The sequence below is a fragment of the Luteibacter anthropi genome, assembly GCF_023699965.1.
GTDB classification, from domain to species: Bacteria; Pseudomonadota; Gammaproteobacteria; order Xanthomonadales; family Rhodanobacteraceae; genus Luteibacter; species Luteibacter anthropi.
Map to the genome: position 1 here is coordinate 4889856 of NZ_CP077072.1, position 57083 is coordinate 4946938.

A 57083-nucleotide genomic window follows, 5' to 3' on the forward strand; every position below is an offset into this window, starting at 1 on the left:
GAGCGACCTGCTCGACCTGACCGTTGACGATGATCCCGGCCACTCAGTTGCCCCCTATAGCGAAGCCGGTCTATCCGTCTTCGCCTTGCCCGCTCTTGAGGGAGATTTTGGCTTGCTTAGATATCAAGCCACCTCGTCACTCGCCATGTTTGCAGTCGGAGTCACCCATCAAACGATCGAACCGATTTGGGATGGACTCAACCTGCAAAGCCAAGTAAGGCCCCTACGAACACGGCTATGAATAGACCCAATCCAATCCCTCCAGACCATCGGGCACTGGCCAGCAATCCAGCATGCCTATCGGAAAAAGTTCGATCCAGGTCCTTCCCGAAAAATACAACACGAAATAGCTTCAACTGAGCGTTAGGCCCATCAATACCCACAGTATGAATACCTGACTCTCGCTGAAGAAGCGAAGCCAACCGTGCCATTGAGGACAGATAAAGAATTGCCATTACGAACGATATGGCGCTGGCGATCATCACCGCAAACTTCATTAGTTATTCTCCTTGAAGTCCCTATCAACCGAATAGGTACTGAAGCTGGCTCCCGCTCCAACACCGACGTCGTAGCGGGCCAGATTGCCGCTGTCGCGGATCGCGAGCAAGCGCGCTCCTACGGAGGTAGCGCAAGTTTGGTTTTTTGCGGCAAGATCGCGACGCCATTCGGGGGAGCCGTCGGGCCGAGGCCGTGGCGCAACCTGCGTAACCGAGGGGCGGTGGGCGAAGAAGGCCGCACAGCGGTGGCGGTCGGGATGACCGCCATTCCTCGCCTAGGCACGGAGGCCGAGTCGAGGAACCTCGCCCACCCGCCCGGCCCCGAAGGAGCGAAGCCATCAAACACGAGCCGCGCAGCGTCCCTCCTTTCCCGAGGGACGGTGAAGCCGGAGCGCCACGGCCCCAGCCCGACGGCTCCACACCGCCACGCCCGAGCGCCGATGCGAGTCATACCTACGAAGCAGCGGTACGGCGTAAGCCGTCAAAAACACGGATCGCAAAGCGACCAAACGAACGACGCTAACGCTTAGCCCGAAAACCGATCACAAACGCATGCCCACCTTAATCTCGAAGAATAGGCTCTTCATAGTCAATAAAGCCGGCTTCAGCCTGCTGTTGTAGATATCCCCTGATATCCTCGACCATGTCGGGCTTCGGAATGGATACAGCGAGTAATTTACTCTGATCCATATACTCCGTTTCGCAACCCTTTTCGGTGAGACCATCATTTACACGCTCCTTCTGTGCCTCATCGAAAAAGACGACGCGAATGAGCGAGTTCGCAGATTGTACGATCAACTCTTTGAACCAAAGAACACCTTGTTTTTCGTAAACACGAACAACATCCCCCAGCGTAGCGGAAGCCGCGAAAAATGGAATGTTGTCGATTTTCACCATATTGGGGTCCTGGGTTCTTTCAGCCCAAACGGACTCGCTGGCGAAGCCGGGGTATCCGTCTTCATCTTGCTCGAGCTCAAAGAAAACCTTTACTTTCTCAGCCACTCAGTTAGCTCCCTTGTCAAGATTGCAGTCACGGCAAAGTACCTGCCCGTTGGATGGAAAGCCGTCACCGCCCTTCGATTTTGGAATGACATGGTCTACATGTGCCTCGTCGCCAGGAGGCGTAACGCCCTTCTGACTCTGTTTGGCCGGCACAGTTTCGCGCCCACAAGCTTCGCACACAACCCGGCCCTCGTGAGCAAGGGCATTCGCTTCTTTAACCTCAGCTTTTCCCGCTCGAGTGAAAGCCATGCCTGCTCGCTTGCCGCCAGCCGAGCCCTCTTTGAGGATTTTTGCGAGTGGCCCGCCTCCTTCAGGGACTGCACCGACAACCGCTGCAAGAATATTGACAGGAGACGGATCACTTATTGCATCAGAGATATTTTGGACATCGCTGACAATCGGCGTAAAGGGTATGGCGGTCTCTACAAAACCGCTTCTGTTTTCTGGCTTGGTCCAATCAAATCGATAAACTGACGGCGGCATGGTCTGCCGACCGTCTGGATCAGTATTTACAATTGGATTGTTGTTTGCATAGGCATACCGGGGAAATTGATTAACGTTGGACGCGACCAGTCTTTCCGGATCAACGCTTAAGAAGCGACCAACAGCCGGATCGTAGTACCTGGCCTGCATATAGATGAGACCCGAATCCGAATCATCCACATGCCCGGTATACCCTGGCCCATCCTGTGGCGTACCCATAACCTGCTCGCCGTATGGACGACGGTCGGCTTGAGTCAGGATGTTGCCTTGGGCATCCGCCGTAGCGAGCACGGTGCCCTGAGGGTCGGTGTAATAGTAAGTGACGGCCTGTGCCGAGGCCATGGTGTGCAGCATGGCGCTTATCACCATGACGACGAACATCACCACCATGCGGAAGGCGACACCTGGCCGCTTAGTCGACGAAAACCGATCGATCAACGCATGCTTCATGAAATCACCTCTTTCCCTGTTTTTTTGGGGCCCATCGCATATGGGTTATCGATCACCATCATTGCTGTGCCGACCAGGCCGAGCAGCCGCGGTCGTTACACGCCCTGACGCTGTACAGATACACCTGCTCATAAGGGGAAATTCCGCTCTCGACGACCGAGCTGAGCCCCGTACCGCTGTAGACGATGGTGCCCCCCGGATAACGGCTGATTTCGTACCGCGTAGCACCAGGGGATGCGGACCAGTAAAGGGTGAAGATGCGGCGCGCCTTCACGTCGCGATCGACCAGTCGAACGTCGGTCGGCGTGGCAGGCGGGAGGGCCACCACGACGGCGACTTGGCCACTCCAGGGGCCGCAACCGCTGCTATTGCAGGCCTGCACCTGATAGACGTAGCTGCCTTCCGGCCGCCCCGATGTCGACCAGTTTCCCGCCGCGGCAAAGAGCACTTGCTGCCAGCCGCCACCATTGGCGGATTCGACAAGGTTGTAGGCCGTCGCGCCACCTACGCCCGTCCAGCTAAGCGTGTAGGCGCCGGTGTTACTGGTACCCGCACCGTAAAGTGTCGGCGTGGCCGTAGGAGGTACGACGACCGGTACGTAGCTACTGGTGGCGTAACCTCCACAGCCATTGGCATTGCATGCCCGGACTCGGTAATACCAGTTGGACGAAACCGTTTCCGTGATCGTCGCCGAGGTCGCGCTGCCGCTGTAAACCTGCGTCCAGTTACCGTCGTAACTGTGCTCCACCTGATAGGACGCTGCGTAAGCCGCCGCTGCCCAACTGATGACGACACTACCCGTGGAACTGGCCGGGATGTTGACCGAGCCCGGCGTGGTCGGCAGGTGCGCCACGTTGACGACCGCACTTTCCACAAGGTCGCTGCACCCGTTGTCATTGCATGCACGGACATAGAAGGCATACGCCCCATTCGTCGGCTGCCTCACAGCAGCCGCCAGCCCAGCCCCGGTATAAAGCGTCGTCCACTGGCCGTTATGGACCTGCAAGACTTCGTAACGAATCGCGGTCGCCGATGCGCTCCACGCGACCTGTATCATCGACATATCCCCGCTAAGGGTCGCCGTCACCGACGCAGGCTTTGGCGGTACTTTGACCGATCGGGGTACAATCATCTGACCCGATCCCGTCAACGGCGCGTTCTCATTGCCTACCGGAGAGATGCCGTAGATGTAAATCGGCTGACCGCCGCTCGACAGTCGAAGGCTGTCCGGCAGCAAGACCTGGAACCGGTACGCATCGCCGTTGGCCTTACACTCCTGATGCAGACTTGGTTCACTGGCAAGGTTGGCAGGGTACGCACCGAAGAAGGTCCCAGCGCCAGCAACACCGCCGATGTAGATATGGACATCGATAGACCTCGGCAGGCCCGTCGAGCATGCCCAACCTGCGACATAGACATCATCGCCGACCGCCGGACCGTAAAACGCACCAACCACCTTCGAAGTCGACGCCTTCGCGTTGGCAATCAGCTTCTTGCCGAGATAGACATACTTAGTGCCGTTGGTCGTCGCCGGATCGTACTCCCACATCAACTGCCCGCCCGCGTTGTATGCGTAGTACGTCGTGCCCTGCGGCGTCACCTTCTTCACGCGTCGACCGGCAGCATCGTAGGTGTATGTCCCTTTGCCCGGGATAGACGTCAGGCGGTTGGCCAGGTCGAAGTTCAGCACCTGGCTGTCCTTGGCCGTCGTGTTGCCGCGCGCGTCGTAGTTGAACGTGCGCAGCACCGACGCGCCGTTACCGATCGAGCGGAGTAAGTTCGAGCCGTCGTAGTTGTACGTCTTCGTACCGAAGCTATTGGTCAGCGTGCGGATGTTGTTGAGTGTGTCGTAGGTATAGCTCTCGGTACCCCACAACTGGCTGGCCGTCGCCGAGACCAGGCGATTCAGGCCGTCGTAGCCCATCGCCTTGCTACGCTGGTTGGCGCCGGAGACATCATTGATCTGACTCACGTTTCCATTGGCGTCATAGGCGAAGTCCTCGCTGACGTTCGGCGCGCCGTTCTTGCCGTAGGTGAAGTTGCGCAGCAACTGGCGGGCGTTCTTGTCCGCCGTATAGATCGCGCCGTTGCCCAGGGTGTACGACTTCACGTCGCCGTCGGGGAAATAGGTGATACCTGAGGCGTAACCACTCACCTGCGTCGGCTGGCGGAGACCGTTGGGCGCAAAGCTGACGATATTGCCGTCTGGATAAACGATCGTGCTCAGCGCCCCCTTCGGATCGTAGCCATAGCCCAGCGCCCAACTCCAGCCATCGATGGACAGCACTTCGGCAGTAAGCAAGCCCATCTTGTTGCGACCGAAGGTCCAACTGGCCATGCCGGCCGTCGCCGTCGCCGGGTTGCCCCGCGCATCGTAGGTGAAACTGCTCGGCTCAGTACCTGCGGGATACACCACCGAGGTCACCCGGTTCATCGCGTCGTAGCCACGCACGGTCTTCAGGGCATCCGTCACCTGGTCCTGGCCGCAACCGGCGCCGTTGAACGACGCGCCGGAGACACTCCAGGCCAGGTTGTCGGCACCGTCGTAAGCCATGATCTCGCTGCCAGACTCCGGCTCCCACGTGCGGCACAACCGATGCTCGCCGTCGTAGGTCATCGTCTTGGTCAGCGACAGCCCCTGGCCGCCCTGGGTGATCGACCGTGGATTACCGTAGATGTCGCGCTGGATCGTCTGGACGACACCTTCGGGCGCCTCCACCGCGATCACGTTATCGAACGACGGCTGGTCGAACAGCTGGTAGCGCGTGGTCGTGGCGTTGCCCTTGGGGTCGGTGACCTGCCGCGCGCCACCGGCCAGGTAATCGGTGGTGGTCAGCAGATCGCCCAACTCGGTGTGCTGGAACTGCTGGATGGGGCGGCCCAACGCGTCATATCGGGTGACCGTGCCCAGCGCCATGCCGGCCAGGTCGGGCATCCCAGCTACACGGTAGGACTGGAAGGTCTTGCGTCCCGCCCAGTCGTAGTCGATACGGGAGGACACATAGTCGGCGCCATTACTCATCGCCGACTCTCCATAGGCCACCGGACGCAACATGGCGTCGTAATCGATACGCTGGCTCCAATTACCCTGCCCCGTCACACGCATCCAATGCGGGCCATCGACACCGCGTGCCGCTCCGATGTATGAGTAATAGAAAACCTTCGGCTCCCATGCCACGCTATCACCCGCCGGATAGTCGATCCGTGCCAGACGCCCGATGGCGTCGTAGCCGTACGAGGTCAGTGCCCCGGTCTGGTCGGCGATCGCCGTGATCTGCCCGAAGTCATCCACCGCCACGGTCTGCGCGGTGCCGTCCGGGTACCGGATGGTCCGCGGGATGCCCCGATAGTAATTCTCCAGGCCCGTCGTATGGCCGTTGCCGTCGGTGAAGCTCGCCAGTTGGCCCTGCGCATTGAAGGTATACCCCATCACCTTGCGGCCGAAACGATAGCGCTCGGACAGAGTCAGGGAACCGGGATCATAGACGTTGCGACTGACTGTCTCCCCGGTCGACAGGTTGTCGGTCTGCAAAGGCAAACCCAGGACCCAGCGTGACGTGTCATCGAGGTACGTCGTGCGCTCGTCGACGGAGGCCGGGGCCAGAGGCTGTCCGTTCGCGTCGCGCGTGACCACGCTGCTTTCGCGTCGAACCCTCCCCGGACGGGCGAATACGTCGAAATCAAGCGCATACCAGTCGAAGTGGTCACCCTCCTGATAGATGTGCCTCTCGGAAAGTGGTGCTTCGCGTTTCGCTCGATCACTATTGCCAAATGCATTGAACGTGTAGCCATACTCGGCCGGCCAAGGGCCACGTGTGGGATCGCCATAAGCGAACGTCTCACTGCGCACCGGCCCCACAGACGTGCTGCTGCCGTAGTAATCTGTTCGCAGCGCCTTGCCTTCCGTCGCGTCCATGCGGTTGCTGAACACATACCGCGTCACGTTTCCCGATGGATCGGTGACATCCGAATACGTCGTGTAATCGCAGCCGGAGGATGCACACTGGTTCTTCCAGCTCGCCGTAGCTACTGGATAAACGTACGACCACACCTGCCGCCCCAGTCCTGCGCCGGTAATCGTTTTCCGGCGAAGAGCGAGGTTGTTGTAATACCTCGGCACCATTTCATAGGCAGGCGAAGACGCATTGCCGCCAGGGGGCAAATTGCACACCTCGCGAACGTCAGACCGGCCATGACGCGTCGGCCGCGTCTCGAATACGCCCGTCAAGCCCGAAGGCGATGTAATGGTGCCGGTCTTCAGGAGGGACTCATCCGGCATGAGCGGATCAAGACAGTGCCCCGTGGCAGGCGTCGATTTGACATTGAACGTGAGGTCCTGGAGCGAGTAGCCCCAGGAACTGGCATCCGGGAGCTGTACCGTCGACAGGGATACTCCGGTAGCACTCGGGGAGTAGCCATATCGCCAGCTGCGCTGCATGTTCGCGCCCACGGCATTGATCTGCGCGATGTGCTTACCATCGTCGGTATAGGAAAACGTGACCTTTCGCCCGTCGCTCGCATCGATACTCATGATGCGCCCGGCGTCGTACGTGTACGTCAACCAATTGCCGAAACGATCCTCGACGCGGGTCGCGAACATCAGGCCAAGGCGACGGAAGGCACCATAGTTGCGCGCCGCCCGATACGTGAGATAGTTCAACCAATACTTGCTTCCATCCGGCCCCACGGCGAGAAAAGCTTCCCCCGGCTCGCCATTGACGGTATTCGGAAGGCAGGCGAGATTCCAGTTTCCCTTGGAAACGCCGACGAAATTCAAGCCCGCCATCTGGGGAGGCGCAGGCGACGAAGGCGAGCGCATCAACATGTCCTCGGCGCCTTTGCCGGGAACGCGAAGGCTATAACCTTCATTCCACCATGTGGACGGTTGAATCGGATTGTCATCCGGCGGCCGGCCATGCCTTAGCGGAGGTGGCGGGAGAAAATTGGAGCAGCGATCAGTTCGGGTATCGGTATCAACGACCCAACCGATCTGAGTCGGCCCCTGGATCAGGGTCGACTGGTTCGAGGTCAAGGTCGAGAATCTGGGCAAATCCAGATCCCAGTCACCGAAAGAGGCATTGTCCCTACGCACCTCGCTGTCGCCGTCGGCCTGGAAAGTACGACTTATCTCGATCGCGGGACCGTTACCTGGGAGCGAGAAATCCGTTACATGGAATGACAGCGTACCGTCGTAGACATTGACGTTTTCGCCGAACGGGTTGTCTCCGATCGGCTGTATGTCTTCCTTGACTTCAACGAGTTTCTTGTACTCGTTCTCGGGGTTTGTCGTCGCCGTCTGGGCGGACGCTTCCCACGCGACCAACACGGCAAGAAGCCCTATGAAAGCGCTTGCTCGACGCCTAGATGCCCGAACAATCCATCGTCCACACGACACCGCCTGCTCGCTGCCACAAGGCGCGAGCCCGTACATGTCTCCCCCCATGCTGCCTCTCCCTTATCAACGTTCCTGTTGTCGGATCTGGGAGGCGATCCGATGCCATCGTGCCCCCCCGAACACCTGTGCGTCTATCTCTAACGATCCATCTTCGTACTGTCTAAGGCCGAAAGTCTGTAGGAATATCTGAAAATTGCTTCAGGGCAGACGAATCGAGTTTGCGCGCGAAGAAAATGCCTCACCTCGCGGGCGGTTCCTACAGACAATTCTTCGTTGTTTTTCTACGTTGTCAATGCCGACCGCGTCGTTGCTTTAGAGGTGTCGCAGTCGGCCTTCGCACTAAGGCGGTGAGGCGTGGAACCGGGAGGACTGCAATCCGTCTCGGCCCCACTAACCACAGAGTCATCCCTCTCAACCAAGGAATCCGTATGGTGACTACCACTAATATACGGTACTCGTTCGCCCACCGCTTCCCCGCGGCAGCCCCCACTCCGGTGCCCGGGCCGATTCGGCCTTTCCCGAACGCGGTTGACGAATCGCGGCTTGAGTCACGTCCGTAAGAATGTTCCCGCCGTAAGCACCCGGCGCGTTGCCGAGTGCCTAATCACGGGCCGCTGAGCCGCACCTTTTCCGATATCAAGCCGCCCGGCGTCCGGTCACGGACTCGCCGGAGCCCCTTGTCGTCCCGGAGCGATGCCCATTTTTTGGGGGGCGTGCCTTGTTCGCAGGGTGCGCCGTACCGGGTGGGGAGCAGTGCCTACATCAGGAGTCATCTATGAAGGACACATAGGAACGGTGGATGGTGGAGGATGCCGATGCCTCGACCGATGCGTTGTTGCATGAAGCGAGTGAATGGTTGGCGTATGCGCAGGGGACGGCGAGTTTGTTGGCCGAGTGCGTACGTGAGGATGAGATGGATCGGCGAGAGCCATCCCTGACGCCAGGCGGCGTGGCCGCGTTGGTGGCCGTGGCGCGACTTGCGTAACCAAGGGTGGGTGGGCGAAGAAGGCCGCGCTGCGGTGGCGGTCAGGATGACCGCCATTCCTCGCCGAGGCACGGAGGCCGAGTCGAGGAACCTCGCCCCCCGCCCGGGCCTGAAGGGGCGAAGCCATAAGATACGGGCCGCGTAGCGTCCCTCCTTTCCCGAGGGACGGTGAAGCCGGAGCGCCACGGCCCCAGCCCGACGGCTCCACACCGCCACGCCCGAGCGCCGATGCGAGGCCGCAGGCGAGTCATACCTACGAAGCAGCGGTACGGCGTAAGCCGTCAAAACACGAATCGCGCAGCGATTAACCGGTGCCAAAAAAGAAAGGGCACCCGACCCGAAGGCCGGATGCCCTTTCAGCACAGCTGATCTTAGTTCCAGGTCGCCTTCAGCGATACACCCGAGAAAGCGGCGTAGCCGTTGAGAAGGATGTAGTAAGTGCCGCCCTGCGCGGTGGAGAAGCTGCACGATTCCGCGTTGCCGGTCAGGTACGGACGGCAGTCATAGCTGGACAGCGTCGGGGTCGCACCGAACTTCACGTACAGGTCGGCATCGCCGGTACCGCCAGAGATGGCGATCTTCAGGTTGGTGGCGCCTGCCGGCACCGCAACGGTGTAGGCAACCTGGCCGTTCTTCGCCGCAGCGAGGCCAGTGGCTGCTACGCCATTCTGCAGCACGTTGCCGGTGGTGCCGCCACCGCCACCGGTGTTGCCGCCGGTCACCCAGTTGGCCTGGGCGTAGGTGTTGAGCTTGCCGATGTCGAAGCTGCCGAAGCCGGTGGCTTCGTCGAAGCCCGTGGTCGCGTTGTAGCCGTGGCCCTGGTAGCCGTTGTTGCCCGAGGTCACGTCATGCAGCAGCGAGGTCTGCGTCGGGAAGGCCTGGTAGAACTTCGAGGCCGGGAAGCCAATGCCGTTGTTCGCCGCCGATTCGATACGAGCGAAGGCACCGACGAACAGCGGCGACGCCAGCGAGGTACCACCGACCTGCTCGGTCTGGCCGTTGACGATGATCAGCGCACCGGACGACGAGGCCGCGTCGAAGGAGATATCCGGACCCACGCGCTTGGTGGAGCTGGATACCGACGACTGCCACGACGGCGCGGTCTCGTACAGGCTGGTGCCGCCACCGGTCGCCCAGAGGCGCTGGTTGTTGTCACCCTGGCTGGGCGCCACGGCCGACAGGCCTTCGTTCCACACCGTTTCGCCCGACCACGTGGTGCCACTGGTGGACAGCTGCGTACCACCGACCTGGATCACGTAAGGCGAACTGGCCGGCTCGCTGACCGAGTAGTGGGTGAGGTCGATCTTCACCGTGCCAGCCGAGTTGGCGACGTAGCCCGGCGCACCGGACAGCGGATCCTGCGACCACTGGTAGACACCCGCATCGCCGGCAGCGATCGAGAAGGTCTGGCCCTGGGCCACGGCCTGCTGGAAGATCGCGTCATCGGCGGACTGCGTACCGCTCTGCTGCGCGGCGGTTTCATCTTCGCCGAGCGACACGTTGATGAGCTTCGCGATGTTGTCGGTCACCGCCTGGTTGTAGGTCGCGGTAATACCGGCATCGGTAATGCCCGACGAGTTCGAATCGCCGTTGGGCGAGGTGTAGAAAATCAGCTGCTTCACGCCACCGGAAATACCGATGATGTCCTGGCTGTCCAGCGACCACTCGCCGTTGGAATCCGTATCGTTGGCGAAGGTGCCGCTGCCGACCTTCTTGATCGTCGAATTGACGGTTGCAAGGCCTGCGCTCGACGTGAAGCTGTTGAGGTCGGTGACGGTCTGCGTGATCGAGCCCCAGGTAATGATGCCCACGGCCGTATTGGTCGCGGCCGGAAGGCTGGAACCACCGTAGATCGTGGCGAAATCCTGGGGATGATGGGCAGCAACGGCCGCAGCAGCGCGCGTGCTCGATGCCGGTCCGGGCACCGTCACGTTCTCGGGCTTGTAGACATGATGCAGCGTGTGTTTCACCGACACGTTCTGCAGGCCGAGCACGGCGTTGACCGAGTCACCCAGCGAGGCCGGCACGAGGGCCGGCGTATCGTTGGCGAAGAACTCGCGGCCGTTGGCGCTGAAACGCTTCAGCGAGGTATGGAAGCCGTTGGCCGCAGCACCGGGGTTACCGTCGGCGGAAACGAGCAGGTTGTTGGGGGTAACCTGGATGTTGGTGAAGCCTGCCTGCTGCAGGTGAGCCACCACGGCGTCGACCTGGGCCTGCGTCGGACCGAACTGTGCCTTGAACTGATCCGGCGTCAGGAACTTCCCGAACAGCGCATTGCCCGGGGTGTTCACGGCAGAGAGGAAAGCCTGAAGGGCATCCTGGTTGCGCAGCTTCAGGTTCACCACGACGTGCAACGGATGATCCGCCTCCAGCGCCGTCACAGCCGCGCCGTCGATATGCGGCGCACCCGTCACGTTGAGCGTGTAACCCGATGCCACCGGCGTGGCGGCAGTGCTGGCGGCCTGCACCTGCGTGCTCACCGTCGGCGAAATGGCTGCGTGCGTGTTCGTGGAGACCCACGCGTCATCGGCATGTGCTGAAAGTGAAGACATCGCCAGCGCGACGGCAAGCGTCAGTGCTGTCTTGCGGGTAACCCCCAAAGCGAAAGCATCGATCTTCATGTGTGGTCCTTCGTTAGCCCGTGGTTGCTTCCGCATGACGGAAGCGCTGGCACCGATGACGCTCAGGCTGTGCGGAATCCTCCCTGGCCCCGCTGGTGATAAGCGACCCTGCGTCCCCTCGCAGGAAATCGCGACACACCTGCCTCTACGTCTTCCCTCCCCAGTGCCCGGACGAGCAAAGAGCGCCGAATCTTTCATGAATCTTTCGGCAAATGACGACCTTCATATGGATGCCATGCGAACGTGATGAAACCCGCAAAACGAAGGCATCCGGATTATCGCGTCTGGACGTCTATAGGAATGTTTCGGACCATCCGTCGGCGCTGACACGTTCGCATGTAAATACGCTCTTGCCGTGAGTTGTTTCGATATCCCGCCAGGGCATATCAAATCGCTGCCGATACGGCTTCGTTCAACCACGGACGAAGGCCTCCAACAGTAAAACCGCCATCCACGAGCAGGCTCTGGCCGGTGACGAAACGAACCTCGTCCGAGAGCAACCACAGCACGGCGTCGGCTACGTCTTCCGGCTGTCCCACCCGGCGCAAAGCTGCGTGCTGGACGAATGGCTTCATTGCAGCGGCATTCCCCAGCGCATCGCGCGACATCGGCGTGACGATGACGCCGGGGCTGACGTTGTTGATACGGATACCGTGCTCGCCCACCTCCAATGCCACGCTGCGCGCGATGGCATCGATCCCTGCCTTGCTGGCTGCATAGGCGGCGACACCGGGCATGGCGCCATGGGCTGTCCAAGACGATGTATTGACAATGGCACCCGTCGTTCCAGCGGACAGCATCGCGGCGATCTCGTGTTTAAGGCAGGCGTAGACACCGCGCAGGTTGGTGGCGAGGATCGCATCGACATCGGCCAGCTCTGACGCGTGCACCGGTGCGAAGGCTCCCAGCATGCCTGCGTTGTTCCACGCCATGTGCAGTGCACCAAACGCTTCGACGGTGCGAGCCACCATGGCTTCGACCTGCTCGGCATCCGTGACGTCCGCACGGATCGCCAGCGCCGTACCGCCCGCCAACTGTATCTCCTGGACAACCGCATCCAGTTCGGCCGGACGACGCCCGGCGACGACGACGTTGGCACCTTCCAGGCCGAGGCGAAGTGCGGCAGCCCGGCCCATGCCGGTACCGCCGCCGGTAATGAGAACGGTGCGGCCGGCAAAGCGGGCGGGGAAATGCGTGGTGGACATGGGACAGGCCTTCATTGAAAAGATGGCCTAGTTTGATTAAACGCCCTGAGGCAATAATCAGCCAATCATTTCATTCATAACAAACCAAAGGTGCGCAATGGATCTCCTGACCGCCATGCAGGTCTTCGTCCATACCGTCGACAAGGGCAGTCTCCAGGCGGCCGCTGAGGCGAGCGGCATCTCGCCCACCATGGCCGGCAAACACCTGCGCTCCCTCGAAGCGCGTGCCGGCACCCGGCTGCTCAACCGCACCACACGCCGGCAGAGCCTTACCGGCTTCGGACACGACTACTACCTGCGCTGCCAGGAGATCCTGCGCATGGTCGGCGAGTCGGATATGCAGGCGCAGAACCAGCAAGCGGCACCTACCGGTACGTTGCGGGTGACGGCGCCCGTATCGTTCGGCAGCGAGGCGCTGGTGCCTGCGCTTGCCACCTATCTTTCCGCCTATCCACTGGTGCGCATCGATCTCTCGCTGTCCGACCGCACGGCCGACCTCGTGGACGAAGGCTTCGATGCCGCGTTACGCATCGGCGCCCTGCCCGACTCCGGACTGGTCGCGCGCGCCCTGGCTCCCTACCGGATGATGATCTGCGCATCGCCTGATTACCTCTCGCGGCACGGCATGCCTGCAAAGCCCGAAGACCTGAGCCACCACGAGTGCCTGTCCTTCAGCTGGTCGGCCGCTTCGCCATGGCGCATCACCGACGACGAAGGAGAACACCGCGTCGCCATCGATGGCCGCCTGCGCATCAATCACGGCGGGGCCTTGCGTCAGGCGGCCCTGCATGGCCTTGGCATCGTGATGCAGCCCGCCGTGCTGCTTCAGCATGATGTGCGGGCCGGTCGCCTGGTACAGCTATTCGCCGATGACACGTTGCCCAGCCGCCCGATGCATGTCGTACATCTTCCGAACCACCGATCCCCGAAACTGCGGAGCTTCATCGATTTCGTGGTGACGACGTTCGGCGCATAGCGAAGCGTCATCACTTGTGGTCATACGATGGTGCCATCGTCACCGATGAAGTCAGGCTATTGGGCGACCTATACCGTTCGCAGGAACGACTCGATCAGCGACACCAGTACAAGGGGCGCTTCATTCATGGGGTAATGCCCCACGTCCGGCATGGACGACAGCGAACTGCCCGGGTAGCGCTTGAGATAGGTTTTCGCCATGAGATCCGCGTTGAAGACGGGATCGCGCGCTCCAATGATCACGTTCAAGGGATGCACGCCTTCGATCTGGCTGGAAAAATCCGTATCGGCCCATGCGTTGAAGTAGCCTGAAAAAGCCGCTGGTGATGACGTAGCCAGCGAGTATTCCGTCTTCCAGTCCAGCCATGTCGCCGGTAGACATCCTCCTGTACTACGGTCAATGATGCTGCGCCGGTGAGCTGCACTGTGGGCGGCGGCCTCAAGGTACGTCCGTGTGGCGACGTCATAGCGCACCCCGCCACAGGGCACGGGAGCAATGGGTAGCAATGACCGGACACGACCGGGCGCGCGTATCGCGATCTTCTCGATCACCATGCCTCCCATCGAGTGCCCGATCAGGCTGAAGCGGGCCAGTGAAAGCGCGTCGGCAAGTGCAACAGCATCACCGGCGATTTCGTCGATGGTGTATTGCCCGGCCTCGTCCTTGCGCTTGCCATACCCTCGATAGTCCATGAACACGTAGCTGAATTCATCCGTTGCCAGCCATGGCTCCATGGCGTCAAAGGAACGGGCATCCCCGAACCAGCCATTCAATGCGAGCACGGGGTGCGGTCCGTGGCCGACACGATGAAAAGCAGGAGCCATGATCGATCCGATGCGAAAGGTGTGGCTCATGGTGGCCGAAGCCTCCCATGCCTGCCATCGACAACAGGCCTTTCACTATAGAATCCGGGCCATGCGTAACACCCTGCTCGATCCCTACGAAGATATTCCGCGAAGCATCGTAGCTACCGCCAACGACCATGCTTCCAATAGCACCTTCACGATGCACACCCATCGACGCGGCCAGTTCGCCTATGCGTCCCGTGGCAGCATCAGCGTGACGACCTCCCACGAGCGATGGCTGGTGCCGCCCGGGCGCGCATGCTGGATACCGTCGGGCGTAGCGCATGAAATGACCATGGCGGGCGTCGTGACCATGCTCAATATCTTCGTTGCGCAAGACGACGCGGATGCCGCCGGCATGCCAGGGCATTGCGAGATCTATGAAGTCTCGATGCTGCTCAGGCAACTGATCGAAGCGGCGATCGATTTGCCTGCGCTGTACGAGGCGGATAGCCGCGCCGGCAAGATCATGTCCTTGCTGATCGCAGAAATGGCTTCCATGCCTACCTTGCCCCTGCGCCTGCTGCTTCCCATGGACGCGCGACTTGCGCAAATCTGCCATCGTCTCTTCGCTGAACCATCCATCGCCATGATCATCGACCAGGTCGCCGGGGAAATCGGCATGAGTCGTCGCGCGTTCACCCGCAGGTTCCGTGAAGACACCGGCCTGAGTTTCGCGGCATGGCGCCAACAGGCCTGCCTGCTGGCGGCCATTGCCCGGCTGGCCGAAGGTCAGTCGGTCACCCGCATCGCATTTGACCTGGGCTACAGCAGTGCCAGCGCTTTCACCGCGGCCTTCCGCCAAGCCCATGGCGTGCCGCCCGGCCAGTACCTGGCCGCCCCCCACGAGCCTGAATGAGCACTGGCCCTTCGCCACCGCCCGGTTGCACTCGCAGGAAATCATGGTGTATCTGACCAGGACGCCCCGCCAGGAGTTTTGCCTGTGCCAAGGACCATTCGACCCTCGTTGCTCGCCCTCATTCCTTTCTTTTTAGCGCAAGGATGTCACGCCATGACCGGAGCCCCTGCTGCCGACGCCTTCAGGCCACAGCAATCAGCAAAAGACGCGAGGCAACAGCTCGACGGCTGGGTTCCTGCCTCCACGCCGCTTGCCGACGCCGTGAAGACGCTCCAGGCCCGTGGATTCACCTGCCAGGACGCACGCCCCGCGACGGCCGACATCCATTCCGCCATGCTCTGCACCCTGGCCCCGTCACCTACCCCAGAGCCTGCACAACGCGAAACCACCCCACCGACCCCCGTCCACTGGTTCGTCACCCTGAACTCAGCCGATGGCGCCACGGTAAGCGGCATTCTCGTTGGCCGCACGCCCAGGGATATGGGAGGCTGACATGGCAGATGGTCCACGCCTGGGCGGCCCCAGAATGACCTGAAGCGCTGGCGGATTCATCTCTTCAGAAAACACAGGCAAGAAAAAAGCGCTGACCGTGGTCAGCGCTTCTGATTAGTACTGGTGGCGGAGAACACAGTTCGGCCTTTACCTGCCCCATCGCCAGCGGGTTTACCCGCATCCAGCCGGGGTCAAAGAGTGCGCTCTCTTCTTGCCCGGTCGACGAGTATAGCAATCTGGCGTGTCCGCTGCCAGAGGCGACCTGCTACGGAAGGATCGATCCTGCCTTCCGGCCATGGGCCAAGGATGAATCGCCTACCGGGAAAACGTCAGGCGCCTCGCATTCTCGTCACGGTGGCCTCGGCATTCATCCGCCGCGACGCCGCTGCCACGTCTACGCTGACCACCGTCTTGCCGATGGGTGCCAGGGCGATGCCGGCGAGTTTCAGATGCTGCCAGCCGAACGGGATGCCGATGATCGTCACGCAGCAGGCCACGGCCGAACAGACGTGCCCAATCGCGAGCCAGATTCCGGCGAACACGAACCAGATAATGTTGCCGAGGGTGCCGAGCGGACTCGTACCGATGTCGCCCTGCCCCGAGAGTTCCCGCCGGTCGATGGCCTCCTTGCCGAACGGGAAGAAGGCGAACGACCCGATGACGAAGCAGGAGCGCGCCCAGGGGATGCCCACGATGGTGACGAGGGCCACCAGGCCGGCCAGCCACCAGCCCAGGCCCATGATCAAACCGCCAAAGATGAACCAGATGAGGTTTCCGATCGTTTTCATGAGCCGCTCCCTGTGAACCAGCCCATACATTAGACCGACGAAGATACGCGACAAAGTGCCAATGGTTGGCCCCGGGGCGACCCGGCAAAACCGGTGGCGGCAACGGGATTCGAACCTATTCCCGTTACCGCCCGTCCAGCGCCCGGGACTCAGCTATCCAGCAGCGTCGGGGCCGTACGCTTGTCCATCGGATTCATCTGCCTGGACTTCTTCGACGAGAGCTTGTCGATGGCACTGCCCAGGGAATCCTTCACGCCGAACGGCGTACACGTCGGGTTATTACACTTCCAGCAACTAGCAGTGGAGCCACCCGCCGCGACACACTTTTCGTAGGCAGCGACGCAGCCTGAGCAGAGTTGCATCGCCGATGCCGGGGTGGAGGTTGCGATACCAGCAACCATGAGTGCGAATGCGAAAGCGCTTGTGACGTACTTCATGTGCAATTCCTTCTGTGAATGAAATGACATTACTTGCCGTACGTGTCGGCCCCGCTGTACGCCCCGTAGTAAGGATTGTGATGTCACCCTGGAGCTGACCCGCTGGCCTATCGAACGTAGCTCGCCGAAAGCCCCGTGTCTGTAGGTGATGCCCTACAAGCCCCCGCTGATTGCAGACATAAAAAAACGGCGCGATCCGTAGATCACGCCGTTCAAAAATGGTAGCGGGGGTAGGATTCGAACCTACGACCTTCGGGTTATGAGCCCGACGAGCTGCCAGACTGCTCCACCCCGCATCAGATTCAAAAAGTATAGCCATGTGGCCGATTTCTTGCAAGTACTTTCTTACACCTTTGTGAAAAAAAGTACCGATATCCCTTCGGACATGCGCGGGCTCAGCCCGCGAACGCCCTCTGGCACCACGCGAACAGCGGTGCCCAGGTGAAGCCGAGCACCAGAAGCGCGAGTGCATTGATCGACAGTACCCAGCGCGATGCAACGTCCGGCGTGGCGCGCACTTCGACGGCCTCGTTCGGTGCATCGAAGTACATCACCTTTACGACGCGCAGGTAGTAGTAGAGGCCGATGATCGCGAACACGGCACCGACGATGGCGAGCCAGAGCATGCCGGCGTCCACGGCGGCCTTCAGTACCAGCAGCTTGCCGTAGAACCCGAACAGCGGCGGCACGCCGGCCAGCGAGAACATCACCAGCAGCATCATGAAGGCGAACCACGGCGAACGCTGGTTCAGGCCCTTGAGGTCGTCGACTTCTTCGCACTCGAAACCGGCGCGCGACAGGATGATGAGCATGCCGAACGCGGCGGCGCTGGTGAGCGCGTAGCTGACGGCATAGAACATCGAGGCCGAGTAGCCTTCCGGACCGGCGTTGACCAGGCCCAGCATCAGGTAACCCATGTGCGAGATGGTGGAATAAGCCAGCACGCGCTTGAGGTTAGTCTGCACCAGGGCGACGAGGTTACCGATGGCCAGCGAGATCACGGCCAGCACGGCCAGCATCAGCTGCCACTGCGGAGCGAGACCCGTGGTGCCGCCGGCGATGTCGCCCATGCCGGTAGACAGCAGGCGGTAGGCCATGCCGAACGCAGCCAGCTTCTGCGCCGAACCGATGAACACGGTGACGGCGGTCGGCGAGCCCTGGTAGACGTCCGGAATCCACATGTGGAACGGAGCGGCACCCAGCTTGAAGCCGATGCCGACGATCATGAAGACCAGGCCGAACAGCAGCAGGGTCTTCCACTCCGTGCCGACGATGGCGGCGTGGATGGTGTGCAGGTCGAGGCTGTGGGTAGCGCCGTAGACCATCGACATGCCGTACAGCAGCATGCCCGAGGCCAGTGCACCCAGCACGAAGTACTTGATGGCCGCTTCCGACGACAGGCTCGAATCGCGATTCAGCGCGACCAGGGCGTACGACGAGAGGGTCAGCAGTTCGAGGCCCAGGTACACGGTGACCAGGCTGCCGGCCGACACCAGGAACATGATGCCGACGGAAGCGAAGATCGTGAGCGTGTAGAACTCACCGAACGGAATCGCCCTGTCCTTCAGGTAGGGGCGTGCGTAGATGAAGATCACCGCGGTGACCAGCAGCGAGAACAGCTTCAGCACCTCGGACACGCCATCACGGATGAACATGCCGTTGAAGGCGGTGGCGCCGCCGGCCGGCTGGCCGCTCACCACGAGATAGGCGCCAACGAGGAGCACGAGGACCGACAGCCAGTGCACGGCATCCTTCTGCGACGGCTTCAGGAAGGCGTCGAGCAGGAGCAGTACGCAGGCTGCGACCACGAGGTACACCTCGGGGAGCAGGGTTACGATGTCATTGATACCAGGCATGGAGTAATTCCCGCTCAGACTTTCGAAATGGCCAGCTGCTCGACAATGCGAGAGACCGACGCATCCATCAGATGGACCAGCGGCTCCGGCCAGATGCCGAACAGCAGCACACCGGCAGCGAACGCGGAGAGCATGAAGATTTCACGACCGTTGACGTCGGTGAGTTCCTTCACGTGCGGGTTGGTGATGTCGCCCCACAGCACGCGCTTGACCATCCACAAGGTGTAGGCGGCGCCGATGATGAGGGTGAAGGCAGCGAACAGTGCGATCCACGGATTGGCCGAGAACGCGGCCAGGATCACCATGAACTCGCCCACGAAACCGCTGGTGCCCGGCAGGCCGCTGTTGGCCATGGCGAACAGCACGTAGAACGGGGCGAAGATCGGCATCACGTTGATGACGCCGCCGTAGTCCTTGATCTGGCGGGAGTGCAGGCGGTCGTAGAGCACGCCGATGCAGCTGAACATCGCGCCGGAAATGAAGCCGTGCGAGATCATCTGGACCATTGCACCCTGCATGCCCAGGCGGGCCGCATCCGGGTTGTTCGATTCACGCACCAGCATGAAGGCGATGAAGATACCCAGCGTGACGAAACCCATGTGGGCAATCGACGAATAGGCCACCAGCTTCTTCATGTCCTGCTGGACCAGCGCGATGTAGCCGATGTAGCAGACCGCGATGAGCGAGAGGGCGATGATCAGCCAGGCGAACTGGTGCGAGGCGTCCGGCGTGATCGGCAGGCTGAAGCGCAGGAAGCCGTAGCCACCGATCTTCAGCATCACCGCCGCCAGCACCACCGAACCACCGGTGGGCGCTTCCACGTGGGCGTCCGGCAGCCAGGTGTGCACCGGCACCATCGGCACCTTCACCGCGAAGGCGATCAGGAAGGCGAAGAACAGCCAGCTCTGCTCGGTGAGCGTCAGGTGCACGTTGGCCATGTCGGCCAGGGCGAAGCTGCCGCCGGTCTTGTGGTACAGGTACAGCAGGCCGACCAGCATGAAGATCGAGCCGAAGAACGTGTAGATGAAGAACTTCAGCGTCGCGTACACGCGGCGCGGACCACCCCAGATACCGATGATGATGAACATCGGGATCAGCATGGCTTCGAAGAACACGTAGAACAGCAGTGCGTCCGTCGCGCAGAACACGCCGATCATCAGGCCTTCCAGGATCAGCATCGCGGCCATGTACTGGTGCGGCTTGTTCTGGATGACCTCCCAGGCACCCACGATCACGAGGATCTGGGTGAAGGTGGTCAGGATGATCAGTGCGACGGAGATGCCATCGACGGCCAGCGAGTAGTTGATGCCCAGCGACGGGATCCAGCTCAGCGATTCGCTGAGCTGAAGCGTGCCGGTGGTGGCATCGTAGGCAGGCAGGAGGGCCAGACTGGCGGCGAACGTGGCGACCGCCACCAGCAGCGAGATCCAGCGGGCGAGGCCTGGGCGACCGGAGCCGGCCAGCAGCACCGGGATGGCACCGACGACCGGGAGCCAGATCAACAGGCTGAGCAAGTGATTCGACATATAGCTCGTTTCCCTTATTGCCCGATCAGCCAGTACCCGCCCAGGAGCAGGATGAGGCCGAGGATCATGGCGAACGCGTAATGGAAGAGGAATCCGGACTGCAGGTGGCGCACGCCACCGGCGATGCGGCGGACCAGACCCGCCGAGCCGTTGACCATGGCGCCGTCGATGATGGCGGTATCGCCCACCTTCGACAGGCCCTGGCCCAGCTTGACGCCGCCCTTCGCGAACACCGCGAAGTAGAGTTCATCGATCCAGTACTTGTGGTTGAGCAGTTCGTAGATCGGCTTGAGGGCCGTCTTCGCCTTGTCCGCAACCTTCGGGTTGAACAGGTAGATGTACGTGGCGACGGCGAAGCCGGCGAAGGCGATCCAGAACGGAGCCGCGGTGAAGCCGTGGATACCGGCTTCCAGCGCGCCGTGGAACTCGTGCGCCAGTTCGCCCAGCACGTCATTCTTCTCGTCGACGTGGATGGCCTTGCCGAACCAGTGGTCGTACAGCATCGGCTTGACGGTGAACCAGCCGATCACGATGGAGGGGATCGACAGCAGCAGTAGCGGAACGGTGACGACCCACGGCGATTCATGCGGCGCATGTTCCAGCACACCCGGGGTGTGGTGACCATGGTCGTCGTCGTGGTGATCGTCATGGCCGTGGCCATGCTTCTTGTGCTCTACCGTGAAGCGCTCCTTGCCATGGAAGGTCATGTAGAGCAGGCGGAAGCTGTAGAACGAGGTGACGAACACGCCGGCCAGCACGCAGAAGTAAGCGTAGCTGGCGCCCCAGCGATGGGACTCACCCACCGCCTCGATGATGGCGTCCTTCGAGTAGAAGCCCGAGAAGAACGGGGTGCCGGCCAGGGCCAGCGAACCGATCCACATCGTGATCCAGGTGATCGGCATGTACTTGCGCAGGCCGCCCATGTAGCGCATGTCCTGCTCGTGGTGCATGCCCATGATGACCGAGCCGGCGCCGAGGAACAGCAGGGCCTTGAAGAAGGCGTGGGTCATCAGGTGGAACACGGCGCCGCTATAGGCGGACACGCCGAGCGCGACGGTCATGTAGCCCAGCTGCGAGAGCGTGGAGTACGCGATGACGCGCTTGATGTCGTTCTGCACGATACCGATGAGGCCGGTGAACAGTGCCGTGGTGGAACCGATGACCAGGATGAACGACAGCGCGGTGTCGCTCAGCTCGAAGATCGGCGACATGCGGGCGACCATGAAGATACCCGCGGTCACCATGGTGGCCGCGTGGATCAGCGCCGAGATCGGCGTGGGGCCTTCCATCGAATCAGGCAGCCACACGTGCAGCGGCACCTGGGCCGACTTGCCCATGGCACCGATGAACAGCAGGATGCCGATCACGGTGGCAGCGTCCCAGGCGTGGTTCTGGGTGATCTGCAGGGTCTTGCCCACCAGCTCCGGCGCATGGTCGAAGGCGGTCTGGTAATCGAGCGTGCCCAGGAAGAACAGGATCGCCGAGATACCCAGCAGGAAACCGAAGTCACCCACGCGGTTGACCAGGAAGGCCTTGAGGTTGGCGAAGATCGCCGTCGGGCGCTTGTACCAGAAGCCGATCAGCAGGTACGACACCAGGCCCACCGCTTCCCAGCCGAAGAACAGCTGCATGAAGTTGTTGCTCATGACGAGCATCAGCATCGAGAAGGTGAAGAGCGAGATGTAGCTGAAGAAACGCTGGTAGCCCGGGTCTTCCGCCATGTAGCCGATGGTGTACAGATGCACCAGCAACGACACGAAGGTGACCACCACCATCATCATGGCGGTGAGGCGGTCGATCATGAAGCCGACCGACGCATGGAAGCGGCCGATCTCGAACCAGGTGTAGATGTCCTGGTTGAAGTTCTGCGCCCCGGCGAAGACCAGCTGGTAGAGCACGTAGAAGGACAGGCCGCAGGCGATCGCGACACCGAGGATGGTGGCGGTATGCGCCCCTGCCCGGCCGATCACCTTGCCGAAAAGGCCGGCAAGGATCGAACCCGCGAGGGGCGCGAGTGCGATCGTCAGGAGGATTGAAAGCGAGAGACTCATCGGATCAACCCTTCATGCTGTCGATTTCGGCGACGTTGATCGTGCTGCGGTTACGGAACAGCAGGACCAGGATCGCCAGGCCGATGGCGGATTCCGCCGCGGCCACGGTGAGGATGAAGAACACGAACACCTGGCCCGACACGTCGCCGAAGAAGCGCGAGAAGGCCACGAAGTTGGTGTTCACCGCGAGGAGCATCAGCTCGATCGCCATGAGCAGCACGATCACGTTCTTGCGGTTGATGAACAGGCCGGCGACGGCAATGCAAAACAGGACCGCGCCGAGCACGATGTAATGGGAAAGCGTGATCACTTGGCGTTCTCCTGCGTCGGTTCGGCGGGTGCCGGGGCCGGTACGACCGAGGCCATCTGGGTCGAGGCGACCTTCACCACGCGGACGCGGTCGGTGGCCTTGACGATGACCTGCTGCGAAGCGGACTGGTGACGCACGCCCACGCGCTGACGCAGGGTCAGGGCCACGGCGGCGACGATACCCACGGTGAGGATCAGCGCGGCGATTTCGAACGGCAGCAGGAACTCGGTGTAGAGGGCACGGCCCAGCCACGCCACGTTCGAGTCACCGGCCGGGTTCGGACCGAGCGTGTGGGCATGCATCGCCTTCACGCCGATCATCGCCAGCATTTCCACCAGCATGACGCCCGCCACGATGATGCCCACCGGCAGGTACCGGATGAAGCCTTCGCGCACGTTCTCCTGCTTGATGTCGAGCATCATGACCACGAACAGGAACAGCACCATCACCGCGCCGACGTAGACGACGACGAGGGCGATGGCAAGGAACTCCGCTTCCGCCAGCAGCCAGACGCAGGCCATGCTGAAGAAGGTCAGCACCAGGGACAGCACGGCATGGACCGTGTTGCGCACCGAGATGACCATCAGGCTGGCGATGACCGCCACGCCGCCGAAGAGGTAGAAACAGATGAGTTGGAGCAGATCGGTATTCATCGCATAGGTCTCCGGGCGCTCAGCGGTAAGCCGCGTCCTGCGCGCGGGCGGCAGCGATGTCCTGCTCGAAGCGGTCACCGATGGCCAGCAGCTGGCCCTTGGTCACCACGTTCTCGCCACGATGTTCGAAGTGGTACTCGTGCACGTGCGTCTCGACGATGGAGTCGACCGGGCAGCTCTCTTCGCAGAAACCGCAGAAGATGCACTTGAACAGGTCGATGTCGTAGCGCGTGGTGCGACGCTGGCCGTCTTCCGGGCGCGGGGCCGAGTCGATGGTGATGGCCAGTGCCGGGCACACCGCTTCGCACAGCTTGCAGGCAATGCAGCGCTCTTCGCCGTTGGCGTAGCGGCGCAGGGCGTGCAGACCACGGAAGCGGTTCGACTTGGGGATGTGCTCCATCGGGTAGCGCATCGTGTACTTGGGGCTGACCATGTAACGCATGGTCAGGCCCATGCCCTTGAACAGCTCAAGGAGCAGGAGGCTCTTGAAATAATGAATGACGCGGGACATGGCTCTTTAGGCTCCCGTTCCGATGTGGACCCAGCCGAAATACTTCATGCAGCCGGCAACGAGGACCCAGACGATGGTGATGGGAATGAAGACCTTCCAGCCGAGGCGCATGATCTGGTCGTAGCGGTAGCGCGGGAAGCTGGCGCGGAACCACAGGAACAGGAAGGCGAAGAGGAAGACCTTGGCGAACAGCCAGTGGAAGCCACCGTGGCCGATGAGGCCCCAGCTTTCCGGGAACGGCGACAGCCAGCCGCCCATGAACAGGATCGAGGTCAGGAAGCTGACCAGGATCATGTTGGCGTACTCGGCCAGGAAGAACAGCGCGAACGGCGAGCCGGAGTATTCCACGTGGAAACCGGCAACGATTTCGGATTCGCCTTCCGCCACGTCGAACGGAGCGCGGTTGGTTTCCGCCACGCCCGACACGAAGTAGATGACGAACACCGGCAGCAGCGGAATCCAGTACCAGCTGAGGGCACTGCCGGCCTGTGCTTCGACGATCGCCGAGAGATTGAGGCTACCCGTGAGCACCAGCACGCAGACGATGGACATGCCCATCGACAGTTCGTACGAGATCACCTGCGCTGCCGCACGCATCGCACCGAGCATGGCGTAGCGCGAGTTGGACGACCAGCCGGCGAGGATGATGCCGTACACGCCCATCGAGGTCATGGCCAGCAGGTAGAGCACGCCCGCATTGAGGTTGGCGAGCACCACGCCCGGGCTGAAGGGCACCACTGCCCAGGCCGCCAGCGCGGGCACGAGGGCCAGCAGCGGAGCCAGGTAGTAGAGCGCCTTGTTCGCGTTGGTCGGGAGCACCACTTCCTTCAGAAGCAGCTTCACGACGTCGGCGAAGGCCTGGAGCAGACCCGCGGGACCGACCTTGTTGGGTCCCATGCGGACGTGCATCCAGCCCAGCACCTTGCGCTCCCACCAGACGTACAGTGCCACGCCGATAACGAGCGGCAGCACGATCGCCAGGATGAAGAGCACCGGCAGCAAGATGTGGTCGAAGAGTTGATCGGCCATGGTTTACGCCTTGCTCAGGGTGATGGCCGCGCCGTACGGGGGCAGCATCGCGGTTTCGGAATGCGCGGCTTCGATCCACGCGGCGCCCGCAGGCACCGAGGCATCGATGGCCACCGGCAGGATCGTGTCGCCGACGCGGGCGTTGCCGCCCTCCGCCAGACCGAGCTTGCCGGCCTCTTCCGCATTGATGCGGACAGCGGCGGCGCGGTTGAGCGGATGCGAGTTCAGTGCACCGGCGCGACGCAGCACCGCGTCGCCGCGGTAGATCGGCGTGGTGGCCAGGCGCGAGAACGACACACCGGAAGCGCGCGACGCGACCTGCGTACGGGATTCCGTAGCGCGTTCGGTCAGGCCATCACGCAGGCCGGCAAGGTCGTCGAACTCGAAACCGGAGACGCCGAGCAGGCCGCCCAGTGCACGCAGGACCTTCCAGCCCTGGCGCGCATCGCCCGGAGCCTTCGCGCCGGCACCCACCACCTGGGCGGTGCCTTCGACGTTGACCAGCGTGCCGTCCAGTTCCGGCGTCAGGGCGATCGGCAGGATGACATCCGCCGAATCCTTGAGGGCGTCGCTGGCGTAGGCGGCGAACGCCACCACGGTCTGCGCCGAGTGCATCGCCTGCTGCGCGAGTGCGCCATCGGCGAAGTCGTGCGGCGGCTCCACGTTGTAGAGGATGTAACCCTTGCGCGGCTGGGCCAGCATGGCGCGGGCATCGAGACCACCGGCGGAGGGCAGCACGCCCACCGACGACAGGCCGATGGCGTTGGCACCGACCGGCAGCTCGTTGAAGGCAGCACCGGCCGCCTGCGCGATGAAGCGGGCAATGGCACGCAGCCAGGAGGCTTCCGGATGGGTGACCGCGGCGTGGCCGAGGATCACCACCGAGCCGTCGCCCGCGATGCCCTTGAAGGCGTCGCGGTAAGCATCGTTCGTTTCGGCGCCGTTGACGGCAGCAGCGATCGATTCCGGCAGTGTCGCACCGTTCTCGGCGGCAGCCTTGGCCAGCTTCAGCAGTTCGTCGACCAGTGCATGCGGCGCGGCCACGGCTTCACCGGCCAACGGATAGTTGAAGCGGAAGTGCGCCGGGTTCACGGCATACACCTTGGCGCCCTTCTTCACCGCCTGACGGATGCGGTGGTTGAGCAGCGGCACTTCGTGGCGCAGGTCGGAACCGACCAGCAGCGCCGACTTCACCTTGTCGAACGAGGCGATCGTCGAGGCAAAGGGCTTGGCGAAGGCGTTGTCCGCGAAGTCGAGCTGACGCAGGCGGTGATCGACGTGGGCGCTGCCCAGGCCACGGGCGAGACGGACGAGCAGTTCGCCCTCCTCGTTCGACGTGGCGCCGTGGACCAGCACGCCGAGGTCGCTGCCGGACACGCTCTTGAGCGCTTCCTTCGCGACGGATAGGGCGTCGTCCCAGGTCGTGGTGGCCCACTGGCCGTTGCGCTTGACCATCGGTGCCTTGACGCGATCTGCCGCGTAGAGGCCCTGGTGGCTGTAGCGGTCACGGTCGGACAGCCAGCACTCGTTGATGGTTTCGTTGTCGCGCGGCACGTTGCGGAGCACTTCGCCACGGCGGGTGTGCATCCACAGGTTCGAGCCCAGCGCGTCGTGGTAGGCGACGGACGGGCGCGCGATCAGTTCCCAGGCGCGGGCCTGGAACTGGAACGGCTTGTTGGTGAGCGCGCCGACCGGGCAGACGTCGATGATGTTCCCCGACAGTTCGCTCTCGATCGTCTTGCCGATGTAGGTGCCGATCTCGAGGTTTTCACCGCGGCTCATGCCACCCAGTTCGTACGTGCCGGCGATCTCGCTGGTGAAGCGGACGCAGCGCGTGCACTGGATGCAGCGGGTCATCTCGGTGGCGATCAGGGGGCCGAGGTTCTCGTCGGCCACCGTGCGCTTGCGCTCGACGTAGCGGGACACCGAACGACCGTAGCCGAGCGAGATGTCCTGCAGTTCGCACTCGCCGCCCTGGTCGCAGATGGGGCAGTCGAGCGGGTGGTTGATGAGCAGGAACTCCATCACGTTGCGCTGCGACTTGAGCGCCTTGTCCGAACGCGTGAAGACCTTCATGCCCTCGCCCACCGGCGTGGCGCAGGCCGGCGCCGGCTTGGGCATCTTCTCGATTTCCACCAGGCACATGCGGCAGTTGGCGGCGATCGGAAGCTTGCGGTGGTAGCAGAAGCGCGGGATGGCAATGCCGACGGCGTCGGCCGCCTGGATGATCATCGACCCCTTGGCTACCTGCACCGGAACGCCATCGATCTCGACATTGACGAGATCCGGCGCGGCATTGGCTACGGGCTGCGCACTCATGCAGCGACTCCAGTGGTGACCGTGTCAGCCGGACCGTCGACGATCGAACGGCCATGCTCCACGTAGTATTCGAATTCGTGCCAGAAGTGGTGCAGGAAGCCCTGCACCGGCCAGGCGGCCGCTTCGCCGAAGGCACAGATGGTGTGGCCTTCGATCTGACCGGCCACGGCCTTCAGGCGGTGCAGGTCATCCTGCGTGCCCTTGCCTTCCACGATGCGCGACAGCACGCGGTACATCCAGCCGGTGCCTTCGCGGCACGGGGTGCACTGGCCGCACGATTCGGCCTTGTAGAAACGCGAGATGCGATGGCAGGCGCGGACCATGCAGGTCTTCTCGTCCATCACGATCACGGCACCCGAACCCAGACCCGAACCCGCCTTCTGCAGCGAATCGTAGTCCATGGTGCATTCCATGATCTTCTCGGCCGGCAACACCTTCATCGAGGAGCCGCCCGGGATGACCGCCTTCAGCGTGTGGCCGTTGCGAACGCCACCCGCCATTTCCAGCAGGTCGGCGAACGAGGTGCCGAGCTTGATCTCGAAGTTGCCCGGGTTGTTCACGTGGCCGGAGACCGAGAAGATCTTCGGGCCGCCGTTGTTGGGCTTGCCGATGTTGAGGAACCACTCCGCGCCGTTACGCAGGATCGCCGGCACCGACGCGTAGGTTTCGGTGTTGTTGATCGTGGTCGGGCGGCCGTACAGGCCGAAACCGGCCGGGAACGGCGGCTTGAAGCGCGGCTGGCCCTTCTTGCCTTCGAGCGATTCCATCAGAGCGGTTTCTTCGCCGCAGATGTAGGCGCCGGCGCCGAGGGCGTTGTAGATGTCCACGTCCACGCCGGAGCCGAGGACGTTCTTGCCCAGCAGGCCGGCCGCGTAGGCTTCCTTCAGGGCTTCCTCGATGTGCTCGAACGGCTCGTGGTGGAACTCGCCACGCATGTAGTTGTAGGCAACCGTAGAGCCCGTGCAGTAGCACGCGATCGCCAGGCCTTCCAGCACGGAGTGCGGGTTGAAGCGCAGGATGTCGCGGTCCTTGCAGGTGCCCGGCTCGGATTCGTCCGAGTTGCAGAGGATGTACTTCTGGCCCGGCGCGTTGCGCGGCATGAACGACCACTTCAGGCCGGTCGGGAAGCCGGCGCCGCCGCGGCCACGCAGCGAGCTCTTCTTGATTTCTTCGATGATGTCGGCCGGATCGGGCTTCTCTGCGAGGATTTTCTTCCACGCCTTCCAGCCGTCGACCTTTTCGTAGCTTTCGAGCGACCAGGGCTTCTCGAAATGCAGGGTCGTATAGACGACCTGGTGTTCCTTGGGAGCGGGTCCGACCGGACCGGTGGTGCTAGCCATTGCCCTTACCTCACTTCAGACCGTCGAGGATCGCGTCGAGCTTTTCGGCCGTCAGCTTCTCGTGGTAATGACCGTTGACGACCATCATCGGACCGCCCGCACACGCGGCCAGGCATTCCTCTTCCTGCTTGAGGTAGATGCGGCCGTCGGCGGTGCTTTCGCCGGTCTTGATGCCCAGCTTCTTCTCGCAGTGGCGAACGAGGCCTTCGGCACCGTTGAGCCAGCACGAGATGTTGGTGCAGATGGCGACGTTGTTGCGGCCGACGGGCGAGGTCTCGAACATCGAGTAGAAGCTCGCGACTTCGTAGGCCCAGATCGGCGGCAGGTCGAGGTACTTCGCGACCGCCGTGATCAGTTCGTCCGTGAGGTAACCCTGGTTCTGTTCCTGCGCCGCCATGAGCGACTGGATCAGTGCCGAACGCTTGCGGTCCGGCGGGAACTTGGACACCCAGTGATCGACGTGGGCGCGCGTGTGATCGTTGAGCACGACGAGAGGATCGACGTCCTTCACCTGCTCGAAATGACCGGTGGCTTTCATGATTCTTTTACTCCGTCGACTTAGCGGTCGACTTCGCCGAAGACGAGATCGTAGGTGCCGATCATCGCGACGACGTCGGCGAGCATGTGGCCCCGTACGAAAGCATCCATCGAGGACAGGTGCGCGAAGCCCGGCGCGCGCAGGTGCACGCGGAACGGCTTGTTGGCACCGTCGGAAACGAGGTAGCAGCCGAATTCACCCTTCGGCGCTTCGACGGCGGCGTAGGTTTCGCCGGCGGGAACGCCATAGCCCTCGGTGAAGAGCTTGAAGTGGTGGATCAGCGCTTCCATGTCGTTTTTCATCTCGACACGGCTGGGCGGGGCGACCTTGTAGTTCTGCACCATCACCGGGCCCGGGTTGGCCTTCAGCCAATCCACGCACTGGCGGATAATGCGGTTGGCCTGGCGCATCTCTTCGACGCGGACCAGGTAACGGTCGTAGCAGTCACCGTTGACGCCGACGGGGATGTCGAAGTCCATCTTGTCGTAGGCGGCGTAGGGCTGCTTCTTGCGAAGATCCCATGCGATGCCCGAACCGCGCAGCATGGCGCCGGTCATGCCCCAGGCCTGTGCCTTCTCGGGGTCGACGATGCCAATGCCCACCGTACGCTGCTTCCAGATACGGTTGTTGGTGAGCAGCAGTTCGTATTCGTCGACGCGCTTGGGGAAGTCGTTCGTGAACTCGGTGAGGTAGTCGAGCATCGAGCCTTCGCGCCAGGCGTTCAGGCGCTTGAGGTCGCTGCCCTTGTGCCACGGCGACTCGCGATACTTCGACATCTGCTCCGGCAGGTCGCGATACACGCCGCCCGGACGGTAGTAGGTGGCGTGCATGCGCGCGCCCGACACGGCCTCGTAGACGTCCATGAGCTCTTCGCGCTCACGGAAGGCGTACAGGAACACCGCCATGGCGCCCAGATCGAGCGCATTGGAGCCCACCCACATGAGGTGGTTCAGGATGCGGGTGATCTCGTCGAACATCGTGCGGATGTACTGCGCACGGATGGGGGCCTCGATGCCGAGCAGGTTTTCGATGGCGCGCACGTAGGCGTGCTCGTTGCACATCATCGAAACGTAGTCGAGACGGTCCATGTAACCGATCGACTGGTTGAACGGCTTGGACTCGGCGAGCTTTTCGGTACCACGGTGCAGCAGGCCCACGTGCGGATCGGCACGGACGATGGTCTCGCCGTCCATTTCCAGCACGAGGCGCAGCACGCCGTGCGCAGCAGGATGCTGCGGACCGAAGTTCATCGTGTAATTGCGGATTTCTTCCACGGCTTAGTTCTCCCGCCAGCGGTCGGCGGCTTCCGCCCTGGCCTGATCGAGGTCGGCATCGTTGCGGATCGTGCGCGGCACAAGCACGCGCGGCTCGATCGAGACCGGTTCGTAGACCACACGCTTCTGCTCGGCGTCGTAGCGGACTTCGACGTTGCCGATGAGCGGGAAGTCCTTGCGGAACGGGTGGCCGACGAAACCGTAGTCGGTAAGGATGCGGCGAAGGTCCGGGTGGCCTTCGAAGATGATGCCGTACAGGTCGAATGCTTCGCGCTCGAACCAGTCGGCGCCCGGCCAGATCGACGTGACCGACGGCACCACCGGGAACGCGTCGTCTTCGCAGAACACGCGCACGCGGATGCGCTGGTTCAGCTCGATCGACAGCAGGTGGATCACGGCGGCGAAGCGACGCGGCTGCTCGACGTGGCGCGGACGGTCCGCCCACGTAAAGCGGCCCACGGCCTCACCTTCGACGCCACGCGAGAAGCTCTCGCCGTGGGCAGTGTCGGTATCCCACTCGGTCTGGCCGTAGCTGAGGTAGTCGATGCCGCAGGTGTCGATGTAGACGGTGAAACGGAAGCCGGCCTCGTCGCGCAGCGCGGTGGCTACGGACACGAGGTCGCGCGGGGCGACCTCGGCGGTGACTTCGTTGCGCTCGACCTTCACGGTAAGCATGTCGCCAAAACGCGCGGCGAGGCGTTCGACCAGCGAGGTCTCGTTGTTAACGCTCATGAGGCAGCCCTGTTAGCGCGCGATCGTGTGGGTGCGACGGATCTTCGCCTGCAACTGCAGGATGCCGTGGATCAGCGCTTCGGCCGTCGGCGGGCAACCCGGCACGTAGATGTCGACCGGAACGATGCGGTCGCAGCCGCGCACGACCGAATAGGAATAGTGGTAGTAGCCGCCGCCGTTGGCGCACGAGCCCATCGAGATGACCCACTTCGGCTCGGGCATCTGGTCGTAGACCTTGCGCAGCGCGGGGGCCATCTTGTTGACCAGCGTGCCGGCCACGATCATCACGTCGGACTGGCGGGGGCTGGGACGGAACACGACGCCGAAGCGGTCGAGGTCGAGGCGCGCCGCACCGGCGTGCATCATTTCCACCGCGCAGCAGGCCAGGCCGAAGGTCATCGGCCACATGGAACCCGTGCGTGCCCAGTTCATCAGCGCATCGACGCTGGTGACGCCGAAACCGCGCTGCGGCAGCGGGGCGTCGCCATTCGGACGGATGATGTCGTCGACGAGGTTGAGCGGTGCCGGGTTGTGCATCACCCGGTCGATGGTGGTCATCACTCCCATTCGAGCGCTCCCTTCTTCCAGACGTAAGCGAAACCGACCACGAGCAGCGCGAGGAACAGCGCCATCTCGATCAGCGCGATGGCGCCGATCTTGTCGAACACCACCGCCCACGGAAACAGGAAGGCGATTTCGAGGTCGAAGATGATGAAGAGGATGGCGATCAGGTAGTAGCGCACGTCGAACTTCATGCGCGCGTCCTCGAAGGCCTCGAAGCCGCACTCGTAGGGCGAGAGCTTCGCGGCGTCCGGACGACGGGGGCCGGCGAGCATGCCGAGCACCATCAGGACGATACCGAGACCGGTGGCCACGGCGATGAACAACAGGACGGGCCAATATTGGGCAAGCACGATGCTGCGTACCTCCGCGCCTCGCTGGGCGCATCAGTGACCGTCGACGGGGACGAGCGGTCCGGCTAGGGGCGCCGAAGCTTTTTTCGAATCGATCCAAATGGATCGGTCCGTGCCGACGCGACAAGCGCGCCAACGACTTCGGAGATCCTCAATCTCACGTTGGGGAACCGATCTATTGTACCAGTGCGTGCAGGTATGGCGACAAGTCTTAATGGGAGAAAAACCTGCATCTAATTGGTGCAAATGCGAGTGCTTCCCATCGCGATCTTCGGACATCCGGACAGGCCGGCCGCCCGGGCCTCACATGGTCTGGGTCGGGCGTTCCGAATTGAGCGAGCCCGCGAGCAGGCCTTCGATCCGCTGCCGGGCCGCCTCGCTCTCGGGCGACTCGTTGAACTGGATGCCCACGCCGGCCGTGCGATTTCCCTGAGCCCCCACCGGGGTGATCCAGACCACCTTGCCAGCGACCGACAGGCGCTCGCTCTCGTCGATCAGGGTGACCAGCAGGGCCACCTCGTCGCCGAGGTTGTAACGCTGGGCGGTGGGCGCAAACAGGCCGCCGTTCTTCAGGAACGGCATGTACGAGATGTACAGCGAGTTCACGTCTTTGATCTTGAGCGACAGGATGCCCTGGCGCGGCGCGGCGGCGTTCATCAGGGGGTCCCCTTCCAATGCCCGCATCCTAGCTAGGCCGGCTCCCGCGCCACAAGCCCGGAAGCCGCGTCATCGCGACACGCCCAGCCATAATGGTCGTGAATCCATGGAGTTGCGAGATCGGCCGTCAGCTTGACGAAGGCCGGGCCGGGCACCTGACGCAACGGCAGCCACCAGGCGCCCTCCCGATGAGCCAGTGGCGCCTTGTGCCAGGGCCAGACCACGCTACCCTCCCCGTCCGCCAGCAACAGGCGCAGACGCATCCGGGCCAGGTGGCCGGGGCGCCACGGCAATCGCAGGGCAGCCCCGCCCGTCGCGGGCCTCGCAGGACCGAAGCACTCGGGGCGTCCGGCCATGGCCAGCATGCGGCGCTCGCTGAGGATGAGCTGGGAGCGGTGTTCGCGCATGGCCGCAAGGCGGATGTCCCGGCTGCCGGCACTGGCGCCCGGCTCGTCGAACGTCATCCGGTGCCCCCCATCGCTCCGGCCGTGCACCATGTAGGTCAGCACCCGGGCAGGGCTGCCTGCTTCCCAGAGGGCCAGCCGGGCAAGCACATGGGCTGCGCCATGGTCGGGATGGCTGTCGGCCAGGTCGGGCATGACCACCAGGTCGGGCCGCACCCGGAGGATCACGTCGCGGACGGCATGGACGGCCGGCCCGTGCCGGAAACGAAGCGCATCGGTAAGCCCCATGTCGGGCCAGCCAAGGGCATGCAGTTGCGACTCCCCCAGCCCCAGTCGGGCCACGGCGGCCAATACCTCGCCCCGACGGCGACGTCCCCAGCTTGCCCTGTCCTTCGCCCGGATGAAGACGCGGCGCTCTTCCCAGCGCTGGGGCCAGGGATTGTTGTCACCGTCGGTAAGCAGCAGCACATCGGCCGAACCGCCCTGCATAAGTACATGCCGGATCAGCGCCCCGGCACCGAGGGTTTCGTCATCGGGATGGGGCGCAACCACCAGCAGGCGGGTCCGCGCATCGATGGCAGGAGCAGGTGTCACGGTAGGGCCTTCATGAAAGCGCAGGCCCGAATAGCGCCGGGAACGACGTCAAGGAGACGTCAACGCCACGCGGCGATCAGTTCGAGCAGGACCAGGTCGGTCCGCAAGGGACCACGCAGGGCCTCGCGGGCCCGGTTGGCCTTGCCGTACCAGGCGTCCAGCGTCTCGTCGTCCAGCCGGCTTTCCAGCGGAGCGGCCGAGCCGGAGGCCCGGGAACGGAGTTCGTCGGTGGCCGCCTGGGCAGCGAACCACAGGTAGCGCTGGGGATCGGCGGCCTGCCAGCGCTTGATGACTTCCATCGCATCGCCGCGACCGGAGGCCAGTGCCTTCAGGTCGTTGCGCACCTCGGTGCGCTGCTTCAGGGCACCATCGGTAGCCCAGGCGCGGGCCATGCCAGGATTGCCGCCGGCCGCGTCCAGGGCCGCCACCGGATCGGGGGTGCTCAGCGAGCGCAGCCAGGCCAGGGATTGCTCGCGGGTGGGCACCATGAAGTCGATGCGCTGGCAGCGACTGCGGATCGTGGCGGGCAGGCGCGCTGGTTCGTCGGCCACCAGCACCAGCAAGGTGGCCGGCGTGGGTTCTTCCAGCGTCTTGAGCAGCGCGTTGGCGGCGGCGGCGTTCATGGCATCGGCTGGATCGATGGTGGCCACCTGCCAGCCACCGAACTGGCTGACCATGGCCAACTGCTGGGACAGCTCGCGTATCTGGTCGACCACGATCTCGCTACGGGTGGCGCCGTCCTTGCGCAGGCCGAAGGACAGTGAGATCACGTCGGGATGGGTACCCGCGGCGATCAGCTGGCAGCTGCGACAGGTGCCACAGGCTTCGCCGTCCTCCGTGGGATGCTGGCAGAGCAGCCCCTTCACGAAGGCAGCCAGGAATTCGCGCTTGCCCAGCCCGGCCGGCCCGGCCAGCAGCAAGGCATGCGGCAGGGCATCCCGCTGCCGGCGTGACTGGAGTCGCGCCCAGGCGTCGGCATGCCACGGACGTGCGATCACGCGACAGCTCCCATCGACAGGCCTGCCGGATCGGCAGCGTCGAGGACGAAGAATCGGCCACGCAGGGTATCGGTCACTTGCATCGCTTCAGCTGGTAGCAGGCCACGGCCCGGTTGTGTTCGTCGAGGGTAGCGGAGAAGACGTGGCTACCATCGCCACGGGCGACGAAATAAAGCTCCTTGCCATCGGCCGGATGCAGCGCCGCCAGGATTGCCGGTCGCCCCGGAAGGGCGATGGGCGTCGGCGGCAGGCCGACCCGGGTGTACGTATTGTACGGGGTGTCCGTGGTGAGGTCGCTCTTGTGGATGTTGCCCGTGTACGAGGCGCCCATGCCGTAGATCACCGACGGATCGGTCTGCAGCAGCATGCGCTGTTCCAGCCGGCGCACGAAGACGCCGGCAATGCGCGGCCGCTCGTCCGCCCTGCCCGTCTCCTTCTCCACGATGGAAGCGAGAATCAGCGCCTCGTATGGCGACGCCAGCGGCAGGTCCTTCGCCCTGCCCGGCCATGCGCCATACAGGAACTTGTCCATCGCCGCGCGGGCGCGCTTGAGGATGGCCGACTCCTTGTCGCCTTTCACGTAGGCGTAGGTTTCGGGCAGGAAGCGTCCTTCCGGGTCTTCACCCTCGGTGCCGAGGCGCTTCATCAGTTCAGTGGTGTCGACGTCAGCGAGGTCGTGATCGATGGTGGGCACGGCATCCAGCGCGCGACGCAGGTCGGCAAAGCTCCAGCCATCGACGATGGTGAAGTAACGCTGCAAGACCTTGCCATTGGCCATGTCGCCGATGAGATCCCGAGGCGTCATGCCTGCACGCAGCGCGTACTCGCCGGCATGCAGTCGTCCCGAGGCCTGCATCTGGAATGCCAGTGCGCGCCAGTACAGGTCGGAGTTGCGGGTGATGCCACGCTCACGCAGCGCGCCCACGATGTCCTTGAACGACATGCCACGGGCCACCTCGATGCTCTGCCCCGGCCCGGGCACGGCCAGTGGGCTTCGCGCAAAACGCGCCCAGTCGTACCAAAGCCAGCCACCGGCGGCGATGGCCGCGATGAGCACTGTCAGCAGGGCGACCCGCCAGGCGACGAGTCCACGAACCTTGATCACGTGTCAGATCCTTCATTCCAGGGCAACGACAGCCCGAGATCGCGCCAGTGTGTCTGCAAGGCGCGGGTCAGCGGACCGGGCGACCAGGTACGGCCGGCAAATGCCCGAACGGGAAGGATGCCGCGAACCGCCGACGTGAGGAAGACCTCGTCGGCCTTGACCAGCTGTTCCAGCGAGACCGCTTCCACCCGCACCTGACGGCACGCCATGACTTCGGCCCGGGCTACGCCAGCCACGCCGCAGCGATCGACAGGCGGCGTCACGAAGCGCCCGTCCAGCACGACGAACATATTGGCAGCGGTAGCGCTGATCACATTGCCGGAGAGATCGCGCATCAGGCCTTCGCTGCGCGACGCATCGGACCATTCGGCCCGCGCCAGCACCTGCTCCAGTCGATTGAGATGCTTCATGCCCGCCAGCAGGGGCTGGTCGCCGTAGCGCGTGTCGCAAAGGCGGATCGCAATACCCTGCTCATACGCCGCCCTATCCAGCACCAGGGGCGACGACGCCACGACGATTGTCTGCCGGGGCTCGGCAGGCAAGGCGTATCCACGCTCGCCCGGGCCACGACTCAGGGTGATCCGCACGACGGCGTCATCGAGCCCGTCGCAAAGCCGCATCACTTCCGCGTGCAGTCGTTTTTCGTCGGGATGTGCCAGATGAAGACGTGCGCACCCGTCATGCAGGCGCGACAGGTGCCGATGCCACAACGGTGCGTTTCCATGATGGACGCGAACCGTCTCGAACAGGCCATCGCCATAGGTGAAGCCGCGATCGGTGGCACTTACCATCTCCGCGTCGATGAAGTTCACCGAACGACGCATCGTCATGCCACACCAAATATGCGCAGCAGGCCGCGCGCCTTGGCGCGGGTTTCATCCAGTTCTTTTTCTGGCACCGAGTCGGTGACGATGCCCGCACCGGCGCGAAGGGATACCGTCTTGCCTTCCGCCGTGAGCGTTCGGATCAGGATGTTCAGATCCATGTCGCCGTTGTTGTCGAGATAACCGAAGGCTCCCGTATAGGCACCGCGAGGCTCGTTCTCGATGTCGCCGATGATCTGCATGCAACGGACTTTCGGGCAGCCCGTGATGGTGCCGCCGGGAAAGGTTGCAGCGATGACGTCGCCCGGTGTCACGCCTTCGCGCGCGCGGCCGCGCACATTGGACACGATGTGATGAACGTGTGCGTAGCTTTCCACCACCATCAGTTCATCGACCTTCACGCTACCCGGCACGCTCACGCGGCCGAGATCGTTGCGCTCCAGGTCGATGAGCATGACGTGCTCCGCGCGCTCCTTCGGATGCGCGGTGAGTTCGCGGATGCGCGCCGCATCATCGTCGCCGGGAAGGCGCGGGCGCGTACCGGCAATAGGTCGCGTCTGGAGTACGCCATCGCGGGATTCCACGAGACGCTCCGGTGACGAACTGACGATGGCCCAGCCGGGACGTTGCAGCATGCCGGCAAAGGGCGCGGGATTCGCGCTGCGCAATGCGCGCATGAGTGCCGCAGGCCTGGGAGCTTCTTCAAAACGGGCCACCCAGCGGCGCGACAGGTTTACCTGGAAAACGTCGCCCGCACGAAGGTGTTCGCGGATGCGCCGCACGCCATCGATGAAATGTCCGGGTTCGTCTTCGTCCACGACGACCGGCAAGGGAAGATACAGGTCGGGCAACGACTGGTCGATGTCGGCTTCAAGCCGGTCGAGCCATGCCTCTTCGCCTTCTTCGGCGATCAGGATGGTGAGCCCTTCGACATGATCGACGATCGCCGCAGCGGGTGTGCGGAGGGCGCAGGCCACGGGAACCTCCCCGCGACTGCGTGGCAATGCAAGCGACGGCTCGATCTGGCCAACCACCTCGTAACCGAGATAGACAAACCAGCCACCATGGAATGGCAGGCCGTCATCCACGCGCGGACGATGCAGCGATGACCACCGGCCATCGAGCGCGGCAAGGAAACTGCCGTCGACGGACTGGCCCTGCTCATCCACGAGCGAACCATCGTCGCGCAACGTCAGCGAGGCGTCGCCGCCGGCAAAAAGGATGTCGAAGCGTGCCTGCGGCGTACCGGTCACGGCACTGGCCAGCAGGGCTGGATAGCGCTCCGGATATGACGCGGCCGGCGCGAGGAGATCGCGCCGGCCGGCCAGGGTTCGCGTAACGAAAGCCAACGTCAGGCGCGACGGAAGACGAGCGTACCGTTGGTGCCGCCGAAACCGAAGGAGTTGGACATGGCGACCTGGAGGTCGGCCTTTTCCGCCTTGTTCGGCACGAGGTCCATGCCCAGCGCCGCGACTTCCGGATCGACGTTTTCGAGGTTCATCGTCGGCGGGATGATGCCGTCGCGAAGCGCCAGGATCGAGAAGATGGCTTCCACGCCGCCGGCCGCACCCAGCAGGTGACCGGTCACCGACTTGGTGGAGCTGACCGCGAACTGCCCCTTCTTCGTGGCGTGTTCGCCGAAGACGTTGCGGATGGCCTTGGCTTCGCCAAGGTCGCCTACCGGCGTGGACGTGCCGTGCGCGTTTACGTACTGCACGTCTTCCGGCTTGAGGCCGGCATCGTGCAGCGCGTTGCGCATGGCCAGTTCGGCGCCGTCACCGCTGGGTGCGGTGATGTGGTACGCGTCGCCGCTCATGCCGAAGCCGACGATCTCGGCAAGGATGTTGGCACCGCGCGTCTTGGCGAATTCGTACTCCTCGAGCATCAGCATGCCGGCGCCGTTCGACAGCAGGAAGCCGTCGCGATCGGTGTCCCACGGACGGCTGGCGTGCGTCGGATCGTCGTTGCGCGTGGACATGGCCTTGGCTGAGCAGAAGCCCGCCATGGCCGTCGGCGTGGTGGCGAATTCCGCACCGCCTGCCAGCATCGCGTCGGCATCGCCGTACTGGATGAGGCGCATGGCCATGCCGATGTTGTGCGCGGCCGTGGTGCATGCAGACACAAGAGCGATGTTCGGGCCCTTCATGCCGAGATAAATCGACAGGTTGCCGGCCACCATGTTGATGATGGAGCTGGGCACGAAGAACGGGGACACCTTGCGGGGGCCCTTGTCGCGCAGTTCGACCGACGTAGCTTCGATGGTGTGCAGGCCACCGATACCGGCGCCGGCTGCAATGCCGATGCGACCGGCGTTTTCGTCGGTGACCTTCAGGCCCGACTGACGGAACGCATGCACGCCCGCGACGATGCCGTAGTGGATGAACGGATCCATCCGCTTGAAGTCCTTGGCGATGGAGCGCCTTTCATCGTCCGGCGCATCGGTGCCTGCGAAATAGGCTTCCACAGGATCGAAATCGCGAACTTCGCCAGCGATGTTCGTGGCGTACTTGCTCCAGTCGACGCCCTCGAGGGGCTGGATGGGTGCAATACCGCTCACACCATCGACGACATTCTTCCAGGCGGTGGCGAGATCGTTGCCGACCGGCGACAGGATACCCATGCCGGTCACTACCACACGTCGCTTACTCATGTGCTCTCATCCTTTGTTGCTTCCGCGCAACCATACGCGAGCGCAGGTTACGAAATGCGGAAACGAAAACTGCGCCATGATGGCGCAGCTTCCGTGTCGCTCGGAGATCGACGGGAGGCCATGCCTCCGATCGACGACCATTGGTACGATCAGGCCTTGACGTGAGCCTTGATGTAATCGACAGCCTGCTGGACCGTCGTGATCTTCTCGGCTTCTTCGTCCGGGATCTCGCACTCGAATTCTTCTTCGAGGGCCATCACGAGCTCGACGGTATCGAGCGAGTCGGCGCCCAGATCGTCCACGAACGAGGCGTTCGCAGTGACTTCATCTTCCTTGACGCCCAGCTGTTCAACGACGATCTTCTTGACGCGCTCTTCGATGGTGCTCATGTTGCCTTAACCTCCCGAGGGGAAAATCCGGCGGCATTGTAGTGGCTGAGGCATCGGCCCGCCAACACGCCGCCGTGACGTGGATAACGCCCGGACCAAGATGACACCGGACGCGAAATGACGATTGTCTCTCAAAAATGGGCCGGTGGCGACACCCCCGGCCCACGCCGCCCCGTGGGGCGGGTGCCCGTCAGGGCATGTACATGCCGCCGTTGACGTGCAGCGTCTCACCGGTGATGTACTTCGCCGCCGGAGACGCCAGGAAGGCCACGGCCTCGGCGATGTCTTCGCTCTGGCCCAGGTGGCCCAGGGCGATACCCGACAGGAGCGCCTCGCGCTGCTCTTCGGGCAGGGCACGGGTCATGTCGGTGTCGATGAAGCCGGGCGCCACCACGTTCACGGTGATGCCGCGCGAACCAATCTCACGGGCCAGCGATTTCGAGAAGGCGATGATGCCGGCCTTGGCGGCGGCATAGTTGGCCTGTCCCGGATTGCCGGTGACGCCGACGACCGAGGCGATGCTGATGATGCGACCCTTGCGGGCCTTCATCATGCCGCGCATGACGGCCTTCGATGCACGGAACACCGAGGTGAGGTTGGTATCCATGATGGCGCTCCAGTCCTCTTCCTTCATGCGCATGAGGAGCTGGTCGCGGGTGATGCCCGCATTGTTCACGAGGATGGATACGGCGCCGGATTCCTTGCCGATCGCATCGATCAGTGCATCGATGGATGCGCCGTCGGTGACGTTCAGCATGCGCCCGTGTCCGCCGTGCGGAGCAAGACGCTCGCCGATGGCCTGCGCACCGCTTTCGCTGGTGGCAGTGCCATACACGGTGGCGCCGAGGGCAGCGAGGCGATCGGCGATCGCGGCACCGATGCCGCGGCTCGCACCGGTGACCAGGGCGACTTCACCCTTGAGGGAATGGGTCATGGGAGTTTCCTTGCGGATGAAAGGGGGTCAGCCAGCCACGGCGGCGTCGAGTTCGGCGGGGGCGCCGATCGCCTTCGCCTCGACCGACTTGTCGATGCGCTTGATAAGGCCCGCGAGCACCTTGCCCGGACCGCATTCCAGCGCCTGGGTGATGCCGTTTGCAGCCAGGGCCTGCACGCATTCGGTCCAGCGCACCGGCAGGTAGAGCTGGCGCTGCAAGGCGCCACGGATATCGTCGAGCGAGGCATGCACTTTCGCATCGGCATTCTGCACGACGGGGATCAAAGGCATCGTCCACTCGATGGCGGCCATCCGTTCGCCAAGGCGGTCGGCGGCATCACGCATGAGCATGGAATGCGAGGGCACGGACACGGCAAGCTTCACGGCCTTCTTCACACCCAGCTCGGCCAGGCGAGCCAGTGCGCGATCCACGGCCTCGGCATGACCGGCGATGACGAGCTGCCCGGGGGAATTGAAATTGGCCGGGGCCACGATCTGGCCCTGGGCGACTTCTTCGCAGACCTGGGCGATCTGGGCATCGTCACCGCCAAGGATGGCGGCCATGGCACCCACGCCCGCCGGCACGGCGGCCTGCATGAGGCGGCCGCGCTCGGCGACGAGGCCGGCGGCATCCCTCAGGGAAATGGCGCCGGCGGCGACGAGGGCGCTGTATTCGCCCAGGCTGTGACCCGACAGATAGGCCGGCCGCTGACCGCCCTGCTTCAGGTACACACGCCACACGGCCACGCTGACGGCCAGCAGGGCCGGCTGCGTGTTCTCGGTGCTGTTGAGTTTTTCTTCGGGGCCGTTCTGGCTGATGTCCCAGAGATCGACACCCGCCCCTTCCGACGCCTCGTCGAAGGTGGCTTTGACTTCGGGGTGGGCAGCGGCCAGGTCGGCGAGCATGCCGACGGACTGCGAACCCTGGCCAGGGAAGACGATGGCGAGCGAGGCGCTGGTTGGGGACATGCGTAGCGGTTCCGGGGACTTCAAACCGCGCATGGTGCCAGCAACCCATGGGCGAATGCACCATTCGCGTGGGTTTGGTGGCTTTCAGAAACGCAAAACGGCGCGTTTCCGCGCCGTTTGCCGAATCGTCCCTTTACGGGAAGATCAGTCTTCGACTTCCACCGCACCGCGGGTGTCGATGACCTTCTTGCCGCGGTAGTAGCCATCCTTGGTCACGTGGTGACGCAGGTGGACTTCACCGCTGGTCGGGTCGGTCGACAGCTGAACGGTCTTCAGCGCGTCGTGCGAACGGCGCATGCCGCGGGTGGACGGGGTCTTGCGGCTCTTGGCAACGGCCATGGCGAATCTCCAGCGAAATTACTTCTTCATGAGTTCGCGGAGCGCCGCGAACGGGTTTTCTGTCGTTTCCGACGGCGGGACTTCGTCCTCGTCGGGTCCAGTCGTATCTTCGGGCAACTCGTAGTCCGGATTGACCGGAACCAGGGGCAGCGCCAAAAGCAGTTCATCTTCGATCGTGGCCAGCGGATCCAGCTTGCCGTCCTGCTCGAGCAGAAGCGGTTCGTAGCCGGGCGGAAGCGAGGCTTCCTCACGCTCTTCGACGATCAGCCCAAGGCGGGTGTCGACCTCCACCGGAAGCGCGAAGGGCTCCAGCGAACGTTGGCACACCAGCATGAGCGTTGCCCGGGCACGCACCGCCACATAGGCGACACTGAGTTCGTCCCGACCGAAATCGAGCTCATAGGTTACGTCACCCTCGGGCGACGCGACCACCTCGCCGAGGCGCCTGAGCGCCGACACGGGGAGCTGACCCTGGAACGAACGCCGCGCACGAACTTCGCGCCAAGCGTCCACGGACGATGGCAAAGTCACGGACATAATCGCGAAATGGTAGGCACCAACATCCCTGAAGTCAACCGGTTAGGCCGGTCAAAGGTACTTTTGCGCCTTTTGGCGGCTATCGGGCAGACTCTTTGCCCGGCCGGCAGTTTGCCGTAGCGCGCCCCCAGGGGGAAGAGGCAGCGTGTTTTCCTTTGTTTATTATGCACTTGTGGCCGCCATCCTGGTGACCCTGGCTTTCTGCGCCTGGGTGTTCCGCCATCAGCGCATCCGGCGACGCCGCGGCGCCCTGCAGGACCTCCACGACCACGCCGACCGCCTGGAAGCCGATCTCAAGGATTGTCGCGACCGGCTACAGCGTGCCCACGCCGTGATGTCCACCCACCCCGAACTGCCCGCCAGCGGCGAGGTGGAGGCCCGGCAGGCCGTAGATTCTGGCCTGCGCGCCCTGCTCAGCCAACGCCTTTGGATCCGCGACAAGGCGCCTGCCGCCAGCCAGCGCGAACTCGACGATGCAGTGAACGCGCTGGTTCGCGCCCGCGAGCGCCTGGAACCACGCCTGCGCGCCCTCGACGATGCGCAGGCGGCCCTCGATACTGCCGTGCGCGAACACATCCACAGGGACTTCTGATCTTGGCCACGCCCCCGACCGTCATCCTGGCTTCCACGTCGCACTATCGCGCCGGCCTGCTCCGCCGCGTGCTCGAACACTTCGAACAGGCCTCACCGGGCACCGACGAGGATCACCGTATCGACGAAGCCCCCGCCGCACGCGCCGCGCGCCTGGCCGAAGCCAAGGCGCGGGCGGTGGCATCGTCACGACCGGGGGCCGTGGTGATCGGCTCCGACCAGGTCGCCGACCTGGCCGGCACGGTGCTCGACAAGCCGGGCACCGTGCATGCCGCGCATCGCCAGCTGGCCGCCAGCTCGGGGCGCGAGGTGATCTTCCACACTGCCGTGTGCGTCATCGACGCCCAGGGCCACGCCCTGCTGCATCTGGACGAAACACGCGTGAGTTTCCGAGAGCTGACCCAGGCGGACATCGAGCGTTACGTCGAACGCGAACGACCGCTCGATTGCGCAGGCAGCTTCAAGTGCGAGGGCCTGGGCATCGCGTTGTTCGAGAAGATCGTCAACGAGGACCCGACCGCCCTCGTGGGCCTGCCGTTGATCGCTACCTCGCGACTGCTGCGCAAGGCTGGCATCCCCCTGCCCTAGATCGCCACTCAGCGGCTGGACGCGCGCCAGGCGGCCATCCATACGATGCACTGGTCGGGCGGCCCGGCATCGGATCGTGCGGCGCGGGCCCTGGCTTCATACAGCGCGATGCGACGACGTCCGTCGAACAGGTCGGCTCTTGCCAGCGGCCGGATGATCTCGACCCGCGAACAGATCGAATCCAGCCAGGCTTTCGTTTCGCGCTCGCGCAGGGCGGTTTCGTCCACTGCCAGTAGTAGCCGCTTTCCGGCCTGACCATGCAAGGCCGATTCATCGAGGCGCCAGCTGGCAAGTTGCGGTGCCCGTCCGTGCTTGACGTTGAGTGGACTGTCCAGCGAATAGATGGCGCGCGGGCCACCGAGCTCGAAGCGCAGTTCCGCCGCGAGCATGAAGTTGTCGGCCACCACCAGCGCGCCGCTGTCATGCAGCAGTTCGTTGCGCACGAGTGTGCCGCTTTCACGCCAGCCGGTGAAGTTCGACGGAAAAGCCTTTGCATTGGCAAGCACCCGTGCGCCATCCGTAGAGGCCGCCAGCCCGAGGTAGACGAATCCGCCACACAGTCCTGCAAATGCCAGCGCAAATCCCACGACGGCAAATCGTCGCCACGCGCGCCCCGCTCCGGCCAGTTGCGCGGGCAGCACGGCACACAGCAACAGATAGCCCGGCAACGGCCAGTGCGCACGGAAACGAAGATCGTCGGCAAAAAGGCCCAGCACGAAGTAGCCGATGATGAAGGTACCCGCGATGACTGCCACCAGGTCGCCTGGTGCACGCTCACGTCCCACCCATGCACGCCACAACGACCACAGCAGTACCACCCAGGCCAGTGGCGTGCATGCAATGGCCTGCTCCAGCGGCTGCACCAGCGCATCCGCATGGAAGCTCCACGGGTTGCGCTCTACCAGCTGAAACGCAACGCCCGCGCCGTGCGATTGCAGGTTGTAGAGAAGAATGGGAACGAGCCCCAGCGTTGCGATACCCAGCGCAAGCCACAGCCCGCTGTTGCGCCAGCAGGCCCTGCCCCGCGGTGTAGCCAGGAGAAACACGAGGCCCGCCAGCATGGCCATGGCCGCGCGATAGTGCGTGGCCCATGCAAGCGCCAGCCCCAGGCCGAGCGCAATCCAGTCATTCCAGCCGTCGCGATCCAGCGCATTCGCAAGCCCCTGCGCTGCCAGGAGGATCGCGAAGGTCAGTGGCACATCCGGCAACGCCAGCACACCGAGACTGCCCGCCAGCGGCAGGCAAAGGGCGAGCATGCCGGCCTGCCAGCCGGCAACATCCCCGCCATGGGTGCGTGCCAGCGCGCGTACCTGCCACGGAATCACCGCCCCGATGAGCAGGAACGGCAGACGCATGGCAAACAGGCCATGGCCGAAGACCAGCTCGGAGATGCCGATAAGCCATGCCGTCATCGGCGGCAGGTCGCTATAGCCCCACGCAGGCGAGAGACTTTCCTGCCAGTAGAAGGCTTCGTCACCAAACGGCGACAACAGGCATGCGATCACCCATCGCACGACGAAGGTCGAAACGAACAGGATGAGGAATGCGCCTCGCCAGGCGCTCGCAGGCGCCGCTACACTCGACCGCTCACCCATCGACAGGACCCGCCCCCGGGGCGCACGTTCCGATCATGTCAGCTACGACTCCGCTCAACGATGAAATGCTCCGGCATCGTCTCGATGCCGCGCTTGCGCAGGTCAATGGCGTACTGCTGGGCAAACCCCGACAGGTGAAACTCGCCTTTGCATGCCTGCTGGCCGGTGGCCACCTGCTGCTGGAAGACGTACCCGGCGTCGGCAAGACCACGCTGGCACATGCACTGGCCGCCACCTTCGACCTCGATTTCCAGCGTATCCAGTTCACCAGCGACCTGCTTCCTTCCGACATTATCGGGGTCAGCGTCTACGAACGGGAGACCGCCGAGTTCCGCTTCCACCCGGGCCCCATTTTCACCAGCCTGCTGCTCGCCGACGAGATCAACCGCGCCACGCCGAAATCGCAGAGCGCCCTGCTCGAAGCCATGGCGGAAGGCCAGGTCACCGTCGACGGCACGACGCATACCCTGCCCCGGCCCTTCTTCGTCGTCGCCACGCAAAACCCTCTCGATCTGGCGGGCACCTTTCCTCTGCCCGACTCGCAGCTCGACCGCTTCATGCTCCGCCTCAGCCTGGACTACCCCGACCCGGTCGCCGAGCGTGCACTGCTGACCGGCGAGGACCGCCGCGACATGATGGGTCATCTCAAGCCCCGCCTCGATGCTGCCTCCATCGCCCAACTGCATGCTGCCGTCCCCGCGGTCACCGCCAGCGGCAGCCTGCTGGATTACCTCCAGGCCCTGCTGGGTGCCAGCCGCAAGCACAACGAAGTGCGAGTAGGCCTGTCACCACGCGCCGGTCTTGCCCTGCTGGCGGCATCGCGCAGCTGGGCGCTGCTCAGCGGGCGTACCTACGTTATCCCGGAAGATGTGCAGGCCGTGTTCGTACCGGCGGCAGCCCATCGCCTGGTACCAGCCCGCAGTGCCCACCGCGAGGCCATTGCCCGCGCCATCCTCGCCGATACCGCGGTGCCCTGATGAACCGGCGCGGCCTGCTTGCCTGGGCGGAGCGACGCCTGCCGTCGCTTACCCGGTTGCGTGCACGGGAGCCGCTGCCCATCCATCTGCATCGTCGGCGCATCTATATCGTGCCGACGGGGTTTGGCATCGGCTTCTCGGTGCTGCTGGCCGTGATGCTGGTCGGCGCGCTCAACTACACGAACAACGCAGCGCTGATGCTGACCTGCCTGCTGGGCGCCGCCGCCGTGGGCAGCATGCTGGTGGCCTTTCGCACCCTCAACGGCCTGGTCATCGGCAGCCTGCGCTCGGACAGCGTCCACGCCGGTGAACCGGTGCGGGTGTCGCTGGACGTCTCGGCGTCGCAACGTACCCGGACCGCCATACGGCTGGATGTGGAGGGCAAGGAACACGTCTTCACCGTGCATCCGGGGAAGCCCGTCCCTGCCGAATTCCAGCTCGACACGTCCTTTCGTGGCTGGCAGCCCCTGCCGCGCATGCGGCTGCATACCCGCTGGCCCATGGGACTGTTCCGTGCCTGGAGCTGGCTGCATCCCGAGCGTGCCGTCCTGGTATACCCGCGTCCGGAGGCCTTCGGACCGGCGCCGGCCGTTCCCAGTGGTGATGCCGATCGCGGTCGCCCCCGACCCGGTGACGAGCTGGCGGCGCTGCGCGAATACCGCGCGGGCGACCCGCGCCGGCAGATCGCCTGGAAGCTGAGCGCCCGTCATCATGGCCTGCTGGTCAAGGATCTCGAACAGCCCGCGCCTCGCGAAGACTGGCGCCTGGACTGGGACGCCATGCACGGACTCGACGACGAATCGCGCATCGCCCGCCTGGCTCGCTGGGTGGATGAGGCCCGTGACACCGGCAGGCGCTGGAGCCTGCGCCTGCCCGATGCCTTCTTCGATATCGCCCAGGGCGACGAGCATTACCACCGCTGCATGACGGCCCTTGCCCTGCACCCATGATCGGATTGTTCCGCTCCCGCCCATCCCCCAGTGAGCCGACGATCGGCCGACACGCGTTCGATCTGTTGTGTCTCACCATGGGCTTCGTGCTGCTCGTGCACGCAGCGCATCTTCCGTGGTGGCTGACCGCCGGACTCGGCATCGTGCTGTTTCTTCGCTGGCAGCATCGACGCAGCGGAGGTGGCAAGGTTACGGCGCTGATCCGGGTTCCCCTGCTCGCGCTGCTGCTGGGCGGCATCATCGCGCATTACGGCACGCTGTTCGGGCGCGATCCAGGTAGCGCCTTCGCGGTGGGGCTGCTGGTACTGAAGCTCCTGGAAAGCGAGCGCCTGCGCGATGCGAGGGTCGGCATCGCGTTTGCCTGCTTCGGACTGATGAGTGCCCTGCTCTTCGACCAGGGACTCATCGCCAGTGCCTTCGTCAGCCTCGGACTGCTACCCGCCCTGGCGACGCTACGATTGCTCGAAGACCCTGACGCAGACACCCATCGATGGAGCGCCGCATGGCAACCCGTCGTACTCGCCCTGCTCGCCTCGGTGCCGCTGGCGGTCTTTGCATTCTTGTTCGTTCCACGCCTCGGCAGTCCGTTATGGGGCACGCCTGACAGCGGCCAGGCCACGACGGGACTCTCCGGGCGCCTGTCGCCGGGCAACATGCTCGACCTGATGACCGACGATACGCCGGCACTGCGGGTCACCTTCGACGGAACACCGCCGGCCAATAACCAGCGCTATTTCCGCGCCTACACCATGCAGTTTTTCGACGGCACCGAGTGGACGCCGGGATCGCGTGCAACCCGACGACCACCTGCTGCCGCCGACTACGGGCACCGCATCGCTTACCACGCATCGATCGAACCGACTCACGATCGCATCGTCCCGATGCTGGACCTGCCGACCATGGCTCCGCAGGATGCCGTGCTGCGCCCGGATCACACCGTGCTTGCGAATCGTCGCATCGACGACGTGATGAACATCGCAGCGATGTCCGCCACCGACTATCGCTTCGAATCCTCGCTGGACGACGGCGTACGGCAGGACAACCTGCAACTGCCTCTGCGTACAGGGCCCAAGGCACGCGAACTCGCAAGTTCATGGGCCCAACGCTTCGGCAGCGACCACGCCGCCATCGTGCAAGCGGCACTGGCCCTGTTTCACGACAGCTTCTCTTACACGCTCGCCCCCGATCCCCTGGGCGCCGATCGCATCGACGATTTTCTTTTCCAGACAAAGGCAGGCTACTGCGAGCACTTTGCGTCGAGTTTTACCTTCCTCATGCGTGCCGCCGGCATACCCGCGCGTGTCGTCACGGGATATCAGGGTGGCTACTGGAACAGCAGCGCCGCTTATCTGCTGGTGCGTCGTTCGGACGCACATGCGTGGTCGGAAGTCTGGCTCGAAGGACGAGGCTGGGTCCGCGTGGATCCCACCGCCGCCGTTCGCCCCGAACGGGTCGAGCTCGGCGCAGCTGCGGCAGCGGGAAGCCAGCGCGATGGATGGCTGGATATCGGCTGGATTCGCAACTTGCGGAACCGCTGGGATGTCGTCAACCAATGGTGGAACCGGGGCGTTATCGGCTTCGACAGCTTGCGTCAGCAGAGCCTGCTCCAACCCTTCGGAGTCGACCGCGCCGACGTGACCGACCTGGCCGTGGTCCTGGCCATCGGTTGCTCGCTGCTGGTCGCCATCGCCCTGGGCTGGGCGGTCTTCCAGCGACGTGAAGGCGACGCACTGGATGCGTGGATGCGACGTCTCGAGCGCAAGCTCGCACGGGCTGGCGTCGTTCGTCGAACCGGTGAAGGTCCGAAGCATTTCCTCGCCCGCGCGGCCCGCGCCCTGCCAGCCCAGCGAAATGCCTTGGAAAGGTTGAACGAGCTTTACTTGCGGTCGCGCTACGCCCACGACGAACCGCCGCCTGAATCGATCAGAGCATTCGGACACGCGGTAAGGGAATTAAGTGCGCGCCGCGTGGTCAAATAAGGGGCATGGCGTCGGCCGTGCCCGGTGCCTCTGGGAGATGTGACATGTCCATGTTCAAACCGCTGGCTCTTGCCGCCGCGACTCTGGCTCTTGGCGCCTGCGCCACGGTGCCGCAGCCGCTGCAGGGCCAGTTCAACGATGTATCCACCGCCGGCGCCCAGCAAGGCGGCGCCCCCGGTGCCAAGGTCCGCTGGGGCGGTGAGATCATCAAGACGGAGCCGGGTCCGCAGCAGACCTGCTTCTACGTGCTCTCCGAACCGCTCGACAGCGAAGCCCGCCCCACTGCCAGCAAGCAGGACACCCAGGGCCGCTTCGTGGCCTGCCGTGATGGCTTCTACGATCCGGAAGTATTCGTCCGTGGTCGGGAGATCACCGTCACCGGTACGCTGCATGGCGCCATCACGCAGAAGGTCGGCGATTTCGACTACGCCTATCCGCGCGTCGAGGCCGATGTGGTCTACCTGTGGCCGAAGCGCGTTCCGGTGAACCGCTACCCGCCAGGCTTCTACGACCCGTTCTGGGGTCCGGGCTGGGGCCCGGGCTGGGGTCCGTACTACGGCCCGTGGGGCGATCCGTTCTGGTACCGCCCACGCACGATCATCGTGCCGCGACCGGTTCCGCATCGCTGATCGATCCGCAAGAAAAAGCCGGCGAAAGCCGGCTTTTTCTTTGCTGTTTCTGTAGGAGCGCGCCTTGCGCGCGACCGGGTGTGCGGGAATGATCAAGTACATCGCAACACCCGGTCGCGCGCGAGGCGCGTTCCTACAAATGCCGGGTCAGCCCGGTGGCCAGGTCATCTGGCGGCCCGCCAGCAGATGCACATGGATGTGATACACCGTCTGTCCACCGTGCGAGTTGGTGTTGATCACCGTGCGGTAGCCATCCTTCGCAAAACCCTGCTCCCTGGCGTACTCCGCCGCCGCAAGCAGCAGCTTGCCGAGCAGTTCGGCATCCGCCGGCGCCGCATCATCGAGCGTGGCGATCGCACGCTTCGGTATAAAGAGCACGTGCACCGGAGCCTGCGGATTGAGATCGACGAAGCCCAGCACGTCATCGTTTTCAAAAACGATGTTGGCTGGAATGTCGCGGCGGATGATCTTGGCGAAAATGGTATCGGTCATGCGGGTTCCTTGCGTATTCAACCAAGCGACTGGCGGCTGCCGAACGCATGCGCCAGCGTGCCCCTGTCGACGAATTCCAGCTCGCCGCCAAGCGGCACGCCATGAGCCAGGCGCGTGGCGCGGATGCCCGCCGCCTTCGCCAGCTGCCCGATGTAGTGCGCGGTGGCTTCGCCTTCCACGGTCGGATTGGTGGCGATGATCATTTCCTCCACCTCTCCTTCCGCCAGGCGTTCGACAAGCAGCGGAAGGCCCAGCTCGTCCGGACCCAGCCCATCCAGCGGCGACAGGCGGCCGAGCAACACGAAGTAGTGTCCGCGATAGCCCGTGGCCTGCTCGATGGCGGCGAGATCCGAAGGCGACTCCACGATGCACAGCACCTGCTTGTCGCGGCTGCTGCTGGCGCAGAGCGAGCACACCGGCGTCTCGCTGAAATTGCGGCAACGCGTGCAGTTGCCCACGTCACGCATCGCCGTTTCCAGTGCGGATGCCAGGCGCATGCCTCCCTGCCGCTCGCGTTCGAGCAGGTGGAAGGCCATGCGCTGGGCACTCTTCGCACCGACCCCCGGCAGGCAGCGCAGGGCATCGATGAGTTCGCCGAGCAGTCGGGAGCCGTTGCTCATCGACGTATCTTCAGAACGGCATCTTGAAGCCGGCGGGCAGGTTCAGCCCGGCGGTGACGCCACCCAGACGGCTACGACTGAGTTCGGCGATCTTGTTCACGGCATCGTTGATCGCAGCGGCGACCAGGTCTTCGGCCATCTCCGCATCGTCGGCGAAGGCCTGGCGATCGATGTGCACCGAGCGCACTTCGTGCCCACCGGACATCGTGACGGTGACCAGGCCGCCACCCGCGCTGCCGGTGACTTCCGTCTTCGCCAGTTCTTCCTGCGCACGCTTCATTTCGTCCTGCATGCGCTGGGCCTGCTGCATCAGCTGACCGATTTGACCTTTCATGTTCCTGGCTCCACGGGTTTGATCGATTGGGGGATGACGCGCGCGTCGAATTCGCGCTTGAGCGTCTGTACGAGCGGATCGGCCTCCATGGAGGCCTCCGCATTGGCCTGGGCATCGCTGGCGGCCTGTGCACGGCGCTCGGCCGGCGTGGCGAGGTTGCCTGCGGCAGCGTTGCCGCCGGCGTCGGCGACGAAGCGGAAGCGCACGCGGTGACCCAGGGCCTGCGAGACTTTTTCTTCCATCTGGCTGGTGAGCGGTTCCACCGCCAGATGCATGTGCGAGGGCTGCAGCGCCAGCACCATCGATTCGCCTTCGATGCCGCGCAGCGAGCAGTTCTGCGCCAGCTGGCCGATGGGGCCGCGCAGGTTGGCACGCTCCACCACGTCATGCCAGTCGGGCAGGCCGTCCGGACCGGTCGCCAGGGGGCGTGGGGGTGCGGCCGGAGCGGGTGCGGAGACCGGAGCCGCAGCGACCGGCGCGGGCGCCGGAGGCGCCTGCCGCTGAGCGGGTGCAGGGGCGGGGGCTGGCGCGGCGACGGGGGCGGCACGTGACGGAGCCGCCGCTACGGCGGGTACGGCCCTTGGCGCGGGCGCCGGAGGTGCGCTGACGGACGCATCGGATTCCGAGGGGCGGAATGCGTACATGCGCAGCAGCACCATCTCGAAGCCGATGCGCGCATCGGGTGCCATCGGCAGTTCGCGACGGCCCGAGGTGGCGATCTGGTAATAGAGCTGGACGTCTTCCGGCGTGAGGCGTTCGGCCAGGCTGGCCAGCCCCTCGTCGCTTTCCTCGCCCCGGTAGCCCGGCACGAGCTGCATGAGCTGGATGCGATGAAGCACGGTCGCCAGATCATCGAGCACGCCGCCGAAGTCGGGCGAGAACGAGGCGATGCGGTCGGATTCGGCCATCAGCGCCGCGCCGTCGCCCGCGGCGAGGGCTTCGAGCACACCCAGCACCTGTCCGCGCTCGACGCTGCCGAGCATGGCGCGCACGTCGCCGGCACGCAGCGCGCCGCCGCCATAGGCAATGGCCTGGTCCAGCAGCGACAGGCCGTCGCGCAACGAGCCGTCGGCCGCATGGGCCAGCTCCACGATGGCCTCATCCTCGAACTCGATGGCCTCGGCACCGAGGATGTGGCGCATCTGCCCGGAAATCTGCTCGGGCAGCAGGCGCTTCAGGTTGAACTTCAGGCAGCGCGACAGCACCGTCACCGGCAGTTTCTGCGGGTCGGTGGTGGCCAGCAGGAATTTCACGTGCGGCGGCGGCTCTTCAAGCGTCTTCAGCAACGCATTGAATGCCGGCTTGGAGAGCATGTGCACCTCGTCGACGAGGTAGACCTTGAAGCGACCGCGGGAAGGCGCGTACTGCGCGTTCTCGATCACCTCGCGGACGTCGTCGACACCGGTGTTGCTGGCCGCGTCGATTTCCAGCAGGTCGACGAAGCGCCCTGCATCGACAGCCGTGCAGACGGCGCACTCACCACAGGGATCAGCCGATTCGCCCCGTTCGCAGTTGAGCGACTTGGCGAAGATACGGGCGATGGTGGTCTTGCCGACACCTCGCGTACCCGTGAACAGGTAGGCATGGTGCATGCGACCGGAGTCGAGCGCGTTGGTAAGCGCACGGACCACGTGTTCCTGCCCGACCAGTTCGGAGAACTTGCGCGGGCGCCACTTGCGGGCGAGGACCTGATAGGACATGCGGATTACCTTGGGACGACTGTCGATTGTGCCAAGGACCGGGGTCGGGCGAAAGCTTGCGCCTGAAAAGGCGATGACCCTGCCAGCCACACCCCGGCACCCGAGTCGTCCGCTACCGTTGCTTCCTTCCGGACCTGGCGGGATTTACGGACTATCGTCGCGGGGGGACCGACAGGGTCACCATAAAGACGGTAGTTCTGTTTACTGCTCGCTTCGCATCGCTGGGCTTTGCTCGCTTCGCATTGCAAAAAAGCAGGTTGCTCTGACCTTTAGCGCCGGGCGGGATTGCTCGGGCTATCCTGCCCTCGCCCCTTCGCTTCGCTACGGGGTCGGCCTGCGGCCGACCGAATTTGTTCCAGACAAATTCGTCGAACCCGCGCGGGTTCAAATCCCGCCCCTCAGGCTGCGGCTCCGTTTGGCGGAATCGCGGACTGTGGGAAGCCTTGATCTTGCAAGTGGCGGAGAGGGCGGGATTCGAACCCGCGATACGCTATTAACGTATACACACTTTCCAGGCGTGCTCCTTAAACCACTCGGACACCTCTCCGCACTGGTACAGCTTCTTCCTTGCCGGAATCCTGCCCGACAAAGAAGCGGAAGGATAACGGGAGCGTGGCGGGGACACAAGCGTTTGGCGCTTCGGGTTTGTTCGGGTTATCGCGTTACCGGTCGCGCGCAAGCACGCTCCTACAGGGCCTAGCCTTGTAGGAGCGCGCCTGCGCGCGACCGGAATAACCTCAACCCGCATCTCCCCGCGTGGCATGTGGCTCAGGCAACCCCAGCCTCTCCCCCGGATGCGCAATGCGATACCCCCGCCCCTCCAGCGTCTCACCGTCACCGACACTGCCGTAGTGGTACAGCGCCATGCGCGAACGCATCTCGTCGGGATATTCCCGCTCCAGATCATCCACGCCGGTGTGCGACGGATTGCCGATCACCCCGCAATCGTGGGCTACCAGCTCGCCATGGGCGCCATGGATCGCCAGCGCCTCGGGCACGGGCCGCGTGTCACCCGTGAAAACGAAGCTCCCGCGCAGGGCCAGGCCGTACGAAGTGCCCTGGACGTGGTGGCGCGTGGGAAAGACATCGAACCAGAGACCCTCGTGCCAGAAACCCCGGGTAAAGGGCACCAGATGAAAGGCCTCCCAGTAATTGACGCCGCCCTCGGCGAGGGCGCCAGGGTAGTCGGCCACCCTGCCCTGCAACCATGGCAGCAGCCCGGCATGCAGGTAGACCCTGGTGCGACCGCGGAGCGCCTCATCGAACCACAGGCGGAAGAACAGGCGTTCCATGCCTGCCACGTGGTCCATATGGGTATGTGTGATGTACAGCGCCGACGGAGGCGCGCCGTAAGTGGCCACGTAGCGATCCAGCGTGTCGGGACCGCAGTCGACCAGCAGCAGCGGTTGTCCATCACGCTCGACCACCACGGCCGACGAGCCCAGTTCCACCGCATGGGCGGCGCCCGTACCCAGAAAATGCAGATGCCAGCTCACGACAGGCTCCGTTCGTATGCGGCCACAAGTGCGGGCCAGAGCACCGCATCGAAGGTGTCGCCTCCTTCGGCAGCCCCTACTTTCACCAGCGAACGCCGCAGGCGTGACAGGTTGCCCTGGCGCCAGCCGGCAGCCGGGCTGCGCAGGCGGCCCTTGTCGAAATCGATGAGATGCAGGCCCTGCGCGTTCACGAGGATATTGTGTGCGTTGAGGTCCGCATGCCACACGCCCTCGCGATGAAAGCGTGCCACGAGCTCGCCTGCCCTTGCCGCAAGCGCTTCGTTGAAACCGCCCTGGGCGACCTTTTCGGCAAGCGTGACCGCATCGGGAATGCGCAAGGTGATGAGGTCGGCCGAATAGCGCAGGCCATGCCGGAGATACCGCGCAGCCACGGGCGGCGATATGGGCAGGCCCCTGCGCTCCAGTTCCACGAGCAGGCGGAATTCACGCTCGCTGCGGGTACGCTGGCGCCCGGTGAACAGATAGCGATCGCCCAGCAGGGCGGCCACCATGCCACCGCGCCGATAATGGCGAAGCACCGCCTCGCCAGCCGGTGAATCGATGATGGCCACGCCGCCGCGACCACCGGCCTGGGTGCGCAGCAGACCGCGCTCCCGCCAGTACTCCGGCGAAAACCAGTCGTGGCCGACTTGAGCTGTACGGGCCGCGTCGAACAGAATCGCTCCGTCCGCAGCCTCCATTACGCGATGGTCTGTCATTGTCGGGCCGCCCATCATGGCGGCCTCCCGTCCCGGTAATCCAATCGTGCCCAGTCTACCAAGCCGCCCCCTCCCGTCGGGAGATTCCAGTCTCTGCATCCTGCGCACGTCCGCCATCGGCGACGTGACGCATGTCGTGCCGCTCGTGCGCACCCTTCAGGAGAAGGCGCCGGCGACCCGGCTGACCTGGATCGTGGGCAAGCTCGAGCGCCGGCTGGTCGGCGACCTGCCGGGCGTGGAGTTCATCACCTTCGACAAGGGCAAGGGACGTGAGGGCATGCGCGAGGTGCGGCAGGCCCTGGCCGGACGGCGCTTCGACGCACTGCTGCACATGCAGGTGGCCTTGCGCTCGAACCTGCTCAGCCTCGCGGTGAAGGCGGATCGCCGTATCGGTTACGACAAGGCCCGCTCGAAAGACCTGCACGGCTTGTTCGTCAACGAGCGGATAGCCGCCCGTAGCGGTGAACACGTGCTCGATGCCATGGCCAGTTTCATCGAACCGCTGGGCCTGGCACAGACGCAGGTGCGCTGGGATATCCCTGTCTCCTCCGACGACCGCGACTGGGCCGCAGGGCAACTGCCCGGCGATATGCCGACCTTGCTGGTCAGCCCGATGTCCAGCCATGCGCTGCGTAACTGGCGTGTCGAGCGTTATGCCGCACTGGTGGACCATGCCATGTCGCGAGGCATGCGCGTTGCGCTGGTCGGTGGTCCTTCGGAGGGCGAACGCGCACTAGCCGATGCCATCCTCGCGCAGGTAAAGAACCGGCCTTTGGACCTCACTGGCAAGGACACGCTGAAGCGCTTCATGGCTCTACTGGGGCGCTCGTCGATGCTGCTTACGCCCGATTCCGGTCCGATGCACATGGCCAACGCGGCCGGTGTGAAGGTGCTTGGGCTGCATGCAGCCAGCAATCCGGACCGCTCGGGCCCGTATTCCGACCGGCGCTGGTGTGTGAATCGATATGACGACGCGGCGCGGAAGTTCCTCGGCAAGCCGGCGTCGGAGATTCCCTGGGGTACCAAGATCGAGAAGCCCGGCGTGATGGATCTCGTTGAAGTGAGCGATATGGCGGATCGCTTCGAGGCCTGCGCGCAGTTTCTCCACATCTCCCTGTAGGAGTGCGCCTTGCGCGCGACCGGGGGTATCGGTACGTCCGGTCGCGCGCGAGGCGCGCTCCTACAGGGTGTTTTCACGCTTCAGGGGCGCGGTAGTCCTGGTATGACTTTTCTTCCACCAGGGTTGAACCCAGCTTCAGGTTGATCTCGCGCTTGATGGCTGCGCGCTCGTCATTTTCGAAATACACCGAACGCGCCAGCTTGACGAAATCGGCGTCGAACTCCTGCGCGCGCTCCTTCAGGCGGATGCGATCCTCGATATCCCACAGGCGCTTGTTCACCGCCAGCAGGCGTTCGGTTTCCGCCGCAATGTCGGTCTTCGACGCGCCGTCGTTCTTCCACGTCGCATCCAGCAGCTCAAGCTCGTTGCGCACGTTGGCGAGCTTTGCCTCGTCGCGGATCTCTTGCAGCTTGATCTGCAGGATAGTCATCTTGTCGATCAGCTCGCCGTAGGACACGGGGGTCTGGATCAGGCTCATGGTCGGTCTCCACAGGGCGGACGCGGGAGGTTAGCAGTTTTCATGTGTGCGGATAGGCCGTGAGGGCCTCGGCGAGATGATCGAAAACGGCGCGCACGCGCCGGCTTGCACGTAAGTCTTCATGGGTGACGACCCAGACATCCAGCGGCACGTCGGCCGCTTCCGCAAGCAGGCGTTCCAGTCCGTAACGACGCCCGAGCGGCGCCTGGCAGATGCCGATGCCGTAGCCGGCCTTCATCGCCGCCAGCGCGGCCAGGTCGTTGTCGGTGCGCAGGCTGAAATGCTCGCGCGTATACGGCAGGTCGGCGGGACGGATGGCACGCACGT

The 57083-nt window shown here is 63.9% G+C and carries 55 protein-coding genes, 2 tRNA genes and 1 other RNA gene (2 of these 58 cut by a window edge); 10 read left to right on the forward strand and 48 right to left on the reverse strand.

What is annotated here, in order from left to right:
- The 7 genes from KR767_RS20950 to KR767_RS20980 all read right to left on the reverse strand — a co-directional run.
- Positions 1-43 carry the 5' portion of a hypothetical protein gene (locus KR767_RS20950; RefSeq protein ID WP_250877663.1) on the reverse strand. 593 nt of this gene lie to the left of the window's left edge, so the window shows 43 of its 636 coding nt (coding positions 1-43); it begins with the start codon at positions 41-43; the stop codon falls past the left edge of the window.
- Positions 44-197: 154 nt separating this feature from the next.
- Entirely contained in the window at positions 198-497 is a 300-nt protein-coding gene (locus KR767_RS20955; RefSeq protein WP_250877664.1) for a hypothetical protein, read from the reverse strand.
- 561 nt (positions 498-1058) lie between these two features.
- Positions 1059-1499, reverse strand: a complete 441-nt coding sequence (locus KR767_RS20960) for a DUF4265 domain-containing protein (protein ID WP_250877665.1) — start codon at positions 1497-1499, stop codon at positions 1059-1061.
- Positions 1500-2432: an RHS repeat-associated core domain-containing protein gene (locus KR767_RS20965; protein WP_250877666.1), complete on the reverse strand. Its 933-nt coding sequence runs from the start codon at positions 2430-2432 to the stop codon at positions 1500-1502.
- Between the two features lie 58 nt (positions 2433-2490).
- Complete coding sequence (locus KR767_RS20970; RefSeq protein WP_250877667.1) at positions 2491-7758, reverse strand: hypothetical protein; 5268 nt, start codon at positions 7756-7758, stop codon at positions 2491-2493.
- 1425 nt (positions 7759-9183) lie between these two features.
- Positions 9184-11433 carry a protease pro-enzyme activation domain-containing protein gene (locus KR767_RS20975; protein WP_250877668.1) on the reverse strand — a complete coding sequence of 750 codons (2250 nt, stop codon included), beginning with the start codon at positions 11431-11433 and terminating at the stop codon, positions 9184-9186.
- A 386-nt stretch (positions 11434-11819) separates the two neighbouring features.
- Complete coding sequence (locus tag KR767_RS20980) at positions 11820-12638, reverse strand: SDR family NAD(P)-dependent oxidoreductase (protein WP_250877669.1); 819 nt, start codon at positions 12636-12638, stop codon at positions 11820-11822.
- 97 nt (positions 12639-12735) lie between these two features.
- On the opposite strand from KR767_RS20980, the gene KR767_RS20985 reads away from it, so the two are divergent.
- The gene (locus KR767_RS20985) at positions 12736-13614 is read left to right on the forward strand and encodes a LysR family transcriptional regulator (RefSeq protein WP_250877670.1); all 879 of its coding nucleotides are present in this window, start codon (positions 12736-12738) and stop codon (positions 13612-13614) included.
- A gap of 68 nt (positions 13615-13682) precedes the next feature.
- Here the strand turns inward: KR767_RS20985 and KR767_RS20990 are convergent, their stop codons facing one another.
- The gene (locus tag KR767_RS20990) at positions 13683-14468 is read right to left on the reverse strand and encodes an alpha/beta fold hydrolase (RefSeq protein ID WP_250877671.1); all 786 of its coding nucleotides are present in this window, start codon (positions 14466-14468) and stop codon (positions 13683-13685) included.
- Between the two features lie 61 nt (positions 14469-14529).
- Here KR767_RS20990 and KR767_RS20995 point away from each other — a divergent pair, with 61 nt between their 5' ends.
- On the forward strand, positions 14530-15318 hold the full coding sequence (locus KR767_RS20995; RefSeq protein ID WP_250877672.1) for an AraC family transcriptional regulator: 789 nt from the start codon (positions 14530-14532) through the stop codon (positions 15316-15318).
- Between the two features lie 153 nt (positions 15319-15471).
- Complete coding sequence (locus KR767_RS21000) at positions 15472-15810, forward strand: hypothetical protein (protein WP_250877673.1); 339 nt, start codon at positions 15472-15474, stop codon at positions 15808-15810.
- 329 nt (positions 15811-16139) lie between these two features.
- Here the strand turns inward: KR767_RS21000 and KR767_RS21005 are convergent, their stop codons facing one another.
- The 29 genes from KR767_RS21005 to KR767_RS21145 form a co-directional block, all read right to left on the reverse strand.
- Positions 16140-16598: a YccF domain-containing protein gene (locus KR767_RS21005; protein ID WP_250877674.1), complete on the reverse strand. Its 459-nt coding sequence runs from the start codon at positions 16596-16598 to the stop codon at positions 16140-16142.
- 149 nt (positions 16599-16747) lie between these two features.
- Positions 16748-17035 (reverse strand): hypothetical protein, encoded by a 288-nt coding sequence (locus KR767_RS21010; protein ID WP_166947066.1) that lies wholly within the window; start codon positions 17033-17035, stop codon positions 16748-16750.
- 219 nt (positions 17036-17254) lie between these two features.
- Positions 17255-17331, reverse strand: a tRNA-Met gene (locus KR767_RS21015).
- A gap of 99 nt (positions 17332-17430) precedes the next feature.
- Entirely contained in the window at positions 17431-18891 is a 1461-nt protein-coding gene (gene nuoN / locus KR767_RS21020; RefSeq protein WP_166947067.1) for an NADH-quinone oxidoreductase subunit NuoN, read from the reverse strand.
- A 14-nt stretch (positions 18892-18905) separates the two neighbouring features.
- Positions 18906-20417 (reverse strand): NADH-quinone oxidoreductase subunit M, encoded by a 1512-nt coding sequence (locus tag KR767_RS21025; protein WP_250877675.1) that lies wholly within the window; start codon positions 20415-20417, stop codon positions 18906-18908.
- Between the two features lie 14 nt (positions 20418-20431).
- A complete protein-coding gene (nuoL, locus tag KR767_RS21030) occupies positions 20432-22468 on the reverse strand; it encodes an NADH-quinone oxidoreductase subunit L (protein WP_250877676.1) in 2037 nt (678 codons plus the stop codon).
- A gap of 4 nt (positions 22469-22472) precedes the next feature.
- Complete coding sequence (nuoK, locus tag KR767_RS21035) at positions 22473-22778, reverse strand: NADH-quinone oxidoreductase subunit NuoK (protein WP_166947070.1); 306 nt, start codon at positions 22776-22778, stop codon at positions 22473-22475.
- Entirely contained in the window at positions 22775-23431 is a 657-nt protein-coding gene (locus KR767_RS21040; protein ID WP_166947071.1) for an NADH-quinone oxidoreductase subunit J, read from the reverse strand. Before KR767_RS21040 ends, nuoK begins: the two co-directional genes overlap by 4 nt.
- Positions 23432-23450: 19 nt before the next feature.
- On the reverse strand, positions 23451-23942 hold the full coding sequence (gene nuoI, locus KR767_RS21045) for an NADH-quinone oxidoreductase subunit NuoI (protein WP_166947072.1): 492 nt from the start codon (positions 23940-23942) through the stop codon (positions 23451-23453).
- A 6-nt stretch (positions 23943-23948) separates the two neighbouring features.
- Positions 23949-24971 (reverse strand): NADH-quinone oxidoreductase subunit NuoH, encoded by a 1023-nt coding sequence (nuoH, locus tag KR767_RS21050; RefSeq protein WP_166947073.1) that lies wholly within the window; start codon positions 24969-24971, stop codon positions 23949-23951.
- 3 nt (positions 24972-24974) lie between these two features.
- Complete coding sequence (gene nuoG / locus KR767_RS21055; protein WP_250877677.1) at positions 24975-27290, reverse strand: NADH-quinone oxidoreductase subunit NuoG; 2316 nt, start codon at positions 27288-27290, stop codon at positions 24975-24977.
- Positions 27287-28630 (reverse strand): NADH-quinone oxidoreductase subunit NuoF, encoded by a 1344-nt coding sequence (gene nuoF, locus KR767_RS21060; RefSeq protein ID WP_166947075.1) that lies wholly within the window; start codon positions 28628-28630, stop codon positions 27287-27289. Before nuoF ends, nuoG begins: the two co-directional genes overlap by 4 nt.
- Positions 28631-28640: 10 nt before the next feature.
- Positions 28641-29168 carry an NADH-quinone oxidoreductase subunit NuoE gene (nuoE, locus tag KR767_RS21065; protein WP_166947076.1) on the reverse strand — a complete coding sequence of 176 codons (528 nt, stop codon included), beginning with the start codon at positions 29166-29168 and terminating at the stop codon, positions 28641-28643.
- A 20-nt stretch (positions 29169-29188) separates the two neighbouring features.
- The gene (locus KR767_RS21070) at positions 29189-30418 is read right to left on the reverse strand and encodes an NADH-quinone oxidoreductase subunit D (protein WP_208392470.1); all 1230 of its coding nucleotides are present in this window, start codon (positions 30416-30418) and stop codon (positions 29189-29191) included.
- A gap of 27 nt (positions 30419-30445) precedes the next feature.
- Positions 30446-31174 carry an NADH-quinone oxidoreductase subunit C gene (locus tag KR767_RS21075; protein WP_166947078.1) on the reverse strand — a complete coding sequence of 243 codons (729 nt, stop codon included), beginning with the start codon at positions 31172-31174 and terminating at the stop codon, positions 30446-30448.
- A 12-nt stretch (positions 31175-31186) separates the two neighbouring features.
- Positions 31187-31741 (reverse strand): NuoB/complex I 20 kDa subunit family protein, encoded by a 555-nt coding sequence (locus KR767_RS21080; protein WP_166947079.1) that lies wholly within the window; start codon positions 31739-31741, stop codon positions 31187-31189.
- Positions 31732-32088, reverse strand: a complete 357-nt coding sequence (locus KR767_RS21085) for an NADH-quinone oxidoreductase subunit A (RefSeq protein ID WP_166947080.1) — start codon at positions 32086-32088, stop codon at positions 31732-31734. Before KR767_RS21085 ends, KR767_RS21080 begins: the two co-directional genes overlap by 10 nt.
- Before the next feature lie 303 nt (positions 32089-32391).
- Positions 32392-32745: a PilZ domain-containing protein gene (locus KR767_RS21090; RefSeq protein ID WP_166947081.1), complete on the reverse strand. Its 354-nt coding sequence runs from the start codon at positions 32743-32745 to the stop codon at positions 32392-32394.
- Positions 32746-32777: 32 nt separating this feature from the next.
- Positions 32778-33743 carry a PIG-L deacetylase family protein gene (locus KR767_RS21095; protein ID WP_250877678.1) on the reverse strand — a complete coding sequence of 322 codons (966 nt, stop codon included), beginning with the start codon at positions 33741-33743 and terminating at the stop codon, positions 32778-32780.
- A 59-nt stretch (positions 33744-33802) separates the two neighbouring features.
- Complete coding sequence (gene holB / locus KR767_RS21100; protein ID WP_250877679.1) at positions 33803-34741, reverse strand: DNA polymerase III subunit delta'; 939 nt, start codon at positions 34739-34741, stop codon at positions 33803-33805.
- Positions 34742-34814: 73 nt separating this feature from the next.
- Positions 34815-35846 (reverse strand): endolytic transglycosylase MltG, encoded by a 1032-nt coding sequence (gene mltG / locus KR767_RS21105; protein WP_250877680.1) that lies wholly within the window; start codon positions 35844-35846, stop codon positions 34815-34817.
- On the reverse strand, positions 35843-36676 hold the full coding sequence (gene pabC, locus KR767_RS21110) for an aminodeoxychorismate lyase (protein ID WP_250877681.1): 834 nt from the start codon (positions 36674-36676) through the stop codon (positions 35843-35845). Before pabC ends, mltG begins: the two co-directional genes overlap by 4 nt.
- Complete coding sequence (locus KR767_RS21115; protein ID WP_425602711.1) at positions 36673-38019, reverse strand: aminodeoxychorismate synthase component I; 1347 nt, start codon at positions 38017-38019, stop codon at positions 36673-36675. The genes pabC and KR767_RS21115 overlap by 4 nt, the downstream gene beginning before the upstream one ends.
- Positions 38020-38021: 2 nt before the next feature.
- Entirely contained in the window at positions 38022-39320 is a 1299-nt protein-coding gene (gene fabF / locus KR767_RS21120) for a beta-ketoacyl-ACP synthase II (protein ID WP_250877682.1), read from the reverse strand.
- Positions 39321-39469: 149 nt separating this feature from the next.
- A complete protein-coding gene (gene acpP, locus KR767_RS21125; protein ID WP_045827801.1) occupies positions 39470-39709 on the reverse strand; it encodes an acyl carrier protein in 240 nt (79 codons plus the stop codon).
- Positions 39710-39899: 190 nt separating this feature from the next.
- Positions 39900-40643 (reverse strand): 3-oxoacyl-ACP reductase FabG, encoded by a 744-nt coding sequence (gene fabG, locus KR767_RS21130; protein WP_250877683.1) that lies wholly within the window; start codon positions 40641-40643, stop codon positions 39900-39902.
- 27 nt (positions 40644-40670) lie between these two features.
- The gene (fabD, locus tag KR767_RS21135) at positions 40671-41612 is read right to left on the reverse strand and encodes an ACP S-malonyltransferase (RefSeq protein ID WP_250877684.1); all 942 of its coding nucleotides are present in this window, start codon (positions 41610-41612) and stop codon (positions 40671-40673) included.
- Positions 41613-41756: 144 nt separating this feature from the next.
- The gene (gene rpmF, locus KR767_RS21140) at positions 41757-41951 is read right to left on the reverse strand and encodes a 50S ribosomal protein L32 (RefSeq protein WP_144910343.1); all 195 of its coding nucleotides are present in this window, start codon (positions 41949-41951) and stop codon (positions 41757-41759) included.
- 18 nt (positions 41952-41969) lie between these two features.
- Positions 41970-42488: a YceD family protein gene (locus KR767_RS21145; RefSeq protein WP_166947088.1), complete on the reverse strand. Its 519-nt coding sequence runs from the start codon at positions 42486-42488 to the stop codon at positions 41970-41972.
- 145 nt (positions 42489-42633) lie between these two features.
- Here KR767_RS21145 and KR767_RS21150 point away from each other — a divergent pair, with 145 nt between their 5' ends.
- A complete protein-coding gene (locus KR767_RS21150) occupies positions 42634-43080 on the forward strand; it encodes a hypothetical protein (protein WP_166947089.1) in 447 nt (148 codons plus the stop codon).
- Complete coding sequence (locus KR767_RS21155; protein ID WP_250879197.1) at positions 43077-43667, forward strand: Maf family protein; 591 nt, start codon at positions 43077-43079, stop codon at positions 43665-43667. The genes KR767_RS21150 and KR767_RS21155 overlap by 4 nt, the downstream gene beginning before the upstream one ends.
- 8 nt (positions 43668-43675) lie before the next feature.
- Here KR767_RS21155 and KR767_RS21160 read toward each other — a convergent pair whose 3' ends face one another.
- Complete coding sequence (locus tag KR767_RS21160) at positions 43676-45181, reverse strand: glycosyltransferase family 39 protein (RefSeq protein ID WP_250877685.1); 1506 nt, start codon at positions 45179-45181, stop codon at positions 43676-43678.
- Between the two features lie 116 nt (positions 45182-45297).
- Between KR767_RS21160 and KR767_RS21165 the strand changes: the two genes are divergently transcribed.
- From KR767_RS21165 to KR767_RS21180, 4 genes are read left to right on the forward strand one after another with little or no spacing between them, the layout of a single operon-like run.
- The gene (locus KR767_RS21165) at positions 45298-46239 is read left to right on the forward strand and encodes an AAA family ATPase (RefSeq protein ID WP_166947091.1); all 942 of its coding nucleotides are present in this window, start codon (positions 45298-45300) and stop codon (positions 46237-46239) included.
- A complete protein-coding gene (locus tag KR767_RS21170; protein ID WP_250877686.1) occupies positions 46239-47189 on the forward strand; it encodes a DUF58 domain-containing protein in 951 nt (316 codons plus the stop codon). Before KR767_RS21165 ends, KR767_RS21170 begins: the two co-directional genes overlap by 1 nt.
- On the forward strand, positions 47186-49168 hold the full coding sequence (locus tag KR767_RS21175) for a transglutaminase TgpA family protein (RefSeq protein ID WP_250877687.1): 1983 nt from the start codon (positions 47186-47188) through the stop codon (positions 49166-49168). Before KR767_RS21170 ends, KR767_RS21175 begins: the two co-directional genes overlap by 4 nt.
- Before the next feature lie 44 nt (positions 49169-49212).
- A complete protein-coding gene (locus KR767_RS21180) occupies positions 49213-49797 on the forward strand; it encodes a Slp family lipoprotein (RefSeq protein WP_166947094.1) in 585 nt (194 codons plus the stop codon).
- A gap of 147 nt (positions 49798-49944) precedes the next feature.
- On the opposite strand, the gene KR767_RS21185 is transcribed toward KR767_RS21180, so the two are convergent.
- From KR767_RS21185 to KR767_RS21220, 8 genes are all read right to left on the reverse strand, one after another.
- Entirely contained in the window at positions 49945-50289 is a 345-nt protein-coding gene (locus KR767_RS21185; protein WP_250877688.1) for a histidine triad nucleotide-binding protein, read from the reverse strand.
- Positions 50290-50306: 17 nt separating this feature from the next.
- Positions 50307-50909, reverse strand: coding sequence for a recombination mediator RecR (recR, locus tag KR767_RS21190; protein WP_166947096.1), 603 nt, complete (start codon positions 50907-50909; stop codon positions 50307-50309).
- A 10-nt stretch (positions 50910-50919) separates the two neighbouring features.
- Positions 50920-51243, reverse strand: a complete 324-nt coding sequence (locus KR767_RS21195) for a YbaB/EbfC family nucleoid-associated protein (RefSeq protein ID WP_166947097.1) — start codon at positions 51241-51243, stop codon at positions 50920-50922.
- Positions 51240-52943, reverse strand: coding sequence for a DNA polymerase III subunit gamma/tau (gene dnaX, locus KR767_RS21200; protein WP_250877689.1), 1704 nt, complete (start codon positions 52941-52943; stop codon positions 51240-51242). The genes KR767_RS21195 and dnaX overlap by 4 nt, the downstream gene beginning before the upstream one ends.
- A 77-nt stretch (positions 52944-53020) precedes the next feature.
- Positions 53021-53117: signal recognition particle sRNA small type (gene ffs / locus KR767_RS21205), an RNA gene on the reverse strand.
- Positions 53118-53399: 282 nt separating this feature from the next.
- Positions 53400-53490: transfer RNA gene (locus KR767_RS21210), tRNA-Ser, on the reverse strand.
- Between the two features lie 190 nt (positions 53491-53680).
- The gene (locus KR767_RS21215) at positions 53681-54439 is read right to left on the reverse strand and encodes an MBL fold metallo-hydrolase (RefSeq protein WP_166947099.1); all 759 of its coding nucleotides are present in this window, start codon (positions 54437-54439) and stop codon (positions 53681-53683) included.
- Positions 54436-55158, reverse strand: coding sequence for a 3-deoxy-D-manno-octulosonic acid kinase (locus tag KR767_RS21220; protein ID WP_166947100.1), 723 nt, complete (start codon positions 55156-55158; stop codon positions 54436-54438). The genes KR767_RS21215 and KR767_RS21220 overlap by 4 nt, the downstream gene beginning before the upstream one ends.
- 46 nt (positions 55159-55204) lie before the next feature.
- Here KR767_RS21220 and KR767_RS21225 point away from each other — a divergent pair, with 46 nt between their 5' ends.
- On the forward strand, positions 55205-56278 hold the full coding sequence (locus tag KR767_RS21225; RefSeq protein WP_250877690.1) for a glycosyltransferase family 9 protein: 1074 nt from the start codon (positions 55205-55207) through the stop codon (positions 56276-56278).
- Positions 56279-56351: 73 nt separating this feature from the next.
- On the opposite strand, the gene KR767_RS21230 is transcribed toward KR767_RS21225, so the two are convergent.
- Positions 56352-56756, reverse strand: coding sequence for a DUF6165 family protein (locus tag KR767_RS21230; RefSeq protein WP_166947102.1), 405 nt, complete (start codon positions 56754-56756; stop codon positions 56352-56354).
- Positions 56757-56796: 40 nt separating this feature from the next.
- On the reverse strand, positions 56797-57083 hold the final stretch of the coding sequence (locus tag KR767_RS21235; protein WP_250877691.1) for a LysR family transcriptional regulator. Its footprint extends 604 nt past the window's final position; only the last 287 of its 891 coding nucleotides appear in the window; the start codon falls outside the window, past its right edge — the gene reads right to left on this strand; its stop codon occupies positions 56797-56799.

What these genes read in the sequence shown, in the direction of transcription:
- KR767_RS21025 (WP_250877675.1), bottom strand. Translation starts at nt 20,417, where the DNA reads ATGTCGAATCACTTGCTCAGCCTGTTGATCTGGCTCCCGGTCGTCGGT.
- rpmF (WP_144910343.1), bottom strand. Translation starts at nt 41,951, where the DNA reads ATGGCCGTTGCCAAGAGCCGCAAGACCCCGTCCACCCGCGGCATGCGC.
- nuoH (WP_166947073.1), bottom strand. Translation starts at nt 24,971, where the DNA reads ATGGCCGATCAACTCTTCGACCACATCTTGCTGCCGGTGCTCTTCATC.
- KR767_RS21000 (WP_250877673.1), top strand. Translation starts at nt 15,472, where the DNA reads ATGACCGGAGCCCCTGCTGCCGACGCCTTCAGGCCACAGCAATCAGCA.
- nuoF (WP_166947075.1), bottom strand. Translation starts at nt 28,630, where the DNA reads ATGGCTAGCACCACCGGTCCGGTCGGACCCGCTCCCAAGGAACACCAG.
- KR767_RS21010 (WP_166947066.1), bottom strand. Translation starts at nt 17,035, where the DNA reads ATGAAGTACGTCACAAGCGCTTTCGCATTCGCACTCATGGTTGCTGGT.
- nuoL (WP_250877676.1), bottom strand. Translation starts at nt 22,468, where the DNA reads ATGAGTCTCTCGCTTTCAATCCTCCTGACGATCGCACTCGCGCCCCTC.
- KR767_RS20985 (WP_250877670.1), top strand. Translation starts at nt 12,736, where the DNA reads ATGGATCTCCTGACCGCCATGCAGGTCTTCGTCCATACCGTCGACAAG.
- fabG (WP_250877683.1), bottom strand. Translation starts at nt 40,643, where the DNA reads ATGACCCATTCCCTCAAGGGTGAAGTCGCCCTGGTCACCGGTGCGAGC.
- KR767_RS21005 (WP_250877674.1), bottom strand. Translation starts at nt 16,598, where the DNA reads ATGAAAACGATCGGAAACCTCATCTGGTTCATCTTTGGCGGTTTGATC.
- nuoE (WP_166947076.1), bottom strand. Translation starts at nt 29,168, where the DNA reads ATGAAAGCCACCGGTCATTTCGAGCAGGTGAAGGACGTCGATCCTCTC.
- KR767_RS21230 (WP_166947102.1), bottom strand. Translation starts at nt 56,756, where the DNA reads ATGAGCCTGATCCAGACCCCCGTGTCCTACGGCGAGCTGATCGACAAG.
- KR767_RS21075 (WP_166947078.1), bottom strand. Translation starts at nt 31,174, where the DNA reads ATGAGCGTTAACAACGAGACCTCGCTGGTCGAACGCCTCGCCGCGCGT.
- pabC (WP_250877681.1), bottom strand. Translation starts at nt 36,676, where the DNA reads ATGACGATGCGTCGTTCGGTGAACTTCATCGACGCGGAGATGGTAAGT.
- fabF (WP_250877682.1), bottom strand. Translation starts at nt 39,320, where the DNA reads ATGAGTAAGCGACGTGTGGTAGTGACCGGCATGGGTATCCTGTCGCCG.
- KR767_RS20955 (WP_250877664.1), bottom strand. Translation starts at nt 497, where the DNA reads ATGAAGTTTGCGGTGATGATCGCCAGCGCCATATCGTTCGTAATGGCA.
- KR767_RS21195 (WP_166947097.1), bottom strand. Translation starts at nt 51,243, where the DNA reads ATGAAAGGTCAAATCGGTCAGCTGATGCAGCAGGCCCAGCGCATGCAG.
- fabD (WP_250877684.1), bottom strand. Translation starts at nt 41,612, where the DNA reads ATGTCCCCAACCAGCGCCTCGCTCGCCATCGTCTTCCCTGGCCAGGGT.
- KR767_RS21180 (WP_166947094.1), top strand. Translation starts at nt 49,213, where the DNA reads ATGTCCATGTTCAAACCGCTGGCTCTTGCCGCCGCGACTCTGGCTCTT.
- KR767_RS21170 (WP_250877686.1), top strand. Translation starts at nt 46,239, where the DNA reads ATGAACCGGCGCGGCCTGCTTGCCTGGGCGGAGCGACGCCTGCCGTCG.
- KR767_RS21090 (WP_166947081.1), bottom strand. Translation starts at nt 32,745, where the DNA reads ATGAACGCCGCCGCGCCGCGCCAGGGCATCCTGTCGCTCAAGATCAAA.
- KR767_RS20975 (WP_250877668.1), bottom strand. Translation starts at nt 11,433, where the DNA reads ATGAAGATCGATGCTTTCGCTTTGGGGGTTACCCGCAAGACAGCACTG.
- acpP (WP_045827801.1), bottom strand. Translation starts at nt 39,709, where the DNA reads ATGAGCACCATCGAAGAGCGCGTCAAGAAGATCGTCGTTGAACAGCTG.
- KR767_RS20990 (WP_250877671.1), bottom strand. Translation starts at nt 14,468, where the DNA reads ATGAGCCACACCTTTCGCATCGGATCGATCATGGCTCCTGCTTTTCAT.
- KR767_RS21185 (WP_250877688.1), bottom strand. Translation starts at nt 50,289, where the DNA reads ATGACCGATACCATTTTCGCCAAGATCATCCGCCGCGACATTCCAGCC.
- KR767_RS21220 (WP_166947100.1), bottom strand. Translation starts at nt 55,158, where the DNA reads ATGACAGACCATCGCGTAATGGAGGCTGCGGACGGAGCGATTCTGTTC.
- nuoN (WP_166947067.1), bottom strand. Translation starts at nt 18,891, where the DNA reads ATGCCTGGTATCAATGACATCGTAACCCTGCTCCCCGAGGTGTACCTC.
- KR767_RS21175 (WP_250877687.1), top strand. Translation starts at nt 47,186, where the DNA reads ATGATCGGATTGTTCCGCTCCCGCCCATCCCCCAGTGAGCCGACGATC.
- recR (WP_166947096.1), bottom strand. Translation starts at nt 50,909, where the DNA reads ATGAGCAACGGCTCCCGACTGCTCGGCGAACTCATCGATGCCCTGCGC.
- KR767_RS21040 (WP_166947071.1), bottom strand. Translation starts at nt 23,431, where the DNA reads ATGAATACCGATCTGCTCCAACTCATCTGTTTCTACCTCTTCGGCGGC.
- nuoG (WP_250877677.1), bottom strand. Translation starts at nt 27,290, where the DNA reads ATGAGTGCGCAGCCCGTAGCCAATGCCGCGCCGGATCTCGTCAATGTC.
- KR767_RS21145 (WP_166947088.1), bottom strand. Translation starts at nt 42,488, where the DNA reads ATGTCCGTGACTTTGCCATCGTCCGTGGACGCTTGGCGCGAAGTTCGT.
- KR767_RS21080 (WP_166947079.1), bottom strand. Translation starts at nt 31,741, where the DNA reads ATGGGAGTGATGACCACCATCGACCGGGTGATGCACAACCCGGCACCG.
- dnaX (WP_250877689.1), bottom strand. Translation starts at nt 52,943, where the DNA reads ATGTCCTATCAGGTCCTCGCCCGCAAGTGGCGCCCGCGCAAGTTCTCC.
- nuoI (WP_166947072.1), bottom strand. Translation starts at nt 23,942, where the DNA reads ATGTCCCGCGTCATTCATTATTTCAAGAGCCTCCTGCTCCTTGAGCTG.
- KR767_RS20995 (WP_250877672.1), top strand. Translation starts at nt 14,530, where the DNA reads ATGCGTAACACCCTGCTCGATCCCTACGAAGATATTCCGCGAAGCATC.
- KR767_RS21070 (WP_208392470.1), bottom strand. Translation starts at nt 30,418, where the DNA reads ATGAACTTCGGTCCGCAGCATCCTGCTGCGCACGGCGTGCTGCGCCTC.
- KR767_RS20965 (WP_250877666.1), bottom strand. Translation starts at nt 2,432, where the DNA reads ATGAAGCATGCGTTGATCGATCGGTTTTCGTCGACTAAGCGGCCAGGT.
- KR767_RS21165 (WP_166947091.1), top strand. Translation starts at nt 45,298, where the DNA reads ATGTCAGCTACGACTCCGCTCAACGATGAAATGCTCCGGCATCGTCTC.
- KR767_RS20980 (WP_250877669.1), bottom strand. Translation starts at nt 12,638, where the DNA reads ATGTCCACCACGCATTTCCCCGCCCGCTTTGCCGGCCGCACCGTTCTC.